This window comes from Roseiflexus sp. (assembly GCF_057785375.1).
This window is the reverse complement of the sequence record NZ_JBYNRX010000056.1, coordinates 1-52,950: the sequence shown is the minus strand read 5'-3', so window position 1 is coordinate 52,950 and position 52,950 is coordinate 1. Positions and strand designations below refer to the sequence as shown.

Genomic DNA, 52,950 nt, shown 5'->3' with positions numbered 1-52,950 from the left:
TCACGCCTCACGCCTCGCGCCTCACGCCTCGCGCCTCACGCCTCACGCCTCGCGCCTCACGCCTCGCGCCTCACGCCTCGCGCCTCGCGCCTCGCGCCTCTCGCCTCACGCCTCGCGCCTCACGCCTCGCGCCTCTCGCCTCGCGCCTCCCGCCTCGCGCCTCTCGCCTCACGCCTCTCGCCTCCCGCCTCGCGCCTCTCGCCTCTCGCCTCACGCCTCTCGCCTCGCGCCTCGCGCCTCGCGCCTCTCGCCTCACGCCTCACGCCTCACGCCTCGCGCCTCGCGCCTCGCGCCTCACGCCTCGCGCCTCACGCCTCACGCCTCACGCCTCACGCCTCACGCCTCAGATGACCGCCTCGCGCTCGCCCGACGCGGTTGTGCCGCCCTGGATCGGCGGGATGGCTGGATGTGCCGCTGCGCTCTCCGCTGCAGGCAGCCCTGCGACCGCAGGGCTTCGGGCGTTCACGTCCGCGCATGCACGTCAACCCCCTCCTGTATAATAGGCGTGCATCCTGTGCAACGGAGAGGAGAACATATGCGAATTGCTATTATGTCAGACATTCACGACCACATTTCACGCCTGGCGACGGCTCTCGAGCGTGTGCGCGGCGCCGATACGCTGATCTGTTGCGGCGATCTCTGCTCGCCGTTCATCATGCGGCAGTTAGGCGAGGGATTCGCCGGTCCGATCCACATCGTGTTCGGCAACAACGATGGTGATCTGTTCCGCCTGACGACGACCGCAGCGCGGTTTCCGGCAATCACACTGCACGGCGCCTTTGCCGAACTCGATCTTGGTGGGTTGCGGGCTGCCGTGACGCACTACCCGGAAATTGCCATGCCGTTGCTCGAAGGCGGGCGCTACGGTCTGGTCTGCTGCGGGCACAATCATCAGTACACCGTCGTGCAGCGCGGCGCCGTGACGCTCGTCAACCCCGGCGAGGTAATGGGCGAACTCTACGGCGCCGCCACCTGCGCCCTGTACGATAGCGAAACCGGGGAGGTCAAGCGGCATGATCTGTAGCTGCGGCGAACAGTGCATCCGCCATGCGGTCGATGTCGTCTGCGCGCATTGTCAGGCGTTGGCGCTCACTCCAGTTCAAGGCGCGCTGGAGATCGAGAAACAGTGCGCGCAATGTCATCAGGGCGTCTGAAGAGAGAGCAGGGTCGAGTTCGCGCCGGGCGTGGAGAATGTCCGGCAGTTCCGTCAGCGTTCGGTCGTATGCCCAGCGCAGGGCGCGACATTCGGGCGGATGGCTGTGCTGAACAAGGAAGACTCGCTCCGCCTCGGCGAATGCGCCAGTGATCGCTTCGAATGGATACGTTTTCAACACGAAGCGCAAGCGGCCACGGTGAACGACGGCGCTGTGCGCCAGGCAATCCCGCTGCGACGTAGCTTCTCGATGCACCAGGGTTGCGCGCGGCTCGTAGCGAATGCGATAGCCAGCGCGCCGTAGACGCACGCAGAGATCGACATCCTCGAAGTAGGCGGGGCGATACCCCTCATCGAACAGTCCGATGCGTTCCAGCGCCTGGCGTCGCAGAGCGACAGCGGCAAACGTCACGAACTCGACATCGTGCGGCGTATCGTACTGCCCGCGATCCGGTTCGTATCTCCCGATATGGCGGGAGAGCGCCAGGGGCCAGTCGAGGGTGAGACCAGCGTGCTGGATCGTTCCGTCAGGATAGCGGATCTTGCATCCCACCGCGCCAACCTCAGGGTCGGCAAAGGGTGCAGTGATAGCGCCAAGCCATCCCCGATCCGCCAGGGTATCCTGATTGAGCAGAACAATCGTCTCTGGCGGTGATTTCCGCCCCAGTAATGCGCGGATCCCGACATTCATCCCGCCGGAATACCCCAGGTTGTCTGGATTTCTGATCAACACGAATGTGGGAAAAAGTGCGGCGATCTGCTCCGGCGTCCCGTCACGCGAGTCGTTGTCCACCACCACGACGATGTCCGGCGCCGGGTCGAGTTGGCGCACCTGTTGCAGGCAGGCGATCGCCTCGGCGCCGCCGTTCCAGGTGAGTACGAGAACTGCGCTACTCATCGCGTCGCTCCGCCGGCGTGAGCGTATCGATGTCCGCCGTTGGCGGAATGGTGCGCGGCGGCGCTGGCGGCGGATCGCCGTAGAGCGCCGCGCGCAGGTTCTGGTCTGCTTCGTGCAGTTCGGCGACATGCCCGGTGATGTCGCGCGTCTGATGGGAAAGCAGGCGAACGGCAGTAATCAGGCGGGTAATGTCGCTCGCGAGATGGTCCTGATATTCTGCGATCGTATAGGCGGCGCGGATGACGGCAGCGTTGTGATCGCGCTGGCGAGCGATCAGCGGTGCGATCAGGGGCCAGACAATCCGATCCAGGACGAAGTTTCGCACTGTTCCCGGAAATCCCTGTGCCGGAGGGGTCAACCGATCAAGCCGCCAGGTTGCTTCGAGCGCCTGCAGTGCGCGGTTGCGCTGCGCCTGAAGCGTCTGGCGCCGATCCGTCTGCGATGCCGCCTGGGTCAGGTGCGCAGCGTCGATGGCTGCGCGTCGATTCGCAACGTTCCTTCTGAATGTTAATGCGGAAGCGAGAAATGCAACAACCGGTTGCGCGACCGCCGTCCAGGTATACTGCGGCGCCAGGGCGCGCGCCCGCGCGGCAAACTCATGACGCTTCGCCTCATCAGTCAGCAGGGTGATGAGCGCGTGCGCGACTGCTTCCTGGTCTTCCGGCGGGGTCGCCAGCGCAAACCCATGCTCTCGCGCCAGCGCAGCCGCGGGGTCGCCGTCGCTGAGCACGGCTGGCAGACCAGCCCACAGGTAATCGAGCACCCGCGAACGAATGGCGGCATACGCCATTTCGAGGTGCTGGCGGTGGAGCGACACCGTGATGGTCGCATCGAGAAGAATATTGGCGCGGTCGGCGTATGGAACCCACGCCTCGTAGAAGAAAACATGGCGATTGAGCAAATCCAGTTCGGACGCTAGGGCGCGGGCTGCGTCGGGCATGCGCATCGGCGCCGCACCACCGGGATGTCTGCCCGCCATGAAGACCAGGCGTGCATTGGGAACGGCTGTGATGACCCGCGTCATCGCGCGAATGAGCGTCAGTGGGTCCAGCCAGTCCCACAAGCCGCTGTTCCAGAGGATGACAGGATCGGTCTCGCCAATGCCGGAAATGACGCCCCGTATGCCAGGACCGGTGCGCACCGGCGGGCTGTCGGGCAACCCAAACGGCACAACCGCGACCAGACTGCGCAGTATCGGGTCGGCGTCGATCTGTTCGGGAGTAATGCGACCAGCGGACATAAGCGCGCCGAGGTACAGATCGCGCTGGCGTTCGGTGGCGCAGAGAAACAGGTCGCCAGCGGCGAGTTGCCGGTTAAGCAGATCGATGTCGCGGCGGGTGCGATCCTGGCGTTCCGGGAGTGATGCGTTGCGGAACAGTTCTATGTTCTCCAGCAACGTCGGGTCGTACATATCCAGAATCAAGGGTTGCCGTACATCGGCCAGTTCCGGGTGCGACTCGAGCAGAAACCCATTCGCCAGAATGACATCCGCCTGGCGCAGATACTCTGCCAGCGAGGCGCGGTCGCCCATGGCAAAGTGACCGGTGTGCACCCCCGGCGCAACCAGATCGATGGGTTGCGGCGCTGCCAGGGTCACTTCTGCGTGGAGTGACAACACCCGCGCCAGTTCCCAGGCGCGGATGCCTGGACCGGCCATGCGCTGGCCCACCACATCATGGCTGATGATCAACAGACGCATACGTTTTGAGCGGGCCTCACCGCCGGCGCCTGCCGGCCAGCAGGCGCGCAAGGCGCATCACGCGCCCGTTCTCGAGACGTTGGATCAGGTGTTCGAGAGCCAGGATGTGCGCATTTTTTCTGGCAATCTCGGCTTCGAGGCGCAAAGCGTAGGCGCGGCGCTCTGCAGCAAGGCGTTCGGCTTCCTCGCGCAGAGCGACCGCCTGCGCCAGATGATTGCGCTGATCCAGCGCCAGTTCCCGAAGTTGCCGGTTGGCGTCCCAGAGCTCCTGGAAGCGACGCTCATACTCGTGCACAATCCGGTGAATCGGCTCTTCGCGACGCCGGAAGCGCACTGCCCAGGGCGTAATGAACGAAGCATCGAAATCGACGTCGCGGAAGAAGCCGTGGCGCGCAAACCGTTCAGCCCAGTACTCCGGCGGATTGACGTTGAGGTGCGTTGCTTCTTTATGGTCGTTCGGCGATGATGAGAAGAGAATATCGTCGCTCCAGGCGCACATATTGGCGATAGCCGCTTCCGCATCGGCGCGCGGTATATGTTCCAGCACCTCGATGCAGACGATCAGATCGTAGCGGCGACCGAACGGCTCGGTGATTGAACCAACCCGCACATATGGACGTACCGACTCGTCCACTTGAGCAATAGCATATTCGGAAATATCGACACCGTCGGCATCGACGCCGCGGGCGCGCAACTGTTCGACGAGCATACCAAGTGCGCAACCGGCGTCCATTACTGAACGCGGGGCGATCTCAGCGATAATCCGATCGGCGAGCGCACCGAAAATGTCGAGCCAGTGATCGTTGCGCTGATACGGCGAACCACAACCTGTCTGATAATACCAGGCATCGAATAATTCGCCGGAACTCGCCACGGGTGCATTATTCCTATTCTAACCCAACCGATTCTTATCGTAGCGCATGACATGCAGCGCCCGGCATTGTATCATAAATTGCAGGGCATGCTGCCATGAACCCGCTGCATCTCCGGTTCTCGGTTCTCGTGCCGATGCACGGTCATCTGGACAATACTGCTCTCCGTCTCCCCGGCCCGACGGCTGAAGCTGCGGGCTACGATTGCCAGGCCCGCCTGCGCGGGCTAGACCGGGCGATGCCGGATTCTTTGCTCATACCAGGCGGCGTTCCGTCAGACACGATGGTCGCGCGCCCGGTTCGCACGGCGTAACGATCCACAACGGGCGCCGGCAGTCGTGGACGCTGACCGCGCCCTGGCATCAGCAGTCCCGGCGGGGCTTTCACTTGCGGTGAGCGCCGTCGAACCGCGTCCTCAGCGAGGGCTTTCGCCCGCAGCGTTCCGGCAGTGTTGTACGAATGTCGCACATTAGTATCAGTTCTCAGTTCTCAGTTCTTGGTTTTCAGTTCTCAGTTCTTGGTTCTCAGTTCTCAGTTCTTGGTTCTCAGTTCTCAGTTCTTGGTTTTCAGTTCTCAGTTCTTGGTTCTCAGTTCTCAGTTCTTGGTTCTCAGTTCTCAGTTCTTGGTTCTCAGTTCTCAGTTCTTGGTTCTCAGTTCTCAGTTCTTGGTTCTCAGTTCTCAGTTCTCAGTTCTCTCACGACACTGGTTAGGAAACAGTTATGGACATCGTGTACACTTGAGGCGTTGTTGAGCGGATTGATGCGCCGGGCGCCTGGGCATTTCCGGCGCCATAGTATGAGAGGAAGGTATGCGCTATCTCCTAGACCAGCGTTCCTACGACGAAATGCTGAAACAGCAGTACCATCCGCGTGATTGCTATGTGCGGAACAACGAGTACTGCCACCATCTGTACATCGACGGCGTCAAATACACGGTGGCGCGCGCCGTCTACGCCTGTATGAAAGAAGCGCAGGCGAAGAACGATGCCGACGCTATGCTCCATCTCCAGATGCACGTCTCGGACCTGGAACGGTTGATCAGTGCGGCGCGGGCGCGCGGCGAGAATGTGCAGGCGCTGCGATTGCTCGGCGATCCGCCGCCGAGCGATGAGGAAGCGCGACCGCAACTCGACAATTCATTCGTGCCGAAGGTGCCGCAAACCATTGAAGAGACGGGTCTCAACCGCACGTTTCTGACGGAACATTTCCTGCGCATTCTCTACAACAAAGGGCGCGCAACCGGGCGCGAAATTGCGGCAACAATGGGAGTGCTCTACCAGATCATCGAACCGATCATCACCGACCTGCGCAACGTCGAGCAGATCGACATCATTGGTCAACGCGGGTACGGCGACATCAATTACGAGTATGTGCTGACGATTCGCGGGCACGAAGCGGCGCAGGCGGCATTGGATAAAACACAGTACGTCGGTCCCTGTCCGGTCATCCTGGACGACTGGATCGCTTCGGTCAAAGCGCAGACGGTGCGCCACGTGAAAGTGACCCGACGCAACATCCGCGATGCCTTCGAGGGTCTGGTGATGGATGAATCCATTCTCAATATGGTCGGTCCGGCGGTCAACTCGGCTTCATCGGTGATGCTGTTCGGTTACCCGGGCAACGGCAAAACGACGATTGCCGAACGGATCACGCACCTGATGGGCGATGACATTTTCATACCCTACACAGTGTATGCCGACGGCGCGATCATCAAGTTCTACGACGCCGTCATTCATGAGCCGCCGCGCCGCCCGTGGGACGAGGAGATCGAGTACGACCGGCGCTGGGTGCGCATCTGTCGTCCGGTGGTCATTGTCGGCGGCGAGTTGACCCTCGAACAGTTGAACCTGATCTACAACGAAACGTCGAAAATCTATGAAGCGCCCTTCCAGATGAAGGCGAATTGCGGAATTTTCCTGATCGACGACTTCGGACGCCAGCAGGTGCGCGTGTTCGATCTGCTTAACCGCTGGATTGTGCCGCTCGAGAAGCGCTATGACTACCTGAACACCGTCACAGGGCAGAAAATTCAGATCCCCTTCGATCAATTGATCATGTTCAGTACCAACCTCGACCCTAAAGACCTTGGCGATGATGCCCTGCTGCGTCGCATCAAGTTCAAGATCGAGATCATCGACCCCACCGAAGAGCAATGGCGTGAGATCTGGAAGATCATGTGCAAGGTGCGGAAGGTGCCGTATGATGATCGCAGCATCGATTACCTGGTCGCAAAGTGGTTTCGCGCCGAGGGCCGCCCATTTCGCATGTGCCAGCCACGCGACATTCTCGACCAGTTGATCTCGATTGCGCGGTATAATATGGAAACGCCGCTCCTGACGGCGGATCTGCTAGACGCAGCATGCCTTTCGTATTTCCCCAGCAAGGAGAAGAAGAACTTTGGCGCAAAAGTGCGTCTCGATCTCTAGTGCGCGCATCAGTTCGCTACGTTGTATCATACAGCGACGCATCCATCTCTGGATACGTCGCTGTGTGTTTATGAACCATGGTCGTAGTTGCAACGTACTGGTTCTATGAGTTGCAAAGAATTGTGGAGAGAGGAGCGCAGGCAATGACAGCTGTTCCATTCGCCCCGCTGGCCGGTCATAAGTATATGAACCTGACCACCTTTCGCAAAAGTGGTCAGCCAGTGCCGACCCCCGTCTGGTTTGCGCAGGAAGGCGACCAGATCTATGTGGTGACATTTGCCACGTCGGGCAAGGTAAAGCGCATTCGTGCAAACCCACGAGTGCAACTAACGCCGAGTGATGCTCGCGGGAAGCCGCTTGGCGAAACGGTCAAAGCGCACGCACGGATCCTCGATTCGTCTGCGCAGGAAGCCGCGCATCGGGCGCTGGCGAAGAAATACGGCGTGATGTACTGGATGTTCGCCGGTTTCTGGAAACTTCAACGCCAGACGCCCGTCTTTCTCGAAATCACACCGGTGTCGTAAGGTAATTTCCTTACTGTTCATTTGGGCGACACGATGGGGGGTGCAGCAATGCTGCGCCCTCATCGTGTTGCATGGTATAATGCACGCTCGATGCATATGACGAAGAGAGCACAGGCGTGTCATACGCTCTAGCATTGGGTCCTTTTCACCCTGCGTGGCTCGGTCCGCAGCGCTTCATTCTGCGCATCGCCAGTGATCGTGTGGTCGATGTCGAATACCAGAGCGGATTCAACGAGCGTCGTTGCGCGGAACGTCTCCCACGGCTGGCGTTGCCCGATGCCCTGCACCTGGTCGCACGGATCTGCGGTGAGTGTTCTTTTGCCCACTCGCTGGCGTTCTGTCAGGCGTTGGAGCGTCTGTACGAGCGCACTGCCGGTGCGCGCGCCGCGCTGATCCGGGTGACGGCTGCTGAACTGGAACGCGCCGCCTCGCACCTGCGCGCTGCTGGCGCTGTGCTGCGCGCGATCGGCATGGATCAGCACGGCGCGCACCTCGAAACCCTCTCACGGCAATTCCGCGACATGCTGGCGCAGGTGACCGGAGGGCGCATTCCCCCGCCGGTCTGTGCGCCAGGCGGGTTGCTGCGCGATCTGCCGGCGGGCGAACGGAACGACCTGCTGACGATGCTCCCAGGCATAAGCGCCGATCTCTATCGCTTCGTTGATCGCCTGATCGATCAGCGCCTCCTGTTGGCGCGTACAAGTGAGGTTGGCACATTGCCACGCACAGCAGCGGAGCAGTTTGGCGTGCGCGGTCCAATGGCGCGCGCTTCCGGCATCCGTCGAGATGTCCGCGCAGATCAGCTGTATGCATCATACGCCGTGCTCGATTTCAAGCCGATGGTGCAGGAAGGCGGCGATGTGTACGCTCGATTGCTGGTATTCCTGCTTGAAGCGTATGAAAGTGTGAAACTTGTTGAAGCCGCGTTACAACGTCTTCCTGAAGAAGACCCGGTTGTGGAACTGCCAGACGACATACCGCGTGGTCAGGCATCTGCGGCGGTCGAGGGTCCAAGGGGAGCGATTCGCTATATGATCGAAAGTGATGGCTTGCGGTTGACTCGCGTCCAGATCGATACGCCGCGTCAGTGTGATCGACTGCTGGCGCGCACGCTGCTGAGCCGGGCGCAACTGGACGATGTGATGGCGATACTTGCGTCGGTCGCCGTCTGTGTCGCCTGTGCCGAACAATAAGTATGATATTGCTGGCTTTCATCCTGCCGTTGATGGGCATGATCGCCTGTCTGGCACTAAGTCGCTTCGTCGCCGTGCGACTGATCGGTTTGATCGCTGCCGTCACGCTTCTCCTCAGCACGATCCTGATGGTTGCCGGGCGTTTCGCCCACGACATGCCCCTGACCGTTGTCGATGTCGTCTGGTTGGCGTGGAACGATGCCTCGTGGCGGATTGCGCTGGTCGTCGATCCGTTGGGATGGTCAATGGCGATGATCGTCTATGCCGGCGGCGCGCTTGGTCTGCTGGGTGCGGCATTGGCGCTGCCATCAGACCTGCGCGGTTTCGGCGGATTATTCGCTGCATTGCTGCTTGCGCCGGGCATCGCAGCGATTGGCGCGTGCAGCCCGGCGTTGCCAGGGCTGGCGTTCGCTCCGATCATCGCAGGTATCGCGTGGTTCGGTGCGTTGCGATCAAGCGGCGCTCTGTCGGGGTCGGACGCTCCGCTGACTCTGGCGGTGACCGGTGGTGTTGCGATGCTGTTTCTCCTGGCAGTGCTGATGATCGAGCGTGCCGATCCGATAGGCGCGTCACCGCTGCTGATCACTATGGGCGTGCTGGCATCCGCCTGGGTCTTGTGCGGCCTTCCACCGGCTCATACAGCGCTTGCTTCAGCCCACCTGGCGCCTGCCACGCTAGCGACCATGGCGCCGTTTGGATTGCCGCTCATCGGTATTGCGGCACTCCTGCGGTTGCTGCCCGATCACCTGGCATTGCTGGATCAGACCGTCCTTTCTGTTGTGACGATAGCCGGCATACTGGCATTCGTTCTCGCCGCAGCGCGCGCGGTTTGGTCGACCTCGCTGCGCCAGATTGTGGCGGCGCAGTTGAGCGCACAAATCGCGTTGATCGTCGTTTGCGCCGGATGTGGCAGTGCGGCTTTCGTATCGGTCGCTCCTGTCCTGGCAGTTCATGGGTTGATTGCGACACTGGCCCTGTCGTTGGGCGTTGCGGCGCTCGAGCGTCGAAGCGGCAACGATGATGTGACAGCCCTGAGCCATCATCCCGAAAGCGCCCTGCACCTCACCATCGCCGGCGTCGTCCTGGCAACGTCTTCAGCCATCGGTCTACCCGGAACGTGGGGGTTCTGGGCGCGGCTCTGGTTGTTCGATGCTGTACAGCAGTCTGTTCCCTGGGCAATAGCGCCATTGCTTGCAGGCAACGGTTTGCTGGCGCTGGCGCTGGTGGCGCCGATGGTGCGTTTCTGGCGCGCATCCACGCCTTCGGCTTCGCTGCAACGAGCGCATCCGGGTGAGATGCTTCCGCTCGGCGTTGGTGCGCTCCTGGCGCTCACCGGCGCCTTCCCGGCTCTTGTGCAGTTTGTGCTGGCAAGCAATACGCTGCGCCTTCCAGGACTCATGGGTTCAATCGCATCAATCATTGCTGCGGCGCTCTTGATTGCTGCGCCCGTTGCGCTCCGCCGCGCTCGCAAACGCCGTGCGCCGCCGCTGGATGAACGACTGTCGTCTGCACTGACTCCCGATACCATCGGCGCAGCATTCGCCGGTCTGGCATGGCTTGCAGCGCCTGCGCTGCCAGAAACGACACAGACTCGACTTGCAGGAGCGGCACTGCGAATCCGGCAGGGACTGGCGGTGTTGGGACGCCGCTATTACCTGGCTGCTGTCCTCGTTGCGCTGATCGTTGTGATCCTTGTGTTTGCTGCGGGGTAGTCGATGCCACTGTTCCAGATCAATTGGGCAATCATCGGTCTGACCGTCTCCAGCGGGATCATCCTTCTGCTGCGCGACTGGCGGATCACGACGCCTGCGCTGTTCGTCAACTATCTGAGTGTTGCGTGGTTTCTGGCGCAGCAACAGTTTATCACGCCCGATCTTGCTGTTGGCGGGCTCACGCTCAGCACGACGATTGTGGTCAAAGCGATTGCTGGTCTGGCTGCCAGCCTGATCCTGGGGGTCACCGCAATCACCTTCTCACGCGAATACAATCTGGAAGATCTCGATGAATTTTCGCTGGCGGAATTGCGCCGCGCCGCGCGCCGCGCCCAACGGCAGCGCGCCAGTGAACCATTTCACGTGTCGGAGTATGTGGTGCCGTTCTGGGCGCTGGTGCTGGCGGCAATTGCCAGCCTCGCGTTGCCGCGCCTCTATCCAATCGGAAGTCAGACAGTCGATGTTGCCTGGTACTGGCTGGGACTGACCGGTCTGTTCACTATCGTGATTGCTGGTGATACGCTCAAGATCGGCCTGGGATTGCTCCTGGTCGTCAGCAGCATTGATCTGGTCTATACTGCGATTGCCAGCACCGTTCAGGTATTCCCATTGGCGTTGTTGAGTCTCACGACCATTGTGCTATCGCTGTCGGTTGCGTATCTGAGCGGCCTGATGTATGGTCGGCTCAAAACGCTTGATCTTAGCGCGCTGTACAAGCGGTAAGATCGCTTGAAGTCCATACCGTCGCAGGCGCATCCCAAAAATGTATGTCCTACGTGTTGCTCATAACCTTCCCTCTGGCTCTTGGCGCGAGTTGTTTTCTGATCCGAAAGGAGGCGCAACTGGTTGTCGGGGTGTCGGTCGCTGCATTGATCGCCCAGCTTGCGCTCGTGCTGGTGATGCCGGTCGATCAGCCGGTGCGGTTGCTTGGTCTTACCCTCAATCTTGATCCGCTTGGACGGCTGTTCCTGGCAGGGTTCCCGGCAGTGACGGCGTTGATGGTGCTGGCGACCCGCAGCCTGCCGCACGGGGAGCATTTCGTGTCAATCGCGCTCATTATCATCGGCTTTGCATCAGCAATAGTCGTGCTGCTCCAGGAACCATTCGTTGTGGCATTGCTGCTGGTGAGCGCCGGGTTGCTCTCCGTCCTCGCCATTGTCGATCTTCCAACCGGAGCGCCAACCCTGGTCGAGCCAAAGGTCATCGCATCAGCGCTCAAGTATCTGGTGCTGATGGCATTTGCCGGGGCGCTGGCATACATGGGATTTGTGCTTATCAATGTCTATCGTCCTGGCATTGTGCCGGATCAGACAACCCCGAAACTGGTGCTGGCGTTTGTCGTGGTCGCGTTTGGAATACGCATTGCATTGGTCCCGTTCCATTCCTGGCTGCCTGATCTCGTGGAAGACGCCTCGCCGATGGCGTCGGCGCTGATCATTGTGGTGCTGAATACCACGGGACTTCTGTTTCTGATCAGCGTCTTCCAGTTCTTTCCGACGCTGGTGGCGGAAAATGAACGCGGTTTGCAGTTGCTGACATGGTCAGGTGCGCTGGCAGCGCTGATCGGCGCATTGCTGGCGCTTGTGCAGAACTGCCCGCGACGCACGATCGGGTATCTCGTGGTTTATAATGCCGGCATGATCCTGTTTGGACTGGCAACAACGACATCTATTGGTCTGGCGGGCGCCGTCTTCGAGGCTTTCAATCAGATGCTGGCAGTTCCGCTGTTGATGGTCTCGCTGGCGCTGCTGGAACAGCCAGATGGACGTCCGCCCAAAGTGATGCGGCGCGACATGCTCTGGCGATGGCCCGTAGCCGGCAGCGGTCTGCTGGGCAGCGGTGCGGCGCTGATTGGATTGCCGCCGCTGAGCGGTTTTGCAAGCAAGATGCTCCTGTATGAAGTTGCAGCACGCAATAGTGCGCTTTTATCGGCGCTGCTGATTGGTGCGACGGCGCTGGCATTGCTGGCGCTCGCACGCCTGGCGCGCGACTGGCTGAACGGGGCGCCGGAAGATCAACCGGCGCCTGAAACGCCGTTGGTGCTCGGAACAACCGAACTCGACCTGCCGCCACAACGCCACCTTGCGCCTGAACCGCTCATTGTCGTGCTCGTTGTGCTGGCGTTCCTGGGAGGAAGCCTGGTAATCGGTCTGTATCCACAGCCACTGTTCGAAACCATTACCGACGTCATTCGGGGATTGACATTTGTGAAGGGAGAGGGTTAACGTCGCAGGCGGGAAGATGCGAAGGTTGAAGCAGGCAGGAAATGCGTGGAATGCAGTCCGCCCGGCGACTGAAGCCGCGGACTACGGTTGCCAAGCCCGCCTGCGCGGGCTTAACCGGGCGTTAACGGATGATGTTCTCAAAAACCCTTATTGTCCAAATGACCGCGTATTCGTGTTAGTTCTCAATTCTCGGTTCTCGATTCTCAGTTCTCGATTCTCAGTTCTCGATTCTCAGTTCTCGATGGAAAAGCGTATGATCCGGGTCTATCGGTTTAATACCGGCTCATGCGGCGGGTGCGATCTCGAGATCATTGCAGCCGTCAGCAATGCTGCGGACATTGTCTGGGCAGCGTCACCACAGGAGGCGGATGTCCTGCTGGTCACCGGTCCGCTAACACATGGCGCAAAAGCGGCGCTGACTGTGCTGATGCAGGAGTTAGAGGATCATGCGCCACTCCTGGCCGTTGGACAGTGCGCTATCGACGGGCATCCGTTTGGGCGCGGGGGCTTTGTCAGCGCTGCTGGATTGACCGTGCAGTCGTCGCTCGATGGTTGCCCGCCGGAGCACGAGCGGATTATCGAAGCAATTCGCGCTATTGCCCGGAATAACAATGAGTAAGTGGACAAGCAATGGATATCCTCATCGCAATTGGGCTGGCGTTCGTGATAGCATCTGGTCTGAGCGTCCTGATCGCGCGGGTGATAACCGGTGTCCGTATCTGGCCAGCGCCGTCGATGCAGCGCTTCCCACAGAGCATCGATGGATGGGCGGCGCTGGTGTGCATCGTGCTGGTTATTCTGGCGTTTGCTGCGCTTCCCTGGCCCTTTCATCCGGCGAGTGATCAGTCCTGGGTGGGTCATCCGGCTCTGATAGGGGTCCTGGTCGAAAGCGCATTCCTGGCGCCGGTGTTTGCCGGCTTGCTGGCCTCATCACCGCTGGCGGCGCGCGCCGTTATTCGGGAAGCGCAGGTGAATGGCGCAGGACGCCTGGCGCTCTGGGTGGCAGCCGGCAGTCTGCTGTGGGGCGATACGGGTTGGACAGGACTCGAAGTGTTAGGGCGAATCGTTCTGTTTGTTGCAGGGCTGGTGGCGGTTGCCGCTGCCGCCGGTCTCGGACCATTTGAGCCAGATACCAGCCTTTCGCCATTGGGCGCCGAGGAGGGTTTGGATGAGCGTGAACGTTGGCTGGCATACGTGGCGCGCCACATGCGTGCGGGTCTGGCGCTGGCATTGTTCGTGGTCGGCGTCGTGCCTGGAACGGAAGTCGTTCAACCGACAATTGCGCTGATCATTGTCATCGCACTCTTTGCTGTGCTGATCGCTGGGCTGCGCCGGGCGCGTCAGACGTTGCCACGTGTGACGTTGCACACGACGGTGCACTGGTGCCTCTGGTACATGCTCCCTGTTGCACTGATCACAAGCGTGTATCTGGAGTTGGTGACAAGGGGTTAGGGTTCAGGGGTTAGGGATGAGGGGTTAGATCAATGAGATCAATGAACACTTAACCCTTACACTCCCCATTTCCGGTTCTCCCATGGATAGTATCGAACTCAACGACGTTCACAAATCCTATGACGGCGTTCCTGCGCTGCGCGGCGTATCGCTACGTGTGCCCCAGGGCGCCGTGTACGGTGTGTTGGGTCCGTATGGCGCTGGCAAAACGACGCTGATCCATCTGATTGCAGGCTTTCTGCGACCGGATCGCGGATCGATTCGCGTTCTGGGAAGCGAGCAGATCCAGCAGGTTGATGGGCGCGTCGGATATGTGCCGGAGCGAGCGCGTTACCATACACGATACACCGTGCGTGAATATCTCTTCTATTTGGGAAGGTTCAGCGGTCTCTCCGGTGCGAGGCTGCGGCGGCGAGTCGCTGCCGAGATCGATGCGTTTGGTTTGACCGGCGTCGCCGATCATCTGTTAGGCGCCCTTCCACGCGGCATGGTGCAGCGCGTCGGGCTTGCACAGGCGCTGTTGAGCGAACCGGAAGTTGTGCTTATCGATGAGCCGACCGCAGGACTCGACCCAGAAGGGCAACGCGACATCGTCGATCTTCTCGTTGCAGTCCGCCGGCGTGGGTGCACGATCCTGATGGCGACCCACTTTCTCGACGAAGCAGACCTGTTGTGTGATCGTATCGGCATTCTGCATGGCGGGCGCATCGCAGCGGAGGCGGAAACGCACTCACTCCACCGGCCATCGAGCAGTGTCGTGATTACAGTTACTGACCTTCCCCCAGCAACCGAGACGGCTCTGATTGCGCTGTCGCCAGCAGTGCAGTGTAACCGACGCGAGATTACCCTGGCGCCAAATACGCCGGAACTCCAGGCGCAGGTGCTGCGTTTGCTCCTCGATCACGGCATTGCTATCGTGACGCTGACGCCGCGCCGCCATCCAATTGAGGAGTTCTATCTCGAGGCGGTGCGGGGCGAAACAAGTCGCAACGGTTCATCGGAAGCGCCTCCACCTGGTCCTTCGGGTATGGGGGATACACTGTTGCGCGAACTACTACAACAGGAAGACCAGCGGGCCCACGAGGATCAGGAGCGCAAAAGTCTATGAACGCGCTGGTTCGCACGTGCTGGTTTGCAGTGTTCACTCTGAGCGAGTATCTGCGCTCCGGGCGGATCGTCGTCGAGGTTTTGGCGACAGCGGCGGCATACTATCTGTTCTTTCGCCGCTGGACGATGCCGATGACGCCGGAATACTTCTTTTCAACCGCCGGATTGTTAATGCTGGGGTTGACGGTATATACCGGCTCGACTATTCTTGCACTCGGTGATCGAGCCGTAGGATACGTGACGTTGGCGCGGCGTCTGGGGCGCGGTCCATACCTGCTAGGACTATACCTGGCAGTGCTGGCGGTCTCGTGGAGCGTGTATGGCGCCATCTGCCTGCTGATTGCGCTCACCAACCCAATAGGCGGCCTCGGTTTTGTGGGCTGGGTATTGGGAACGATCCCGCTTTTGCTGAATCTGGCGCTGCTGGCGGCGTTTCTGACTCTGCTGACGCCCATTGTGCTGCCAGCGCCATGGCGTCTGGCGGTGCTGGCGCTGGTGGCGCTGGCGTTCTCCGGGAGCCTGATTGGCGGTGCGACACTCTCATCGTTGCCGGCGCCGGTCGCCGTTGCGCTGGATGTCACGCGCACCATCCTGAGCACGCCGATGTTGCCTGCATTCACCGGCTATGCGATCTCGGTCAGCCGGGACTACAACGGCGCCTCGGCAGCCGTTCCGCTGGCGCAGTTGTTTCTGGTGATCGGGCTTCTGGCGCTCGCCGTGTATTCATTTGCAAAGCGCGAGATTGTCTTTTCAGCCTAGCCACTGCTATGCCAGGTGCAGTATAATCCAGTGGAAAGATGACTCAATGAAGACTACCACTATTGTCGCGGCTTGAAGTGCTGGCTTTACCCGTTGTGAACCTGATTGTGAGCGAACGAAAGCCGGTCGAAGCATCGTGCTAGGTTTGTTCATTGGTGACATGCGGTGTGGCAGAGAGGTCTGCCATGGATTCGGCGTCTCCATCAGACGATGAACGATTGATGGCTATATGCCGGGCGCTGGCGCATCCGGTTCGCCTGGCAATTGTACGCTATGTTCAGCGTCACCCGCGCTGCATTGGCAACCAGATTCAGTTGCATTTGCCTGAACCGCTGGCGCGCGCTCAATCAACGCTGTCGCAACATTTGAAGGTTCTCTGCGCCTCGGGTGTGCTGCTCGCTGAGTCTGAAGGACCGGCGACCTGTTACATGATCAATCAGATGCAACTGGATTGGCTCTGCCAGCAGATTAGCACGTTGCGTGATTGAACGGCGGTTGCCGGCGCTGAGTCGCGTTCTGCTGCCATGTCCGATGTTCGACGATACGCGCTCCTGGTAAGCGCCACGCTCATCGTTGCGCTGCCGACCGTTGCCGTTGCCTATCAGGCGCTGCCCGGTCGTGCGTTTGCCGCTGATGATTTCCAGTGGCTGCTGAACGTGCGCGATCGGTCATTGCCGATGATGATTGCGCGCGCCTTCGATGCCAGCGCCGAGTCGCACTTCTATCGCCCTCTCGTCTGGTTGCTGTTGTGGCTCGAATGGCGTCTGTTCGGCTTTGATGCCGGCGCCTTTCACCGCGTGTCGCTGGCGCTCCATGTCGCCAACGCCGCGCTCGTGGGCTGGCTGGCATATCGCATGACCCGATCACGCGCTTCTCTTGCGCCGATGATTGGGTTTACCGTAACGACACTGGTGGCGGCACTGCACCCGGCGCCGTTTGAAGCAGTGGTGTGGGTATCGGCGCAGAGCGAACTGCTGGCGACTCTCTTCCTGCTGCTGATGTTGCATTGCTGGTGGAGCGTCGATGCGTCCAATAGACGCATGCTGTCCCACGCCTTCTGGTACGGCGCTGCTGTACTGCTGCTGGCGCTTGCATTGCTGACCAAAGAGAGCGCCATCATCGGGGCGCCACTGATTGTGCTGACCGAATGGGAAGCGTCACGCATCACACAACGACGCATGGCGCTCATTCCGCTCATTCTGCCGGTCCTGCTCACAGTGGCGTATCTCTTCCTCGCCCTCGATGTGGCGTCGCGCAACTATCTGGTGCGCGAGAGCGGTTATGGCTTCGGCGCCCAGGTGGCGCTCAACCCGCTTCGGAGTCTTGGATTGATTGTTGCACCGCTGCCAGGCGTGGAGTATGGCAGAGAGGCGTGGTTGCCGCTCGCAGGCGCCGGAGCAGTACTGACAGGCGTGATCGCTCTGGTCATTGTGTGGCGATACGGCAAGGGCGCCGCGTCGCTTCTGAACGGCATGCTGGCGCTGATCCTCACCCTTGCGCCAACCGCGCCCTTCGCTTCGGCGCCAGATTCGCGGTATCTCTACCTGCCGGTGATGGTCATTGCGCTGATGGTCGGCAGGTGGTCATCCGCGCTGGCGGATTGGGTGATGGCAGCAGAGTCAGGCGGTCATACCGGGCAGATGAATACCGGCGCACGCGCCCATATGCGAGTCGAGCGCCTGCTGGTCGGCAGTGTTGCACTTCTGAGTGCGCTGGCACTGAGCATCCTGGCAGTGAACGAAGTCGGTGGCCGGGAAGCTCGCTTTGCCGCCGGCGCACGTCCCGGCGAAGAATTGCGTCTGTTTGCGGCAGCGCAGTGCGCTGCCGGGGGAATTGATCGCGTGCTGGTCGTTGAGCCGCCAATCGCAGCGCCTCACGTCGAGGCGATCATTCGCCTGAGTTGCGGCGCCAGTCCGCAAGCAATGGTCGTCGGCATGGGCGATGTCGAACGCGAATTGCGCCCGAATACGCTGGTCGTTGTGTTCGATGGCGGTTTTCCGCGTTCATTGATGCGAACTGCTTCGGGATGAACACAAATCAAGCAATTCTGGCAATACAGTATAATGTCTGGTGTCATCCGGTTGCGTCGCTCTTTCGCAAAAACGTATGGTGCTGCATCAACAAACATCAGACAACACGCCCGATTCGATAGATGCAAGCATAGTCGCACGTGAACGACTGGCGCGTTACCTGCCGGTCGATGTGTATGATCGTGTGAGTCGCACCTCCAATATCGCCAACATCTCCACCGTTCGCCATCATCTCGCAGCAGTGCGCGCCGCCGTCGCAACCTACCTGCCACGCCGGGTCGTTCGGTGGGCGCTTCATCAACGTCACGCGCCGCCCTGGCTGGAGTGGGTGGAAGGCTCGCTCCTCTTTGCCGATCTGTCCGGCTCGACGGCGCTGGCGGAGCGGCTCAGCGTGCTGGGGCGGGAGGGAACCGAACTGGTCACCGATTTCCTCAACAGCATCTTTGCCCGCATGATCGATGTCGTTCATGCCTATAACGGCGATCTTATCTCGTTTGGCGGCGACGCGCTGCTGGTGTTGTTCGACGATGCCGATCATTTCCGAACCGCTGCGGAAACAGCGCTTGGATTGCAACAGGCGCTCAACGGATATGTGTGCAGTGTCGCCGGGGTGGGCGATTTTCCGATGCATCTGCACGTTGGCGTCGAGAGTGGTCAGGTTGCGCTGGTCAGCGCTGGCCATGCCGACACGTGGCATTATGCGGCGCTTGGCGCTGTGGTGAACGGCGTGGCGCGCGCCGAGGCGCTTGCCGGACCGGGTGAGATCGTGCTTGGACGACGCGCCCATGAGTTGCTGCCCGATGCGATAGGCAAGCCGCTGCACAACGGTTTTTTCCGTCTCCACGCTCTTGCCAACCCTGCCGCCCCCCCGGTTTCCGGGCAGCACGATCTGGACGATGCGGCCTCCAACGCAACGCTGACCAATCTGCTCGATGATCTTGATCGCATCGTCCCGTATATCCCGCCTGCCCTGCTGAGTCGCATTATTGCAATTCCGGACAAACCGCAAATCGAAGCCGATCTGCGACCGGTTACTGCGTTATTCGTTCAGATTACCGGGCTTGAGGCGCTGGCGGAAGTGCTGCCGCCTGAGCAATCCGCGCGTATCTTCGAGCGCTACATGACCGAAATGCAATCGGCCATTGCGCGCTATGGAGGATTCATCAACAAACTGGATGTCGCCGAAGAAGGAGTGAAACTGCTGGCGATCTTCGGCGCGCCGGCGGCGTATGAAGATCATCCTGAACGAGGCGCTCGCGCTGCGCTGGCGATGCAGTCCATCCTGCATCGTGTGAATGCGGAGATCGAGGCGCAACTGCATGGCGTCGAAGAACCCGGGTCATACCCGCTATCGCCTTCGGTATCGCTGCTGCGCCAGCGGATCGGGCTGAACCCTGGCGTCGTCTTCGCCGGAAATGTCGGCAGCGCCACCCGTAAGGAATATACCGTCATGGGCGATGCGGTCAATGTTGCTGCACGGGTGATGAGCGCAGCGCCATGGGGCGACATCTGGTGCAGCCGGGTGCTTGCCGAAACGACGGCACGGATTGTGTGCGAGCCGCAGGGTGCAATAGCACTCAAAGGGAAAACGGAACCGCTCGAAATCTGTCGCATCGTCGGTGAACGCGACAGCAGCGAAGCGACACTGTTGTTTCAAAGCATTCAACCCCCCCTTGTTAATCGCGAATATGAAATGGCGTGGTTGAAAGACCACCTGGAAGCAGCGCTTGCTGGCGCAGATCGGGCAGTGCGGCTGGTCGGCGAGGCAGGCGTCGGGAAGAGTCGCCTGCTGGCTGCCCTGGTCGAGATGGCGCGCGAACGCGGCGTGCGCGTGGTGTCGGCGGCATGCCTTTCCTATACGTCGAGCATTCCATACGCGGCGTGGGGCGAATTGCTGAAGTCCCTTTGCGGACTGGCAGCGGGCGAGAGCAATGAGGCGCGTGCAGCGAAAATCGCCGCACACCTGGCGGCGCTTGGTCCCGCGATGGAAGAGTGGTTGCCGTTGCTGGGCGATCTGGTGCGGCTCGATATTCCCGACAATCGGCTGACCCGTGGGCTCGATCCGCAGTTGCGGCAGGAGCGCCGCTTCGACCTGCTCGAACGCTTGCTGCTGCAGGCCGCAACCCAGAGCCCACTGCTGGTCGTCTTTGAAGATCTGCACTGGGCAGACCCGGTCTCACTCGAACTCTGGCGTCGCGTAACACAGACAATACGCGCCCAGGCAATTCTCTTGCTTGGGGCGCATCGACCGACTGGTACGCTGCTGGATGACGATCAGGCTGCAGTCCTTGAAGTGCAGGAACTTCCGGCAGACGACAGTGATCGTCTGGTGACGATCCTGGCAGGCGATGTGCAATTGCCCGAAACGCTGCGCCGCCAGATTGCAGCGCGAGCGTCGGGCAACCCGCTCTTTCTCGCAGAGTTGCTGCGCGCTGTTCTGGCTCAATCGAACCAGACGCTGCTTTCGAGCATCGATAATCTGCCCGACAGCCTGAATGGACTGCTCCTGGCGCGCATTGATCGCCTCGATGAACATGCGCGCAATGTATTGCGCGTGGCGTCGGTCATCGGGCAACGGATACCGTTTGGCGTGTTGCAGGCGATCCAGAGTATCGACCATCTCGCACTGCTGCGCCAACTCACGCATCTGGATGAGCAGGAAATCACTCTGCTGGAACGGCTCGAGCCGGAACGGGTGCATATGTTTCGCCACGCTCTGCTCCAGGAAGTGGCGTACCAGAGTATGCTCTACTCACGGCGGCGTGAGTTGCACGGCCGAATTGGCGAGTATCTGGAGCAACGCTACAGCGATGATCTGGATGATTACTACGGTTTGCTGGCGCATCATTACCGCCTTAGCAACCGGCGCGACAAGGCGATTCACTATTTGTTGAAGGCCGGTCACGCGGCGCGTGCCGTCTTCGCCAACGAAGAAGCATTACAGTACTATACCTGGGCGCTCGATGCGCTGGCAGGAGATGAGCGCGATCCTCGCAGCTGGGAAACCCATCTGGCCATCGCCGATATCGAAGCGACTCTCGGTCGCTATAACCAGGCGCTGGAACATATTGCGCGCGTGCTCGAAGCGCCTGGCATCTCGCCGGAGGTGGCGCAACAGGCGCACCACCGGCGCGGCGCTGTGCTCGAGAAGCAGGGGATGTACGCTCTAGCGCTCGAAGCGCTGGAGCAGGCAAAGCGCATTGTGCGAACGCATCCGGCAGAGGTCGCGCCGCTGGCGGCAGCCCGCATCTGCGCTGACATCGCCCTCGTTCGACGGCGGCGCGGCGAGTATGATCTGGCGCTGGCTGCGTGCGAAGAAGGGCTGGCAATGCTGCGCTCCGATCTGCAAAGCGCCGAAGATGAGCAGATCGAGGCGCGTCTGCATGCCGAGAGCGGTTCGGTGCTGACCTTGCGCGGCGAATATGCGCGCGCCCGCGAATTCTTCGAGCGCAGCCTGCACGCACGGGAAGCGATTGATGACCTGCCTGGCATGATCGCCTCGCACAACAATATCGGTTATCTCTGGCAGTTGCAGAATGATCATCAACGCGCCCTCGAACACTACCGCGTGGCTGAGACGCTGGCGCGCAAGATTGGCTTGAGCTACGCCATTACCTATGCTTTGGGGAATATCGCCTACTCGCTGACGGTGCTCGGTCAGTATGCCGAAGCCGAAGATCGTTGCCGGGAGGCGCTCGATCTGTCACGTCGGTTGCACGCGCAACTGGAAACCGCACAATTGCTCAATACGCTGGGCATCATTCACTATCGTCGCGGCGACTATGCTCAGGCGCACCAGGTGTACGAAGAGGCGCTGAGCCTGCACCACGCATTGGGCAGCACCGATCAGGAGGCGAATGCCCTGGTCCATCTTGCACAAACCTCCGGCGCCCAGGGTGATTATGGGCGCGCGGTCGAACTCGCTCGCCAGGCGCTAGCGACGGCTGAGGCGCTCCAGGCGCCGTCGCTCCAGACCGAGGCGCTCAATGCGCTGGTTGAGGCGCTGATCGAATTGGGCAACCTGGAAGACGCAGCCGTGTATGCAGAGCAGGCAGTTGAGTTAAGCCGCACCCTCGGCGCCGACGATTTGATGGCCATTGCACTGCGGTTGCGTGGCGCGGCGACCGTGACGCAAGGGCGATCCTGGCAGGATGATTTCGTGGCCAGTGCAGCGCTGTGCGAAGCCGTGCAGGATCGCTTCGAACTGGCGCGAACCTGGTGCGCCCATGGCGCGGCATTGCTGAAAACCGGCAACCTGAATGAAGGAACTGCGTATCTAAAACGAGCATACGATACGTTTACTGTATTGAGCGCCAGCGGAGAAGCGCATCGAATGCGTGTTGCGCATCGTGACATGCTCGCAGCATAGCGCATCTTTCCTTCAGAAAGGAGCAGTGCCATGTCTCAGTCGGAAGTCGAGCGGGTGATTGGACGCGCGGTGATTGATCCAGAGTTTCGTCAGGCGTTGATCGACAACGCACACGAGGCGTGCAAGGAGTATGACCTGACGGAAGATGAACTCGACGCCCTCGAAAAACTCGATAGCACCAGCCTCCAGGCGTTTGCCATGACCCTTGACCAGCGCCTGTCAAAGCGCGGTGGCACGGGTTTGATGTGAGATGAGGCGAGAGGCGCGGGGGGTTGTCGGGTAGTGGAGATGTTGCAATGCAACGCCTCCGCAGAGGCTGGCATTGCAATCAGAATACGGTCAGCGCAACGTCGTCGCTATGCACTCCTGATACCCCAAACATACAGACCCATAGGCAGGAGACGGCAGGACGCTCCTCTACGAGGGATCGCCCTGCTGTTGCTTTTGCTGTTGCCGTTCCTCTTTTTTCGAGGGTTTTTTCCATCCGTCTTTACGAATATGAGAAAGTAGGAATGATTTTTTCTTGCGTGCTCTTGCTTTTTGATGCGACTCACTGCTGGCTTGTTGGGACGGACGAGCACAAAAAGGTCTTTTGCATAGAATCCGAGTGACTGATAGTGGACGATAATGTCAACGTGCGTCAGGTTTTGGACATTTGCACTTACCTCGTCCTGACATTTGACAATCAGTATTCCGTATGAGCGTAATACGCGATGAGTCTCTTTACCGGCCTTGAAATAGAGATCAAGCACTGCTTCGTGATATTTTGGTCCTTCAGTTGTCGGCTCTCCATTGGAATACGTCGAACGAAAAGCAACGTATGTTCCCGCGCCTGCCAGGTGACGTTTCGAGCGACGGAAGAGACCTTCCATATACGGCGGATCAAGAATGACACAGTCAATGGAACCTGTATCGTATGGCAGATTCCGACAATCAACGCCGTTCTCTATATCTGTAGCCAGGACCTTGTACTTATCTTTTGGAACGTTTTTCCAGAAGATGCCCTTGCCATATGTGACATCCGCCACTATTGAACCTGGTGGCACATGGAGATCCAGGATTTGCGGAAATAACTCCTCATTCGTGCCGACATGAGCGGTAAAAATCAGATTGCTCGTTGTAACTCCATTGGGAGATTTACGTTTACGTTCATCATCGGGCTTCGGAAACAACGTCAGTTGCTCTTCACCATTGCTCATCGTAAATCCTTTATCAATCGAATTGACGCCCCTTGATCTGCGTGGCGCACATTATACAGAACTGCCGTTCGGCTGTAAAGCGGCCGTGATACACGCGCTGCTCGATGCTTGTCCCTGGCGACGAGCGTTGGCTGAACCTGCCGAAGCCAACGCCGAAGGCAGGAAGCAAGGGGGTGGTTCTCGGATCGTGAGAAGATTCAGACCTCAGCGCTCTCTCCCGGTAAGTGGAATCATCGCTGCCCAATCGATGATCACCCCCAGTCGCCGTCCGTCGGCAGCCGTGAATGTCGGGCTGCGCACTTCGACAAGCGCCGGTGTGTTGCACCGCTCGATCATCAAGGTGTAGGTGCGCCAGCCGGCATTTGCCGCGACCTGCCGGCACGCCCCTTCGACGCAGATACGTACCGGGACGACTGAACGATCAGGATGCGGCGCTGCCAGCCGAAGCGCCAGTAACGTTGGCGCGCCTGCGTCGGCGCCCCCCAGACGCAGCAGTGCGCGCCCAGCGCTCCAGCGCACCTGCCTGCCGAGAAGTTCTTCGGCGGGGTAGACCCCGCCAATGTACCCGAAATCGAGACCATCGCCGATATCCAGCGATGCCGGCGGGTTTTCGCCGAGCATGCGCCACGACCAGTCCAGCACCCGCTGTTCGTCGGCATACTCCCCAGCAAATGCGCGCCGTGCCTCGTCTACGTTGCCGAGTGAACGCTCGAGATCGCCGAGGTGCGCGCTGGCGATGTAGTAGGCGCGGCTTGTGTCCCACGCTGCTCGGTAGGCGACCCGCGCCTGGTCGATAGTACCAAGCGCCCGGTGCGCTGCTCCCAACCGCAACCATCCGTCAGGAGTCGCCTGCGCTTCCAGAGCGCGCAGGTAGGCGTGCGCCGCCCGATCCGGCGCACCAAGCGCCATCCAGACATCCCCCGCCAGTGCGCGACTCCCGCGTGCCAGGTTTTCACTCACCCAACTCCACGGGTACGCGGTCAGCACCGTCCAGAGAAAGACGCCGATCAATGGCGTTATCGCCATTACGAGCCGACGCTCAAAACAGGTAGTGCGTCGCGCCAGTGCAGTGAACGTCCACGCTGCGTATGGGATAAGTGCCGGAAATAAAAAGTGCCGGTAACGCGCTTCGCCGTGCGTGAGCAGCATGGTTGTGAGCGCGTAACCAATCCAGAGCAAACAGAGGGCGGCAGAAGCGACCGGCGGCGCAGACGTGTGAACCAGCATCCGCCGGGCGCTTCGAGCGACTGGCGTGCGAGAGCATGGTCGGTCACTGACCGACTCTGCCTCCAAGAGCGGATCGTTGGTCGAATAGACATGATCTTTTCGGTTCCGTCTCCATACCACGTGCGTCAGAGCGACCATCGCTCCGAGAGCGATCAGGATATACAGCAGGTCGTCAAAGATCAGCGCCGCAACGAACAGGGGCAGATCGACGTCGGCGTAGTAACTTTCCATCAGAAACCGATCCTGGATCGGCTTGATGCGCGCCAGGAAAACCCAGTTCGGCCAGAGTTTGCGCCCGATGATCAGCGGGTCTTCGCGCAGGCGCTCCAGCCCGCGTGTAGTGGCGTAGTTCGCCCGCTCAACGGGGTTGCTGATGTTTTCGAGGGTCCGGTGAATGGTTTCACGGTCTTCGCGCGGCTCGTTGAATACCCACAGGTTGTACGAAAGGCCGGTTTCGATCAGAATGAAGCCGCCATACGCCTGATAGTTGCGGATTGTCCACGGGGCTATGACCGCCCCCGCACTTGCCAGGCAGACGGCAGCCGCCAGCAGCGACGTTGTCAGCCGACGGCGCAGATCGTCATCTGCCTGCTGGCGGTACAGATGGATCGCAAGCCAGCCCGCAGCCACCGGTATGAACAGGAGCGCCAGCGATCGAGTGAGCGCTGCCAGCCCCAGCGCCACACCCGCTGCGATGATCAGCAACCAGCGTTTTGTTGTTGAGCGCTGTTCGCTGACCTGGACCAGACTGAGCAGACCAGCCTGAAACAGCACTGTAAAAAGCGTCTCCGCCATGTACAGGCTGGCAAAGGTAGCATTCGTCCAGAGCACGGCAGTGAGCAGCGCCGCCAGGAGCGCCGCCTGTCGGTTCACCAGCCGGGCGGCCAGCGCATACGCCAGGTAGACGCTGAGCACGCTGAGCGCAATGTTTGGCAACGCAGCCAGGTGGAGCGCGCGCGCAGCGCGAGGCCAGCCGTCGTCGCCCGCCAGCCCCCAGGATGCCGCCAGGAACAGCGGGTAGAGCGGGGCGCGCAGCCAGTGGTAGCGGTCGTAGAATGACCAGCCGCGCCCCTCCAGCAGATCGCGCGCAACGGTGATGTACTCGACCTCATCATTTGCCGGCTCATGGAGCGGCTGAATCCAGAGCAGCAGGCGCAACCCCAGCGCCAGTGCGAGTATCAGGAAAAGAAGCAGGCGTTCCTTCGCTGAACTGTTCATGCAACGGGCGCCCCCGATTTATGGCGCATCCACGATCCGCGCTCGATCAATTGCGACTCCAAGCGGTCGATTGTCGGGACTCGCCCGATCAATGCTGCGCGGACGATACGTTGTGCTCTGAATGCTTACCAGCGCCTGACCATCGTCGGCAGCGCCAGGCGGCAGCGGCAGTCGTACCGTATGCCAGCCTTGCGGCACGGCCATCCGACCGACTTCGGTTCCATCAATACGGACAATTATCTCTGGAAGTGGCGCCCCAGGCAATCGGTCGCCGTTGAGCCGCAGTTCGAGCATGCCGCCAGACCGCGCCGCTAGCAGAATCTCAGCGTGATCGGTCGTCCAGCGGAAACCATGTTCGGCAAAATGAAACCCGCGAACATAGCCAAGATCGAGATGACCAATGTCCAGGTCGTCCTGCGGCGGGGCAATCGGGCGGAACACATCCCATGCCCAGCGTTGCAGGTCTTCGAGCGAAGCCGTTTCGTATTCCAGGTCGCGGCGCGCTGCTCGTTCACTCCCGTGCAGGCGATGAACGGCGCCACGAAGCAAATGCGCGTATGGATGATCAGGAATGGCGGTCAGCGCCGCATTCAGCGTGTCGAGCGCTGCGTCAGCGTCGCCATTCGCAAGATCGGCGCGTGCCAGGACGACACGCGCCAGCGCGGAACGTTCATCGAGGTGCAGCGCTGCCCCGGCTGCGGTGCGTGCCGTGTCCATATCGCCCCGGTCGAACGCACGACTCGCCTGCCAGAGATAGAAGTGTTTTTGCGCCAACCGCCAGGCTTCCGACACATAGGGGCGATGCATCAGTGTGATGGCAACGAGCGCGGCGCACGTTGCTCCGGCAGCCATTATTGCCGGCATGCGGCGCTGCGTCGGCATCCGCCACGCGCTCAGGCGCGCGATCAGCCATGCGGCATATGGAATGAGCGCTGGATAGATGGGCAGCCGATAGCGCGGCTCAACGTGGAAGATCAGGGAGCTCAGCGCGATATAGAGCGTCCATGGCGCGGCAATCACGAGCGTCCAGCGCCGTGTGGGCGCCAGCCAGAGTCCCGCCGCGCCGCCGAGCAGGATGCCCAGCCACAGTCCATCGCCAAGGATCAGCCGCAACCAGACCTGCAACGGCGGAACCCAGATCGCCGGACGGCTGCGCATATCGTCGAAGAACTGAAGCGCGGTGAAGCGGCGCGCCTCGCGCCAGACCTTGGCGATGACGTGATCAGGGTTGGCGAGAATGACTGCAACTCCGCGTTCGGCTGCCAGGCGCTGCCGCGCTGCCATATCGTCGCCAAGGGCGTACAGTTGGCGCTTGACCGCCTCGCGACCTGCGGGATCATTGTCGAGCCACAGATTTTCTGCGCCGGTGGTATCGATCAGAATGAGCGCATCATAGGTCAGATAGTTCCGCAACGTCCACGGCGCAATGACCAGGATGGCGGCAAGAACGAAAGCCGCCGCTGCACGTTTTCCGGCGTTCACCATCAACCAGAGCGCCCCCAGCGCCAGCAACGGCAGCGCAACAGAACGCAGGAGCGCCAGCGCTCCAAGGCAGACTCCCGCGATCAGAGGCGACCATCGTGAAGAGGTTGCGCAATGCGGCAACAGCGCGAAGATGATGGTTAGTCCGAAAAGAAACAGTGTTTCGGTCAGCAATTCGGTTGCGGTGAACGCCAGCGTGTAGTTCAGCGCCGCCAGCAACCCGGCGATCATCGCAACGCGCCGATCACCGAATAGCCGCAGGGTCAGCAGATAGAGCGGCGCAACGGTCAACGCACTAATGATCGCCTGCACCAGACGCAGGTTCTGGATCAGGAGATCGAAGGCAACGATGCACGCCGCCAGAAAAATGGCATAGAGCGGAGGGCGCATCAGGCGCAGTTCGACATACTGGCGTGTGCGCAGCAGCGTCAGCGCCTGATTCAGGTATTCCTGCTCATCGCCTCCCAATGGATACATCTCGTGCCAGCACCACACCATGAGCCGCAACATCAGCGCAAGCGCCATGATCCCGATGACTGCCATGATATGGGCGATGCCTGCACGATCTGGCTGGTTGAAACGTCTGATTAGCGACATGGCATCGTTAGGGGTTAGGGGTTAGGAGCAATGAGATCGAAGAATCCATCGCAGATAACCCTTGCTCCTCAACCCTCAACCCTCATCAACCCTTGTTCAATCCTCCCCAATTCCTCTCTCCCGGCTCTCAGTTCTCAGTTCTCAGTTCTCGGTTCTCAGTTCTCAGTTCTCAGTTCTCGGTTCTCAGTTCTCAGTTCTCAGTTCTCAGTTCTCAGTTCTCAGTTCTCAGTTCTCAGTTCTCAGTTCTCAGTTCTCGGCTCTCCCCAATCTCAACCCGATCCAGCCGCACCATCAGCCGGTGCACCTGACCAACGGCTCCTTCACCCTGCTGGCTCAGGTAGCGCGCTGCATCGGGAACGAACCCAGGACCTCGCAATTCGATGACAACATCCGCTCCGTCCGGCATTGGCGGCAGGGTCGCCTCGAATGTGCGCACACCGTCCGGATTTGCCGGAAAGGCGCCAATCTCATTTCCTGCGAGCAATACCCGCACCGGTGAAGCTGGATGCAGATCGGCGGGCCATCCACGCCCATCAACGGTAAACATCAGACGTTGCGGATATGCGCGTCCGGCGCCGGGAAAACGCAGCAAAGCGCCATCGGTGCACCAGCGATAGGTTCTCCGTTCGGCAGCGTCACCCTCGCCAGGGTAGCAGCCGCGAATGTACCCCAGATCGAGATTTCCGCCCAGATCGATGACGCGGGTTGGCGCAGGGCGCAACCAGTCCCAGGACCATGCGACCGGGTTGGCTGCGTCAACGTGGCGCGGGGTAAACGCTGCGCGCGCGCCAGCCTCGTCGCCCATGCTGCGCAGCAGATCGCCACGAACGACGCTGCCCTGCACATCTCCCGTCACAGTGAGCGTATCGGGCGGCGGCAGCAATGCCAGCGCCTCACGATATCGACCCTGATGCGCAGCAATCAGCGCAGCGCCCAACCGCCGGGTGTCACGGCCCGGCGACCCGTGATGCAAAATAGCGTTGGCAGCGGCAATATCGCCAGACTGCAACGCCGCCAGAAAACGCGCATCGTCCAGTGCGAGCGGCCGCGCTGCAATGGCAATGCCGGTAATCGCCACGCTCGACGGGTACGGTCCCAGGTACGACGCCCACTGTGAGTCGCTGCCTGGCGGTCGTGGTTCCAGATAGGCGTGGGGCGACGCGGCGATCAGGGTCAACAAGCCGGCGAGCAGGCCGCAGGCGACGCCATAGCGCGTGCGCAACATGTCGAACAGATACGCACGGCGGCGCAGCAATGTATTGATGGTCACTGCCGCAAGGATGAAGATGAACGGCAACAACGGCATACGAAAGCGATTGATGGCGAACAACAGCGGCGCCAGCAGGATGTTGAACGCCAGCCAGATCCCGATGAGCGATGCCGGCGCTCCGAGGTTGGGCGCAGAACGACGCACCACTGCCCACCCGATAACCCCCAGCGGCAGGGTGAGGACATACAGCGTATCATCGAGCAGAAACGTCATCAGAACATACCAGATCGGCAGGCGACCGGTCGAAAATCCATCGGTCAGACGTTCGGCGCCGGTGTAATTGATGCGGAACAGGTCAACAAGTTCGATCAGCGATTTCTGAACGAATGCCAGCGGACGATCGGCGATCCGGCAGAGACCTTCACGCATCATCGCCGTCTGACGCGCCGCCTGGTTCGGTTGCGGTCCGGGATGGGGCAGGCACGTGTTATCGGGTGGCGCTGCGCGCCGATCAGGAAACATCGCCAGCACAAAATCGCGCGTTGGCGCGTCACGTCGTTCGCCGGCGTGCGCCGACCATGCGCCAATGAGCAGGTTGAACGCACCACTGGTGTCCACCGGGATTGGTCCGCCATAGATCCGCGAGTTGTACGCCGTCCAGGGGGCAATAACGATGGCTGCCGCCACCAGAAACGCCAGTGCACGTTGTGGGGTGTATTGCCGGACAAACGCCATCCACCCGGCGATCACCGGCAGCGCCAGGAGCGTCTGACTGCGGGTGAGCGTCGCCAGCCCGAACAGCGCGCCGGCAATGATGACGCCTGAGAGCGGCTGCCTGGCGTGCAGCGGGCGCTCAGCGGAGATGGTCGTCTCTGGCGCATGACTGCGAAGCAGCGCCAGTATGCCGCCAAGTATCAGGCAGATGTACAGCGTTTCGGAGAGGATCATCTGCGGATAGATAACGAAGGGCAGGTAGACGCTGGCGAGCGCAGCAGCAATCAACGGCGCCGCATGCAGATCGGACGGCGCGATCGTTCGGGTCAGCGCGTAGATCAGGGCGATGATCATCAGGCTCAGAACGGTTTGGGTAACGAAGATTGCACCGGGATCATCGCCAAACAGACGCAGATGCGCTGCCAGAAAGAGCGGGTAGAACGGCGCGCGCGTCCACAGGTATCCCTGGTGCCAGTCGAAACCGCGTCCATGCGCCAGCCACCAGGCAGCCGACAGATATTCGCCCTCGTCGGATATGAGCCCCTGCCGGGGCAACACTCCCCACAGCACAACGCGGAAGATCGCGGCTGCCGCCAGGAGCGTCAGCAGCGGCAGATGCGCAACGAGGCGCCGGTCAGGACGATGTCGGGATGGCTGTTCCATAGATGCCGGGATTATACCCGACATGGACGGATCTGGCGCAGGCTTCTCCCGAAATTGCTGGCGTGATGCGCTCAGGTTGCTGCCAGTGCACAGTCGATCGCATCTCGCAGTTCGTGTGAGGTGAATGGCTTTTGCAGAAAACTGTTCAGACCGAGGTGAGCAAACCGCCGGCTGGCAATATCTTCGGTATACCCGCTCATGAGAACGATTGGCGCATCAGGGCATGCCTGGCGGAGATCCCTGACGGTCCGGTGGAGATCATGATCGGGCATTATCGTGTCGAGCAGGATACATGACAGGTGTTGCCGGTGTTGTCGAGCAAGGATGACAGCCGTTTCGGCGTCGCCGGTTGTGAGCACCGGATGGCCCATCCACTCCAGCATACGCATTGCGACTGCGCGCACGCTTTCCTCATCATCAATGACCAGGAAGATTTTTTGATAGTCCGGGTATATGACCAGCTGTCCATGAGGAGCGGATGCAGCGCGTGTAGCAGGTCGATGCGCGATCGGCAAGAAGACGGTGACCGTCGTGCCCTCGCCAGGCGCGCTGACGACATGGATGGCGCCGTGGTGTCCGCGCACGATGCCCAGCGTCGCCGGCAGCCCGAGACCGCGCCCGATGAATTTGGTGCTGAAGAAGGGATCAAAGATTCGTTCGAGCGTTGCGGCATCCATACCGCACCCATTGTCACTGACAGAAAGCGCGGCATATGTTCCATCGGGCAAATCGGGCGTTCCAACCGTCATTGCCAGAAACGTATGGTCCACAAGACGTTCATCGGTCGCAATCACAACTTCGCCGGATTGATCGCCAATCGCCTCTGCCGCATTGATCGTCAGGTTGAGGAGAACCTGGCGTAATTGAGCGGCATCTCCTTCCACCAGCGGATCATGGTCGCTCAGGTGATAGATCAGCGAGATGCCTTTGGTAATCGATGCCTGAAGAAGATCCGCCATCTCCTGGATCAGATCATTAAGGCTCAGGAGGGTTGTCTGCAATGGGCTATGCCCCACGTAGGTCAGCATCTGGCGCGTAATCGCTGCTGCGCGTCGGCCGGCGCAGGTAATGGCTTCGATCGACATGCGCTCCGGCGCCTGCGGCGGGAGCGTGGTCAGCGCAAGCTCGGCGTTGTTCAAAATAATGCCCAGCAGATTGTTGAACTCGTGGGCAATGCCCTGCGCCATAACCCCCATGCTTTCGAGTTTCTGGCGGTGCTGTAACACGAGTTCGTATTGCCGACGCTCAGTCACGTCGCGTGAGAGCGCCAGGAACGACTCAACACTGCCATCAGGGCTGATTTCGGGAACAATACGCGACTCATAGTATCGATATCCTGATGGCATCTGGAGACCGAACTCGATTGTTTGAACCGAGCGGGTCTCGCTGGCAGCCTGAAAACAGGAGTCCCACAATTGCGCAATATGTTCAGGCACGCCGCGTTCACGCTGCGTTTTGCCCAGAACGTCCGCGCCGGTCGCCCCGGTCGCCTGCTCGAACGCCGGGTTGACATACAGGTAGCGTCCCTGGAGGTCGTACCGTGAAATGATATCGGGGGCATTCTCGGCAATGGCTTTGAACTGGCGTTCGTTGCGAAACAGTTGTTCCTCGACGCGCTTGCGTTCGGTAATATCGCGCCCGACCGATTGATATCCAACCAGACGCTCGCCGTCATAGAGCGCGCGGTTGGTCCATCGTTGCCAGCGCACCTCGCCGCCTGGCAGAATGACGCGATGTTCAATGGTCCCCACCGGCGACTCAGGAGTCAACGCCGCCAGGTAACGATCAAAATTGGGAATATCGTCGGGATGGATGAACCGCCGCAGGTTGCTGCCGATGATCTCCTCCCGCTTCAACCCCCAGTAGCGACAGCCGGCTTCATTGACGAAGGTGATGATGCCATCGGGTCGTGAGCGACAGATCAGGTCGGTCTGTTCCTCGACGACGGAGCGATACCGCGCTTCACTGTCGCGCAGTGCGGCATTGGAGGCTTCGAGGCGCCCCAGCGTGGCGTGCAGGTGTGAACTGAAGCGCCAGAGAAGCGCTGCGAGCAGGAGCACGGCGCTCACCAGCGCAGTAATACGAAGCGTAGGTGCAAGCGGCTCATACGTGATGAACCATGGCTGCGCCAGTTCGCTACTGATGGCAAGAATGACCGTGATCAGGCTGGTGAGCAGGAGCAACGGTCCGACTTCATGACCGCGGAGATGCTGCAATGTCGTAATCAGGATAAGTGGCGGAATCAGCACAGCAACCGGCAGGCTGGCTGGCTCGACCCATACCACGGTCATGGCGCCGAGCGAGAGGGTTGCAGCAAACAGCATCACTGCCGGATGGCGACGCCGTTGCAACGCGAGGCGTCGCGCCAGCGCGAGCGACAGCCCGGCAACGGACGCAATGACGGCGATTGCCGCGCCGGTCAGATCACTGCTTGCAAGAAAGAGGCCAATATTGACGACAGCGAGGGTGACGGCGAATCCCTGCATCAGGAGAATCAGCGATGCCAGGGATGAAGGGTCACGCAACAGGTCCTTTGACCGTTCTGGCTTGCTCATGGCGCTCCCCTTTCACGGGGAGGAAGTCACCATGCGTAATCCGCGTCATCGCGGTGGAATGGCGCCTCGTCTGCCAGCATGCGCCATTGGATACTGATTCCGTGTAACTTGTTCTCTTTCGACCGACTCCGATCAAGCGGCATGTGCGAACATTCCCGCGGTGCGTTGCAAACGAGTTTTCAACCAAGGAAGGCGGCAGTAACGTTACGTGGTCTTCTATCAACGGTAGAAGATTAACACTTATTGTAGCACGTCTGGCTGGAAGCGCAACCTGGATCAGAGGTCTGAATCGCTCCAGAAAAGATGTGATTCTGATTTGACACTCCCCCCACTATGCCGCTATACTCCCCGCCTGGTCGAAGAGGAGATTACATGGTTCGTCTGATCGTGCACACAGCGGTTATCGGGCTGCTGGTCGCTGCGCTTGCGGTGTTTACCTGGTTCGACAATGAAGTCAATCGGGGTGTCACGTACACGTCGCCTGATACGCCAATTCCATGGGCTGATGTTCCGCAGATTGGCGTGAATGCGTACAATCTCCAGTTTGAACCCAATCCTGCCGATGTCACTCGCACGCTCGAACTGGCACGCGCGATGGGCGCACATTTCGTGCGCATCCAGATGCCCTGGGACGATGTCGAAATCCACGGCAAAGGCGATTTTGTCGATCGCCGCAACCCCGATCAGGTGCGCAGTTCCTGGGAGAAGTACGATTTCATCGTGGCTGAAGCGCAACGCCTGGGGCTGGAGTTGATCGTGCGCATCGACCGGGCGCCGCAGTGGGCGCGCCCAAACGATCACGCCGATCCACGCTTTCAAGCCGGGCTGCTCGAAAATGCCAATTCGACCGGTCCACCGGAAAACTATGCCGATTACGCCGACTTCGTGGCGGCAGTCGCGGCCCGCTACCGCAGCCAGGTGCGGTTTATTCAGGTCTGGAACGAACCGAACCTGGCGTATGAGTGGAGCTGGCGGGCGCCGGAACCCGAACGCTTTGTTGAACTGCTACGAACCACTGCAACCGCCGCGCGCGCAGCCAATCCCGACGTGATCATCCTGTTCCCCAGTTTGTCGCCGACCGATGGCAAGGAGCCGCGTATTGCACCGATGAGCGAACTGGAATATCTTGATCGAGTCTATCGCGCTGGCGGCGCGCCATACTTCGATATTATGTCGGCGCAGGCGTATGGGCTGGGGCAACCGCCCGACGAGAATCGCTACATCCGGTTGCGCTGGCGCCCGGATGCGCCCTTCCGCGATCTTGATCGCCCAATCGATACCCGCATCGATGTGTCGCGTGTTGTGCTGCTGCGCGAGGTGATGGAACAGCACGGCGACGGCGGCAAGGCGGTGTGGATCAGTGAGTTCGGCTATAACAGCGCCCCCGACCATATCCCGGAACCGGCGCGCAGTACCTGGGGACCGCCGGTTTCTGAGGACCTGAAAGGCGCGTATCTGGTGGGGCAACTGGAACGCGCCCGCAGGGAGTGGCCCTGGATGGGGGTCATGAATATCTGGTTCTTGCGCTGGGGCGGCTACCGCGAGCCGGACCCCGCCGATCCGACACCCTATTTTGCCCTGGTTGATCGCAATTTTCAGCCGCTGCCCGCCTACCATGCCATGCGCGCCTATGCGGAACGTGGCGCGATTGCCGGTGTTGGAGCGCATTTCTGGAGTCATCCGGCCGTCGAGACGATCGAGGAAGGAGCGTGGCGGGTGCGCTTCACCGGGCAATCGATCACGGTGCGTCTCAATGCACCCGCCGAAGTCCGGCTCGATGGCGGAACCGCAGCGCCGATCATGCCGTCGGACGATGGCAGTCCCACGGTCATTGCTACGGGATTGACCGATGAGGTGCACACTGTCGAGATTCGGAGCGCTACAGCGCCGGAGTACTTTGTTGTCGGGCGAGAACGACCGCTGCCATGGGTGTGGGTGCTGATGCCAGCGGCGATCACGCTGGCGCTGGCGTCTATTGGGGCGCTGACGATGCTGGAGATTGGACGACGTGCTGCGCGAAGGTGACCGCAGCGCCGGAGGGGCGCCCGGCATATCGCCAGTAGGGACGCCCCTTGTGGGCGCCCGTAGGGGCAGGCACGGGGACCTGCCCCTACGGGCGCCGTTCCAGGTGTGGCGGCAGGGGCGCCCGCGATGGGCGCAGGGCGCAGCGCCAGTGTAGGGGCGCCCCTTGTGGGCGCCCTGATGTGAACAGGCTCATTATCTTCGCGCCTTTGTGCCTTTGTGTGCGATCTTCCAACAGCCATCGAGTGGGAGGTGTCTCTCGTGCTCGCCCCAAGCCTCTATCAACGCCTGACACGCCCGGCGCCCGTGCCTGCTGCTGCGGCGATGGCGCTATGCCTGGCGTTCTTCCACGCCGGTGTGTTGCCGCTCCCGCTCCGCCTGGCTGGTCTGGCGCTCTTCGCTCTGCTGGCGCTCGCGCAGCCGGTTGGCGGACTCGTCTGCGTGATTCTCGCAGCGCCGCTCTATCTGATGCCGACCGCTATCGAAGGCGCCGGGCGAACCTGGCTCTTTCCGCTCCACGAAGTGGCATTGCTGATCACGGTGGCGGGCGTCGTCGGGCAGCGAACCATTCGACTGATCCGCGATCGGAATGCCTTCGATCAAAGAGCGCAGGTTCAACACGCTCGCACAACAGGCGCCGCGTATGCGCCGCATGCGCTGCTGGTGCTGGCGGGGATCATCGGCGTAGCGCTGGCAGTTCCCGAAGGACGCGGCGCGGCGTTGCGCGAGTTGCGCTGGCTGATCGTCGAGCCGTTGCTGTTCTATGGGCTTGTGCATAGCACCAGGATGCCGCAGGCGCTTCTGGCTGGCGCGCTCGCGTTGAGCGGCGCCTGGGTGGCGACCATTGGCGCGTTGCAGTTCGCCGGCCTGGACCTGACGCCGTTGATCGGCGAGAAACGCGCATTCAGCGAGAATATCATTGCTGTGGACGGCGTGCGGCGGGTCACATCGGTCTATGGTCATCCCAACAACCTGGGACTCTTTCTTGAACGAGTCTGGCCCCTGGCTGCGGCGCTTGCGCTCGGCGTATGGAGCGGGCAGCGCTTTTCAACAACGTCCGGTATACAAAGCGCGGAGCATCCGTCGCGCCGTTCCGCAGCGGCGCGGCTTTTCTTCGCCATCTGCGCATTCCTTTCCCTGATCGGGATTGTGGTTTCATTTTCGCGCGGCGCATGGCTGGCAAGCGTCGTCGCGGCAGCCGTGATTGGCGTGGGTTGGTTCCTCTTCAGGTCACAGCATCGGCGGTCCATGCGTTGGCAAGCGCTGGCGCTGGTCGGCATCATGATGGCGGCAGTCGTTGGTCTGGCGCTGACGTTGCGCGGTGGTCCCGGCGGAGGGAGCACCGATGCGCGGCTGCTCCTCTGGCGCGAGTCGCTGGCATATCTTCAACAGCATCCGCTTGGATTGGGACTCGACCAGTTCTACTACTACCACAATCCGGCATTCGGACGAAGCCAGATCGATCCGTCGCTGCGCGGAACAAGTGAGGAATATGCCGCTCATCCCCACAATCTGCTGCTCGATGCCTGGATTAATGTCGGCCCGATTGGCATGCTGGCGTTCGGCTGGCTGCTGTGGCGCTTTTATCGCACTGCGTTCAGCGCCGCGCGTGAACGTCGTGATCTGATGGCGCTGGGAGCGCTGGCGGCAATGACCGCTGCGCTCGTCCATGGTCTGGTCGACCGCTTCTACTTCGTGCCGGACCTGGCGATTGCGTTTTGGGCGCTGATAGCCATGGCAGGAAGCGAGCATTGACATCCAGCAGTAACTGTTCACACTCTTCCTGGGGGCGTAGGCGTTATGTGCGGCGTCCCGGGGCGGCGGGGCGCCGTGCGTTGGCGCTTGCCGAGGCCATTCCGCCGCCGCTTTTCCTTTTCGGAGGCTGCCCCCAAACCCCCCGTTTTGGGCGACCGGCGGCATCGTTTACCCCGAATGCCAGAACCAGGAGATCAAGAAGCAGAACCCCTAACCCCGGTTGCTATCATTGTGCATTGGTACTACAATACGAGCGCTGGAGTCTGGCAATTGCCGGGTGGCACGAGGAACGCCTTGATGACGAACATGCATCCGTCCATTTTTCGCGCATACGACATTCGCGGCGTGGTTGATCGCGATCTTTCCGAAGAGGTGTATCGAACGCTGGGACGCGCCAGTGGTACGTTTTTTCGACAGCACGAGCGGCGCCGGATTGTGGTGGCGCGCGATGCGCGCCCGACCTCGCCGGCGTATGCTGCGGCGCTGATCGATGGTCTGCGCCGCAGCGGATGTGATGTCATTGACATCGGGATGGCGCCGACGCCGTTGATGTACTTTGCCGTCTCCTTCCTGCGCGCTGATGGCGGCGCCGTTGTGACGGCAAGCCACAATCCGCCCCACTTCAACGGCTTGAAACTGCGCCTCTCCGATCCGGTCTATGGCGGTACGCCGCTCAGCAGCGAGCAGATTCAGGAGGTGGGGCGCATTGCGATCAGTGGTGCGTTTGTGGCCGGTGACGGCATGTATGAGCAATACGACGTGGCGGAAGACTACGTGCACGACGTAACCCGTCATATCGCGCTCGAACGAAAGCCCAACGTTGTGCTCGACGGCGGGAACGGAGTTGCCGGTCCGCTCGGCGTGCGCACACTGGAAGCGATTGGCTGCGAAGTTGTCCCGTTGTTCATTGAACCGGACGGCGCCTTCCCCAACCATCATCCCGATCCGCTCAAAGAGGAGAATGTTCAGGACCTCATTCGCGTTGTGCGCGAGACCGGCGCCGATATGGGCATTGGCCTCGACGGTGATGGCGACCGTCTTGGCGTGGTTGACGGAAATGGCGAGATCGTCTTCGCCGACCGCTCCATGATTGTGCTGGCAAAGCAGGCGCTGGCGCGCGGACCGGCGCCGATCGTGTTTGATGTGAAGTGCAGCGTTGTCTTGATCGACGCCATTCGCGCCTTTGGCGGCACGCCGGTGATGTGGAAGACGGGCTACTCGAACCTGTCGGCGAAGATGCGCGAGTTGGGAGCGCCACTGGCAGGTGAGTTGAGTGGTCATATCTTTGGCGCCATCGAACACCATCACCACGATGATGGCATTTTTGCCGCCTGCATGCTGCTCGATGCGCTGGAAAAAAGCGGGCAAACCCTCGCTCAGGCGCTGGCGCCGTTTCCGCCGTTGCCATCGCTGTCGGAGGGTCGTCTGCCATTCGATGAAGAGACGAAGTTCAAGGCGATTGACTTCGTGCGCGACTACTTCGCTGCGCGATACCCGGTTATCGACGTTGACGGCGTGCGCGTCGATTTTGGCGATGGCTGGGGGATTTTGCGCGCGTCGAATACCGAACCGGCGATTACCACTCGTTTCGAGGCGCGCACACTTGAGCGCGTGTACGAGATCCGCAATATGATGATTGGCAAGTTGCGCGAGTTCGCAGCCGCGCAATAAGTGACGAAACAACGTATACGATCCATCGGTTTCCGGATATGCCAATCGTGCGATACACGTACTGCTGGGAAGGCATCATCGCAGCGGATTTCACACTTGATGCGGTGCGCCGCAAGTACACGGCGTTTGCTGAACTGCTCAATGCGCGCGGCTGGAGTTGCCTGGTCGCGTATGATACCCGTTTTCTTTCGGCGCATGTCGCTGCCGATTGCCACCAGGGATTGCGGGCGCTCGGAGCGCGCGTCGTCCTCGGTTCAACGTCGCTGCCGCGTCCGGCAATCGATGTTGCACTCGATCACGGCGTCGCCGATTGTGCCCTGATCGTCTCCGCCGGCAATCGTGACTACTGGCTCAACGGATTGATCGTCATCGCTCCGGCGCCGGGGTTGAATCCTTTCGTCGATGGCAATGCGCCGCCCGTGTGTCCGCCATTTCCTGCGGAGGCTTCCGACGCCGCTCTGATCGATGCGCGCCGCACCTATATCGAGAGTCTGCGCCAGGCGATTGATGTTGATCTGACGCACCAGACGTCACTGACCATTTTCGTGGATGCTATGAACGGTACGACAGGCGGTATTATCCCAGCAGTGTTGGGTAATGGCGCACAAACCAAAACGATCGAAATCAACCGCGATGCTGATGCCTGGTTTGGTCGTCAGGCGCCGCACCCGCATGCCGCACCGCTGGTGCGTCTGCGTAAACTGGTGCGCGAAAGCGATTCGCATCTGGGCGTCGCCATTTCGGCTGATGGTCGAGCGCTGGGCGTGGTGGACAACGATGGTGATCTGGCGCCGCATCTCGACATTGCGCTGCTTCTGGCGCAGTATCTCAACCGTCAGCACCGCCAGCGCGGGCTGGTCATCGTTCCCGCCTCAGCGTCATCGGTGGAATGGGTGCGCACCTGGGAAGCGCAAACCGGCTTGAATGTCGAGTTTGCGGAACAACCGACAGCCCGTATCGCCGAAGCGCGCGCAGCGCATCAGTTGCTGGTCGGAATGACGGAAGACGGGCAACCGACCATTGGGCGCATTGGCGGTGTTGGCGACGCAGCCCTGGCAGCGCTGCTGCTGGTCGAACTGGTGGCGCGCCGCAACGTCAAGCTGCGGGTGCTGCGCGACAAGTTGCACCAATCGCAGGGATCATGACCCACTTATCAGGAGCGCAAGTATCAATATGCAACGCATTGTGCAACGCCTGAGTTCGCTCCGGCGGCTCATCCGTCCGCTGGCGCTGACGTTTGTTGGCATCGTCTTCTTTTCACTTGGCGTTGCATACTTCTTTATCTTCGTCTACCGCACTGCAACGCTGCCGCCGATCTTTTCATTCATCACGCTGCAATTCATGCCGTTATGGGCGCGCGGATTGGTGTTCGCCGCACTGGGATTGATGACGCTCGCCGTTGGCATCTGGCAACTCAGCGGCGTGGCCGTCATTCCGCTCAACACCCAGGTCGATACCAGCGGTGAGCTGGTGCTGGCCTATCAGCGCGATCAGACGCCGCCCCGGATGACGGTTCTCTCGGGAGGCGCCGGACTCCTGATCACTGCCAGCCTCGGTCGGTCGGCGCAACGCTTGACCTGCATCACCCCCGTGCAAGACCCGGTCGAGTATTACTATCGCGCATCGAGCCTGTTCAACTTCGAGAATGTCGTTTTCGTTGTGCCAACGCCTGAACCGCAGGAGGTCTTCGTCGAACTCGACGATGGACAGAGGTTCAATATCAAGCACAATATCGCGCACGATGAACGCCTGGCGGATCGGCACGTCGTCAATATCTATATTGGTGACGAGCAAGGACCGATCACTGCGTCGCTGCCGGTCACGCAGGTGGCGCTCGATGCCATCGCCTCCGCCGATGTGATTGTGTTCGGTCCCGGCAGTCTGTATGAAAGCATTCTGCCGAACCTGCTCATTCCTGACCTGCGCGATGCCATCCGGCGCAGCAAAGCATGTAAAATCTACATTTGCAGCCTGATGACGGAACCGGGTATGACGACCGGCTACAGCGTCGGTGATCATGTGCGCCAGATCGTGCGCTTTGGCGGATTTACTCCTGACTATGTGCTGGTCAACGCACCGCGGATCGATGCCGAGGTGCGCCGGATCTACGCAGCAGCCCGGCAAATGCCGGTTTTTCTCTCGCCAGAGGAATACGAAGAAACCGCTGTCAGCACGACCGACCGCCTCACCACACGCGATATTCTGGTCGAAGGCGCCAAGGTTATCGAGGCAGACCTGGCGACTGCGGTGGTGCAGTTGACGGCGTCGCTCGACCATCCGGGCGAAGGGCGCACGGTGCGCGTGCTGCGGCACGACCCCGAGAAACTGGCGACAGCGATCCTGGAAGTGTGGAAGCGCCGATAACTCACAGAATGGCAGGTTCTGCTATGACTGATGAGACAATTGTGATTTTTGAAGATGAAGGATGTCGCACGTTCCTGCCCTTGACGCACACGCGACCGGTGTGCGACCTGCGCTGCGGCATCTTCACGCTGCGCGAACGGTTGCAGGCATTGACCGGCAAGCCGCCGGCGGTCATCTGCCGTCCCCACCTGGCGCGCGCCTATGGCGTTGGGCGCTGGCCCCTGGCATTGCTCAGCCAGAGTACGCCGCTCACGTTTGTGAACGCACGTGCGCTTGATCTCCACTGGCTGCCCGACCTGTGCGACGAACCGCCGGGGACGGTGTATGTCGCCGACGCCGGTCACGCGCTGCTTGGCGGTCCGGTGTTGGTGGGGGCGCGCCTGACACCGTGGCTGGCGAGCGCAGTGCTTCCCTATCTGCTGGATCAGCGCGCCGAAATGGCGCTGGCGGAACTACAGCGTTTCGGACGCCTTGTCGAAGTCGAGACGCGCCTGCTCGCCTTTCCCTGGGACCTGATCGCGCTGAACGGCGAACAGATCACGCGCGACATTTCGCTGATCGTTGAGCGGGATGGATGGTTCAGCGCTGCCGATCATCCACCGGATCTCCCCGCGATCATCATCAACAACCCAAAGCATGTGTTCATCCATCGCGATGCGCGCCTCGAACCGCCGCTGGCGCTCGATGCCCGCGATGGACCCGTCGTGATCGATACGGCGCGGGTCGAGCCGTTTTCATTTATTCAAGGTCCTTCCTACATTGGTCCTGGCTCGCTTATTGCAAGTGCGCGCATACGCGGCGAAACGAGTATTGGTCCCGTCTGTCGCATTGGCGGCGAAGTCGAGGCAAGCATCGTGCAGGGGTACAGCAACAAGCACCACGACGGCTTTCTCGGTCATTCGTACCTCGGCGAGTGGGTCAACATCGGCGCGATGACGACCAACAGCGATCTGAAGAATACCTATGGGACGATCCGCATGGTGATCGAGGGGTTCGGCCAGATCGACAGCGGCATCCTCAAATTGGGGAGTTTCCTTGCCGATCACGTCAAATTGGGGATAGGCGTGCATCTGAACGGCGGCGCTGTCGTCGGAACCGGGTCGAATATTTTTGGCGTGCACTTCGCGCCCAAAACCATCCCGCCATTCACATGGGGTGGCGAAGTTTTCCGCGAATACCGCATTCAGTCGATGATCGAGGTGGCGCGCAAGGTGATGGCGCGGCGCAAGGTGAGTCTCAGCGCTGAGCAGGAAGAGGTGCTGCGCGCCGTCTTTGCAATGACGCGCGGTGACCGCGTCGGGCTCGACGATGGCGACGCGCGCGACGAGGCGGCGTTGCGGCGGGCGGAGGCGGATGCTGTGCGCGCGTTTGACCTGGTAGAGGCGTCGGGAGGGTGAGAACTGAGAACTGAGAACTGATGCTCATGCGCATTCATTCGCACAATACTGCCGACGAACGTTTTCGTCGTTCCATGCAACCGGGCGCTCGAATATCTTGTCTGACTGACCGCCACGTGGTATCTGACTATCGTCTCATTGTTGCCAGTACCGATCAGTGCGGCGAGACCAGTCCTGCGTGGCGCGCAACCAGCTCTCGATGCTCTCAATAAAATGCAACACCGTGTGCTCATTGTCGTCCAGATGGCGCGCCTGCGTTTTGAGATGGAGAAATCGCTGCACCGCCTGGTCGTGTTGGGCAATTGCCAGAGATAGCGCCTCAGGAAGGGATAATCGATGTTCACGTGCAAGAATGTGGACAATGTTGTGCGGCGCCTTGTGCGTCTGAATTTCTTTGGGATACGACCAGAGATCGTTGTACCACAACACCGCCTGGGTTGCAGCGTGGATCAATTCCTGGACGATTGCGTGCTCGAAAAGATGTGACGGTAACACAAAACCGCGCGCCATATCCGTCAGTGCGACTATCGGCAGAAAGGCGCCAGACCAGAGACGCATATTTGTGTATGTATCACTATCTGGTTGTCTATCAGCGATGCGGGTGGAGACTTCCCAAAGATGCGCTTCCAGCGTTTGTGTCAGCGCACGCTGAAAGCGAACTAACGTTACCGATCCCGCGTGCTGTTGTAGCAGAGCGCTCAGGTCTGCCGCTGCGTGCGTCATGGGATGATCTCCGGCGCCAATTCCGCTTCCGCCGACGACCGCCAGGATCCGCACGTGCAGATCCGCCAGCATTTCGACCGAGTCGACAGAATCCGTCAGATCATCAAGCAGAAAGAACCAGACGGTCCACAAGCCTATCAGACGCAGCATTGAGCGTGATATGTCCGCGTTAGCGCGCGCTACGAATTCCGCCAAAAGCGCCGAGCGCAGGCGTTGCTCCTGCAATTGACTCTGAATGAGGTAGTGAGTGCGCCCCCAGTGGATGATCTCAGTCTCCAACCAGGATGTATCCCGGTGCATGCCCTGCGGAAACGGATAGTTGATGGCTTCAACCGCCTGCCAGTACCAGAGTCCAGTTCTCATGTTGCGATGTCTCCTTCGTTCCTGGCCCTGCCAGTATTAATGATATCGTATCAAATCTGGTCTGCCGCAACATTGCAAAACCGTCACTGTTCTGAGTCGTTAACGAAATCATCCTGGCGCGCGGGTAAACGTATACTGATCCTGTAACTCGTGTACCTGGACCAAGAGGAGCACGCATGATAACCGGTTCGGAATTTGTCCTCAACGCGCGTCGACAGTTGATTCGCCTCATTGCCATCACGCTTACCGTGAGTGGGTGCTCTTCATTTCTCCTTGTCGCCATTCTCATGGTGATCACCCGGAATATGGCGGACCTGGCGCCGTATCTCGGCATTATTGCCTTGGGAATTGGGGGGAGTCTGGCAACCCTGGCGTTGCTGAGCCATGTTGTGCTATGGAAGGCGGTCATTCCGCTCGCGGTCGGTATTGATGGCGCTGTCATTACGAGCGTATTTCTCTTGCCGGAGCAAACACTGGTAGCGTTGCCATTCTTACTGGTTCCGCTCGTCATCGTATGCCTTGGGCGGCATCGTCCTGCGACGCTTACGACGGTGGGAATGAGCATCGTTGCAGGAGCGTTCCTTGCCGATTTTGCACCGCAATCTCAGGTTGATCGCGTTATTATCGGCGATCCATTGCCCTTCACAGCGGGATAGGAATTGTGACGCTCCTGGTCATTATCTGGCTCTTGAGCGACCGGTTGCTTGCCATTTCCGATCAGGCCGTCGCGCTGGCAGACAACCGCGCCGCCGAAGCCGACGCCGCACGGCGACAGGCGGAGGAGGCGCAGCGCACCATCGAACAGCAGTATGCCGAACAAAAACAGTTGCTCGACCTGGTCAACGTGCTTGAAACGCCGGTCATTACGATTGGTGAGGAGGTGCTGCTGGCGCCGGTTGTCGGTCGCCTGGACAGCCGGCGCGCTGAGCACCTTACGCAGCGCCTGTTCAACGCCGTTCATACGCATCGCGCGAATGCGGTAATCATCGACATTGCCGGGGTGCCGACTGTTGATACCATGGTAGCGCAGTTGTTGATCCGCACGGCGCAGTCCCTCCGATTGCTTGGCAGTCGGGTCGTGCTGACCGGCATCACCGCCGAAACCGCCATGACGCTGAGCCATCTGGGTGTGAGCCTGAATGATATGAAAACGGTGCGTGATCCGCAGGAGGCGCTCCTGGTTCTGGGCGTCAGACCGTAGGACCTGCCTGGACTATCGAGAGGGGGAGTGATGAGTCGTGTGTTCTCGGTTGGGTTGCCTTCTCCTGATGCACAATTGCTCTATCACTGGCGTCTTCGTCTTCTGAACCAACTGCTGTGGGTTCTGGCGGTTGTCGGGTTTGTGACGCTAATCGGCGGCGGGTGGTCGGATTATAATGCGCTGGGGGAAGACGCCATCCCGTACCTGGTTGCGTATACGGCAGTATACGGTGTGGTCCTGGCCATTGCTGTCGTGCATCGTATTGGCTTCACAGCGCGAGCGCTCACATTATTGACCATCCTGGCGGCGCTCAGCACGCTGATTCTGGCGAGAGAAGGGTTGCTGGGGGGCGGCGGCGGACGTGTGTTTTGGTTGGGGACGGTGGTGCTGGCAGCCGCGTTGTTCGGTGTACGCGGCTGCATCGCAATGTTCGTGATGTCGCTGCTATTGTTCAGCATCGTTGGAGGGCTTCACATCCAGGGCGTTCTGTCTGTTCCTCCGCAGCAGATCGAAACGCTGAATACTGCGCCAGGCTGGATCGGAGCGGGTGTTGTTTACCTGGCCGCCGTCACGTTGGCTGCCGTGCCTTTTATGTACCTGTTGCAGCGGCTTGGCGCCCTGGCGCAGCGCACCACGCAGGACGCTGCGCTTGCTCAGGAGAATGCGCGCCTTGCTGAAGAACGCGCTGTTGAACTGGAACGACAGACGGCGCGGTTGCAGGAAACCGAACAGATGCTGCGTAATCTGGTTGCAACCCTGGAAACCCCAACAGTCGAGATTGCCGACGACGTCATGCTGGCGCCGCTGGTCGGTCAGATTGATAGCCGGCGTGCCGATACGTTGCTGCGTCGCCTGCTTACTATCGCCAGCGTTCGGCGCACCCGCCTGATGATCATCGATGTGGCCGGCGTCCCGGCATTCGACACGCTGGTGGCGCAAAGCCTGATCCGAACAGCGCAGGCGCTCGAGTTGATCGGGTGCCAGGCGGCGATCACCGGTATCTCTCCGGCAATGGCGCAGATGATCACGTCCCTCGGACTACAGATGGAATCAATCACGATTGCGCGTTCGCCACAGGAGGTGTTGAAGAGGTGAACGCAGGTTGCGCGGCGGAGGTGACCGTCGCCAACGCGTTGAGGGTGCATGGTCGGAATATGGCAGGGCGGCGCGGATGGCGCTATGTTCATGGACAACCTTCGACCGTTCGCCCCTCTACTGTCCGTGATGGTGCGCCGTTGCGGTGCAATGGCGCTACCCGCGCGCCTCTTGCCTCTTGCCTCTCGTCTCAACCCTCCCTCGAAACTGGTATAATACCGGGTGTGTCTCATTTCCGCGTTCACGTAACCTAACCGGGACTGGATCAGGTCTCGACGATGGATCGCCAAGCGCACGATCGGCATATCCACGTGGTCGCCATTGGCGGCGGCGGCGGTGCAACCCATGTGTTGCACGCCGTTGCGCCATTTGCCGCATCGCGCACGGCGGTGATCGCAGTAACCGATACCGGTCGCTCGACCGGGCTGGCGCGGCAAATAGGCGCTATGCCCGCCCCCGGCGATCTGCGCGCAACTATCGCAGCGTTCGCCAGCGACCGGTTGATGGCGGAGATGTTGAACCATCGCTTCGATGGTGCGGCGGTTCCAGCCTTGGAAGGAATGGCGTTCGGCAATCTGCTGATCGCTGCGCTCACCCGCGTGACTGGCGATTTTGCGACTGCCATTGAGCACACGGCGCGCCTTGCAGCCGCAACAGTGCAGGTGCTGCCGGTGAGCGTCGCCAATGCGACGCTGTGCGCTGAACTCGCCGATGGGACGCAGGTTGAAGGGGAGTTCGCGGTGCGCGCACCCGGCAAGTCTCCGATTGCGCGTCTCTTCCTGCGCGAACCGGCGGCTGCCTATCCCCCGGCGCTCGCCGCGATCCGCAACGCCGATCTGGTGACGCTTGGTCCGGGAAGTCTCTGGACGTCCACGCTTGCCTGTGTGCAATTCGCGGGTGTGGTGGAGGCGCTCGCCGATTGCCGTGGAACGGTGGCGTATGTCTGCAACTCGACCACGCAGCCGGGACAGACGGATGGTTACCGGTGCATTGATCACGTACAACGGGTCGTCGAGGCGCTGGGTCCGGGTGTGCTCGATGTGGCGTTGATCAATGCCAGCGACCCCGATCCGGCGGCAGTTCGTTCGTATGCAGAAGAAGGATTACACCTTCTGCGCCCCGACGATGACGAAATTGCTGCCATCCGCGCATCTGGCGTTGTGCCGCTGGTGCATGAACTGACCAGGGATGTGGAACCCCGACGCGCGCTGTGGAACAAACAGGATACGATCCGGTATGATACCGAAGCGCTGCGTGCAGCGCTCCGTGAGATCGTGATGATGAAAGGCGACTCCAATGGCTGATCCGCGTGTCGAAAAAATGGCACAGGTGCTGGCGCACTACTCGCTGGCGCTCAAGCCAGAAGATCTGTTCCGTATCATTGCACCGCCTGCCGCCGCGCCTTTGGTGCGGGCGTTGTACAAAGAGGCGTTGCTGGCGGGCGCCAACCCATATCTGGCGATGACCCTCGAAGAAACGGATGAACTGCTCCTGCGCCACGGCGCCGACGCGCAGATCGGATATGTCTCGCCGATGATGCGCCAGGAAATCGAGGAAATCAATGCTACCGTTCGGATCATGGCCAGCGAGAATACCCGCGCGCTTTCGGGGGTCGACCCGCACAAGATTGCGTTGCGTCGCCAGGCAATGAGCGACCTCCAGAAGCGCGTGATGCAACGCTCCGCCGAAGGAACGCTCAACTGGTGCGTGACCCTTTTCCCGACCAACGCCGCCGCGCAGGATGCCGATATGTCGTTGAGTGATTTCGAGGAGTTTGTCTATCGCGCCTGCAAACTGCACTACGACGATCCGGTCGCCGAATGGCGCAGGACGCTCGCAGAACAACAGCGGATCGTCGATTTCCTGAATACATGCAGCGTTATTCGCCTGGCAGCGCCGGATACCGACCTGACCTACCGCGTCGCCGGGCGAACCTGGATCAACTGCGCCGGCGACCGGAACTTCCCCGATGGCGAGGTCTTCTCAAGTTGCGATGAAACGGCGACCCAGGGGTATATCCGCTACACCTTCCCGGCAATCTATGCCGGTCGTGAAGTCGAAGACATCCGTTTGTGGTTCGAGGACGGTAAGGTCGTCAGGGCAACCGCTGCGAAGGGTGAAGACTTGCTCCATTCGCTGCTCGATATGGACGAAGGAGCACGGCGGTTGGGCGAGGTCGCCTTCGGCACGAACTACGATATTACGAGATTCAGTCGTAATATCCTGTTCGACGAAAAGATCGGCGGCACGGTTCACCTGGCGCTTGGAGCGGGCTACCCGGAGACCGGATCGCGCAATACGTCGGCGCTCCATTGGGATATGATCTGCGATATGCGCCAGGGCGAGGCATACGCCGATGGACGACTGATCTACAAAGAGGGGAAATTCCTGATTTGACCGTAGACGATGTACTGGTCATAGGCGCGGGTCCGACCGGGCTGGCAATCGCAGCGGCGCTGAGCGAAACCGGTCTGCGTGTTGCAGGGCTGTCGGCAGCGACGCCCACGAAGCCATGGCAGAATACGTATGGCGTCTGGCTCGATGAACTGCCGGCGCTGGAATTGCGTGCCACTCTGGGCTATCGCTGGTCGGATGTTGTGGTGCGCGCCGGGCGCCGAACCATTCCGCTCCAACGGGAATATGGACTGTTCGATAACCGGCAGTTGCAGCACTATCTTCTCGAATGCTGCGAGCGCCACGGGGTTGTCTGGCAGAACGGCGTCGCCGCTGATGTCGAGCATCGCGCGTCACATTCGCTGGTGAACACGCGCGATGGGTGCACGTTTGCGGCGCGACTTGTGGTGGATGCCAGCGGGCATTCACCAGCGTTGCTCCGTCGTCCTGCCGCATCGCAGGTGGCGCGCCAGGCGGCGTATGGCATTGTCGGCGAGTTCTCCGCTCCGCCGGTGCAACCCGGTCAAATGGTGCTGATGGATTATCGCACCGGTCACCTGACGCCGGAAGAACAGCGCGAGCCGCCGACATTTCTGTATGCGATGGACCTGGGTGACGGGCAGTTCTTTGTCGAAGAAACGTCGCTGGCGCATGTTCCTGGCGTGTCGCTCTCGACTCTCGAACGGCGGCTGCGGCGGCGGCTGGACGCCGGCGGCGCGGCGGTGCGGCAGGTGATGCACATTGAGCGCTGCCTTTTCCCAATGAACAACCCGCTGCCGTATCTCGATCAGCCGGTCATGGGGTTTGGCGGCGCGGCGAGTATGGTGCATCCGCCGTCGGGCTACATGGTTGGCAAAGCGCTGCGTTACGCCCCCGAAGTGGCGCAGGCGATTGCACAGGCGCTTGGCGCATCCGGCTCAACCCCGCTCAGCGCGGCGCGCGCCGGCTGGCAAACCCTCTGGTCCCCGGCGCGTGTGCGTCGGCGGCAGTTGTACCTGTTCGGACTGGCAAGCCTGATGCGGTGCGACAGCGCAACAATTCAGGCGTTCTTCGAGGCGTTTTTCCACCTGCCGCGCCACGAGTGGACGGGATATCTGTCGGATACATTGAGCACGGCGGAACTGGCGCGCACCATGCTGCGCCTGTTCGTGCGCGTACCAGGGAAAGTGCGTCGCACGCTGATGGCGGCGGCCGGCGCAGAACACGCCCTGCTGCGTCGCGCGGCATTTGGGCAGGCGTAACGCTCCAACCTTCACCCCTCCCAAACGGCATACCACCTTCGACTGATGCCTGGCTTTCACAATTCACCCTTGCCATCCTCCGTTCGTCTCTGTTGAATGCTGTCGATCAGGGCTATACTGTTGCCGGAAACGCGCAAACTCGCAACAATTCACGTCCTGCTGCGTCGAACAAGGCAGAAAGGGTTCTCAGCAGGCGTACCACTGCACAATGGCTGGATGATGACGGAAGGAGCGTATTGTGTTCAAAGGCTGGTTTCAGCTTAAAACTGCACCTGTTGCCGCGCATGCGGATGGCGCATACCGTAACGGCAACACAACGCTCATCGAACTGTGTAACGTCACCAAAATCTTCGAGACGGCGGCAGGACCGTTCACTGCACTCGACAACATCACCCTCAATGTCGATCGCGGTGAGTTCGTGGCGATTATTGGCAAATCGGGCAGCGGCAAATCCACGCTCATGAACATGATCTCTGGCATTGATCGGCCAACGTCGGGCGAGGTGTTCATTGGCGATACTGCTGTGCATACCCTGAACGAGAGCGAAATGGCCGTCTGGCGCGGTCGCAATGTCGGGATCGTGTTTCAATTCTTCCAGTTGCTACCGGCGCTCTCGCTGGTCGAAAACGTGATGCTGCCGATGGACTTCTGCAACATGTTTACGCCGCGCGAACGGCGCGAACGGGCGATGATGCTGCTCGAACAGGTCGATATGACCGATCAGGCGCATAAACTTCCCTCCGCCATTTCCGGCGGTCAGCAGCAGCGTGTTGCCATCGCCCGCGCTCTTGCCAATGACCCGCCGATCATTCTGGCAGACGAGCCAACCGGTAACCTCGACTCGAAAACGGCGCAGCAGGTGTTTGCGCTGTTCGAGCGCCTGGTCGATCAGGGCAAAACCATTCTGATGGTCACTCACGACAGCGACATGGCGCGGCGCGTCAGTCGGGCGGTGATCATCGCCGACGGACGGATCGTCAATGAGTACGTCGCGCAGGCGCTCTCCACTCTGACGCTCGATCAACTGGGATGGGTGATGCGTCACGCCGAGACCCGCACCTACGCGCCTGGCACGATCATTCTCGAACAGGGCAAACCCGCCGACAACTTCTACATCATCACCAAAGGCGAAGTCGAGGTCTTTATCGAGCATCCCGATGGCGGCGAAATCATCGTCAATCACCTGAGCAGCGGCGCCTACTTTGGTGAAATCGGTCTGTTGCGCGAAGGGCGCCGTACTGCCAGTGTGCGCGCCAGTTTCGCCACCGGTTGCGAGGTTGCCGTGCTCGACCAGCAGGAGTTTCACACCTTGCTGGCAGAGTCGGAGACGACGCGCCACGCCATCGATCGGGTCGCAAACGAACGTGATGCGCACACCCGCGCGGTGGACGCCGGCGCGTTGTGGGTTTCTTGTGATGTGTCTCAAAGAGAGTGAGGCAGAGGCATGTTCCGGTTTTCCATCAAACAAACCGTCGTGGCGGCGGCGCTGCTGGCGTTGACCGCCTGCGGCGGGCAGGTGACCACCACTCAACCCACTCCTGTTCCGCCGGTACGCGCCGATGAGCGGGTTGTCGCCGAAGGCCGTGTGGTGCCGGTGCGCAGCGCGGCATTGGCGATGAACAGCAATGGCGTCGTGGCGGAAGTGCTCGTGGCAGAAGGCGATATGGTGCAGCCACAACAGGCTCTGCTCCGGCTCGACACTCGACGGCAGGAAGCGCTGGTAGCGCAGGCGGAGGCCGACAAGGCGCGCGCTGAGGCTACGCTGGCGCGTCTGAAAGCAGGCCCGACCGAAGAAGAGATCATGGCTGCCGAAGCGCAGGTCCGACGCGCCGAAGCGCAACTGCAACAGGTGCGCGGCAGCGTGACCAATCGCGACATTCTGGCTGCTGAAGCGCGGCTCCAGCAGGCGCGCGCGCGTCTGGCAGAACTCGAACGCGCCAGCAATCGTCCTGAAGTCATCCAGGCAAAAGCCCGCTTCGACGAAGCGCGCACAACGCTCGAAGCGGAAAAAGTGCGCCTCTCGGCTGCCAAGACTGATGCCCGCCTGCGTATGGAGCAAGCGGTTGATGCCCTCACACGCGCCCAATCAGCCTGGGTGGTCGCCAAAAACGAGTGGGACGCCGTCCAGAGAGACGGCAATCACCCGACGCTGGGGTATGGATTGAATGAAGCCGAAAAACGCAAGTTCTACGATGCATTCGTACAGGCGGAAACGGCGTTACGCAGCGCCGAGAGCAGCGTCGAGCAGGCGCGCGTGGCATACGACGCCGCCCGCCAGGCAGAGGCGGTTGGCGTGAGCGCCGCCGAGCAGCGCGTCATCGAAGCGCAGGCGGCATACGACCGCGTGCTGCGCAGCACGAACAACGACGAACTCGCCGCCGCGCGCGCTGAAGTGGCGGATGCGCAGGCGCGCCTCGACCGCCTCGGCGGTGAAGAGCGCGCCGGCGCCATTGCCGTCGCCGAAGCGGCGCTGGCGGAAGCGCAAGCCAACCTGGCGCGTCTGAAGGCCGGGCCGACTGCCGCTCAGATCGCCGAAGCGGAAGCAGAGGTGCGTCGCGCCACGGCCGCACTGCTCGCCGCTCAAACGCAACTCGGCGAAATGACTCTGCGTGCGCCATTCGGTGGACAGGTGGCTTCGGTCAACGTCAAGCCGGGCGAATATGTGGCGCCTGGCACAGCGCTGATTACCATCGGCGATCCGTCAGCCTGGCAGATCGAAACCACCGATCTGACCGAACTGAGCATCGTCAAAGTGCAACCAGACGCGCTGGCTACTATCACCTTCGACGCACTGCCCGGCGTCGAGATGCAAGGGCGCGTGACGCGCATCCGCGAACTTGGTGAGAATCGCCAGGGGGATATCACCTATCGCGTGATTATCGTTCCGAACCAACACGATGCGCGTTTGCGCTGGAATATGACGGCTTCGGTGGCTATCGGTCAGCCGTGAATACGGAACGACACTCCACCTGATAGAGCGATCTATCGAAACCCGGACCATCAAGCACGTGGAGCGGCTGACGTGGGCTTCGACAGGCTCAGCCTACGTCAGCCGCAAAACGGTCAACACGGGCAATGATTGTGCAACATCTGGTTGTTCGCTCTATGAGGGAAAGGGGCGCCCACAGGGGGCGCCCCTTCTGGCGGGGAGGGCGGGATTTGAACCCGCGAGGGGGGGTGCCCCCTACGGCATTTCCAGTGCCGCGCACTAGGCCACTATGCGACCTCCCCATATCGACGGCGGTGATGGCGCTGAGCCGTTGCGCTGCAACGGCTCTACCCTCGCACCTCTTGCCTGGGCAAAGGACGAGTGCAAAGAGCCGCAGCCGGTTGTGGCCGCCCTCGCACCTCTTACGTCTCACCTCTTGCCTGGTCAAAGGACGAGTGCAAAGAGCCGCAGCCGGTTGTGGCCGCCCTCGCACCTCTTACGTCTCACCTCTT

At 60.7% G+C, this 52,950-nt stretch carries 40 protein-coding genes and 1 tRNA gene; 29 read left to right on the top strand and 12 right to left on the bottom strand.

Annotated elements, in window-relative coordinates:
- Positions 1–343: 343 nt before the first annotated feature.
- The gene (locus AC3EA7_RS09885; RefSeq protein ID WP_488613882.1) at positions 344–466 is read right to left on the bottom strand and encodes a hypothetical protein; all 123 of its coding nucleotides are present in this window, start codon (positions 464–466) and stop codon (positions 344–346) included.
- A gap of 69 nt (positions 467–535) precedes the next feature.
- Here AC3EA7_RS09885 and AC3EA7_RS09880 point away from each other — a divergent pair, with 69 nt between their 5' ends.
- Complete coding sequence (locus tag AC3EA7_RS09880) at positions 536–1,024, top strand: metallophosphoesterase family protein (RefSeq protein WP_488613881.1); 489 nt, start codon at positions 536–538, stop codon at positions 1,022–1,024.
- On the opposite strand, the gene AC3EA7_RS09875 is transcribed toward AC3EA7_RS09880, so the two are convergent.
- From AC3EA7_RS09875 to AC3EA7_RS09860, 4 genes are all read right to left on the bottom strand, one after another.
- Positions 1,005–2,051 (bottom strand): glycosyltransferase family 2 protein, encoded by a 1,047-nt coding sequence (locus AC3EA7_RS09875; protein ID WP_488613880.1) that lies wholly within the window; start codon positions 2,049–2,051, stop codon positions 1,005–1,007. The two genes, AC3EA7_RS09880 and AC3EA7_RS09875, sit on opposite strands and share 20 nt — an antisense overlap.
- Positions 2,044–3,750 carry a glycosyltransferase family 4 protein gene (locus AC3EA7_RS09870; protein ID WP_488613879.1) on the bottom strand — a complete coding sequence of 569 codons (1,707 nt, stop codon included), beginning with the start codon at positions 3,748–3,750 and terminating at the stop codon, positions 2,044–2,046. Before AC3EA7_RS09870 ends, AC3EA7_RS09875 begins: the two co-directional genes overlap by 8 nt.
- Before the next feature lie 16 nt (positions 3,751–3,766).
- Entirely contained in the window at positions 3,767–4,624 is an 858-nt protein-coding gene (locus tag AC3EA7_RS09865) for a methyltransferase domain-containing protein (protein ID WP_488613878.1), read from the bottom strand.
- Between the two features lie 473 nt (positions 4,625–5,097).
- Entirely contained in the window at positions 5,098–5,304 is a 207-nt protein-coding gene (locus tag AC3EA7_RS09860; RefSeq protein ID WP_488613883.1) for a hypothetical protein, read from the bottom strand.
- Positions 5,305–5,430: 126 nt separating this feature from the next.
- Here AC3EA7_RS09860 and AC3EA7_RS09855 point away from each other — a divergent pair, with 126 nt between their 5' ends.
- The 14 genes from AC3EA7_RS09855 to AC3EA7_RS09790 all read left to right on the top strand — a co-directional run bounded on the left by AC3EA7_RS09855 (position 5,431) and on the right by AC3EA7_RS09790 (position 22,667).
- Positions 5,431–7,047 carry an ATP-binding protein gene (locus AC3EA7_RS09855; protein ID WP_488613877.1) on the top strand — a complete coding sequence of 539 codons (1,617 nt, stop codon included), beginning with the start codon at positions 5,431–5,433 and terminating at the stop codon, positions 7,045–7,047.
- 143 nt (positions 7,048–7,190) lie between these two features.
- The gene (locus AC3EA7_RS09850; protein WP_488613876.1) at positions 7,191–7,571 is read left to right on the top strand and encodes a PPOX class F420-dependent oxidoreductase; all 381 of its coding nucleotides are present in this window, start codon (positions 7,191–7,193) and stop codon (positions 7,569–7,571) included.
- A gap of 116 nt (positions 7,572–7,687) precedes the next feature.
- Positions 7,688–8,764 (top strand): hydrogenase large subunit, encoded by a 1,077-nt coding sequence (locus AC3EA7_RS09845; RefSeq protein ID WP_488613875.1) that lies wholly within the window; start codon positions 7,688–7,690, stop codon positions 8,762–8,764.
- Between the two features lie 2 nt (positions 8,765–8,766).
- A complete protein-coding gene (locus AC3EA7_RS09840) occupies positions 8,767–10,476 on the top strand; it encodes a proton-conducting transporter membrane subunit (RefSeq protein WP_488613874.1) in 1,710 nt (569 codons plus the stop codon).
- A gap of 3 nt (positions 10,477–10,479) precedes the next feature.
- Positions 10,480–11,199 carry a hypothetical protein gene (locus tag AC3EA7_RS09835; RefSeq protein WP_488613873.1) on the top strand — a complete coding sequence of 240 codons (720 nt, stop codon included), beginning with the start codon at positions 10,480–10,482 and terminating at the stop codon, positions 11,197–11,199.
- Positions 11,200–11,243: 44 nt separating this feature from the next.
- Positions 11,244–12,701: a proton-conducting transporter transmembrane domain-containing protein gene (locus AC3EA7_RS09830; protein ID WP_488613872.1), complete on the top strand. Its 1,458-nt coding sequence runs from the start codon at positions 11,244–11,246 to the stop codon at positions 12,699–12,701.
- A 253-nt stretch (positions 12,702–12,954) separates the two neighbouring features.
- Positions 12,955–13,320 carry an NADH-quinone oxidoreductase subunit B family protein gene (locus AC3EA7_RS09825; protein ID WP_488613871.1) on the top strand — a complete coding sequence of 122 codons (366 nt, stop codon included), beginning with the start codon at positions 12,955–12,957 and terminating at the stop codon, positions 13,318–13,320.
- Between the two features lie 11 nt (positions 13,321–13,331).
- Positions 13,332–14,153 carry a hypothetical protein gene (locus AC3EA7_RS09820; RefSeq protein ID WP_488613870.1) on the top strand — a complete coding sequence of 274 codons (822 nt, stop codon included), beginning with the start codon at positions 13,332–13,334 and terminating at the stop codon, positions 14,151–14,153.
- A gap of 82 nt (positions 14,154–14,235) precedes the next feature.
- Positions 14,236–15,261 carry an ABC transporter ATP-binding protein gene (locus tag AC3EA7_RS09815; protein ID WP_488613869.1) on the top strand — a complete coding sequence of 342 codons (1,026 nt, stop codon included), beginning with the start codon at positions 14,236–14,238 and terminating at the stop codon, positions 15,259–15,261.
- Positions 15,258–16,019: a hypothetical protein gene (locus tag AC3EA7_RS09810; RefSeq protein ID WP_488613868.1), complete on the top strand. Its 762-nt coding sequence runs from the start codon at positions 15,258–15,260 to the stop codon at positions 16,017–16,019. Before AC3EA7_RS09815 ends, AC3EA7_RS09810 begins: the two co-directional genes overlap by 4 nt.
- A 185-nt stretch (positions 16,020–16,204) precedes the next feature.
- Positions 16,205–16,507, top strand: coding sequence for an ArsR/SmtB family transcription factor (locus AC3EA7_RS09805; protein WP_488613867.1), 303 nt, complete (start codon positions 16,205–16,207; stop codon positions 16,505–16,507).
- A gap of 36 nt (positions 16,508–16,543) precedes the next feature.
- Positions 16,544–18,049 (top strand): hypothetical protein, encoded by a 1,506-nt coding sequence (locus AC3EA7_RS09800; RefSeq protein ID WP_488613866.1) that lies wholly within the window; start codon positions 16,544–16,546, stop codon positions 18,047–18,049.
- 76 nt (positions 18,050–18,125) lie between these two features.
- Positions 18,126–22,418 (top strand): tetratricopeptide repeat protein, encoded by a 4,293-nt coding sequence (locus tag AC3EA7_RS09795; protein WP_488613865.1) that lies wholly within the window; start codon positions 18,126–18,128, stop codon positions 22,416–22,418.
- 30 nt (positions 22,419–22,448) lie between these two features.
- Positions 22,449–22,667, top strand: coding sequence for a Franean1_4349 family RiPP (locus AC3EA7_RS09790; RefSeq protein WP_488613864.1), 219 nt, complete (start codon positions 22,449–22,451; stop codon positions 22,665–22,667).
- 107 nt (positions 22,668–22,774) lie between these two features.
- Here AC3EA7_RS09790 and AC3EA7_RS09785 read toward each other — a convergent pair whose 3' ends face one another.
- The 5 genes from AC3EA7_RS09785 to AC3EA7_RS09765 form a co-directional block, all read right to left on the bottom strand.
- Positions 22,775–23,617, bottom strand: a complete 843-nt coding sequence (locus AC3EA7_RS09785) for a DNA methyltransferase (protein WP_488613863.1) — start codon at positions 23,615–23,617, stop codon at positions 22,775–22,777.
- Positions 23,618–23,821: 204 nt separating this feature from the next.
- Positions 23,822–26,062, bottom strand: coding sequence for a phospholipid carrier-dependent glycosyltransferase (locus AC3EA7_RS09780; protein WP_488613862.1), 2,241 nt, complete (start codon positions 26,060–26,062; stop codon positions 23,822–23,824).
- A gap of 18 nt (positions 26,063–26,080) precedes the next feature.
- Entirely contained in the window at positions 26,081–28,141 is a 2,061-nt protein-coding gene (locus tag AC3EA7_RS09775; protein ID WP_488613861.1) for a tetratricopeptide repeat protein, read from the bottom strand.
- Positions 28,142–28,373: 232 nt separating this feature from the next.
- The gene (locus AC3EA7_RS09770; RefSeq protein WP_488613860.1) at positions 28,374–30,728 is read right to left on the bottom strand and encodes a glycosyltransferase family 39 protein; all 2,355 of its coding nucleotides are present in this window, start codon (positions 30,726–30,728) and stop codon (positions 28,374–28,376) included.
- A gap of 71 nt (positions 30,729–30,799) precedes the next feature.
- On the bottom strand, positions 30,800–33,283 hold the full coding sequence (locus AC3EA7_RS09765; protein WP_488613859.1) for a PAS domain-containing hybrid sensor histidine kinase/response regulator: 2,484 nt from the start codon (positions 33,281–33,283) through the stop codon (positions 30,800–30,802).
- A 372-nt stretch (positions 33,284–33,655) separates the two neighbouring features.
- Between AC3EA7_RS09765 and AC3EA7_RS09760 the strand changes: the two genes are divergently transcribed.
- From AC3EA7_RS09760 to AC3EA7_RS09735, 6 genes are all read left to right on the top strand, one after another.
- Positions 33,656–35,308: a cellulase family glycosylhydrolase gene (locus AC3EA7_RS09760; protein ID WP_488613858.1), complete on the top strand. Its 1,653-nt coding sequence runs from the start codon at positions 33,656–33,658 to the stop codon at positions 35,306–35,308.
- 258 nt (positions 35,309–35,566) lie between these two features.
- Complete coding sequence (locus AC3EA7_RS09755; protein ID WP_488613857.1) at positions 35,567–37,060, top strand: O-antigen ligase family protein; 1,494 nt, start codon at positions 35,567–35,569, stop codon at positions 37,058–37,060.
- 297 nt (positions 37,061–37,357) lie between these two features.
- Positions 37,358–38,731, top strand: a complete 1,374-nt coding sequence (locus AC3EA7_RS09750; RefSeq protein ID WP_488613856.1) for a phosphomannomutase/phosphoglucomutase — start codon at positions 37,358–37,360, stop codon at positions 38,729–38,731.
- A 38-nt stretch (positions 38,732–38,769) separates the two neighbouring features.
- The gene (locus tag AC3EA7_RS09745) at positions 38,770–39,876 is read left to right on the top strand and encodes a phosphohexomutase domain-containing protein (RefSeq protein ID WP_488613855.1); all 1,107 of its coding nucleotides are present in this window, start codon (positions 38,770–38,772) and stop codon (positions 39,874–39,876) included.
- A gap of 28 nt (positions 39,877–39,904) precedes the next feature.
- Positions 39,905–41,095, top strand: a complete 1,191-nt coding sequence (locus AC3EA7_RS09740) for a gluconeogenesis factor YvcK family protein (RefSeq protein WP_488613854.1) — start codon at positions 39,905–39,907, stop codon at positions 41,093–41,095.
- A gap of 23 nt (positions 41,096–41,118) precedes the next feature.
- Positions 41,119–42,492: a GlmU family protein gene (locus AC3EA7_RS09735; protein WP_488613853.1), complete on the top strand. Its 1,374-nt coding sequence runs from the start codon at positions 41,119–41,121 to the stop codon at positions 42,490–42,492.
- A 135-nt stretch (positions 42,493–42,627) separates the two neighbouring features.
- Here the strand turns inward: AC3EA7_RS09735 and AC3EA7_RS09730 are convergent, their stop codons facing one another.
- Positions 42,628–43,578 (bottom strand): terpene synthase family protein, encoded by a 951-nt coding sequence (locus AC3EA7_RS09730; RefSeq protein ID WP_488613852.1) that lies wholly within the window; start codon positions 43,576–43,578, stop codon positions 42,628–42,630.
- A 176-nt stretch (positions 43,579–43,754) separates the two neighbouring features.
- Here AC3EA7_RS09730 and AC3EA7_RS09725 point away from each other — a divergent pair, with 176 nt between their 5' ends.
- The 8 genes from AC3EA7_RS09725 (at position 43,755) to AC3EA7_RS09690 (ending at position 52,459) form a co-directional block, all read left to right on the top strand.
- A complete protein-coding gene (locus tag AC3EA7_RS09725) occupies positions 43,755–44,234 on the top strand; it encodes a hypothetical protein (protein ID WP_488613851.1) in 480 nt (159 codons plus the stop codon).
- A 5-nt stretch (positions 44,235–44,239) separates the two neighbouring features.
- Positions 44,240–44,779 carry an STAS domain-containing protein gene (locus AC3EA7_RS09720; RefSeq protein ID WP_488613850.1) on the top strand — a complete coding sequence of 180 codons (540 nt, stop codon included), beginning with the start codon at positions 44,240–44,242 and terminating at the stop codon, positions 44,777–44,779.
- Positions 44,780–44,809: 30 nt separating this feature from the next.
- Positions 44,810–45,874 carry an STAS domain-containing protein gene (locus AC3EA7_RS09715; protein WP_488613849.1) on the top strand — a complete coding sequence of 355 codons (1,065 nt, stop codon included), beginning with the start codon at positions 44,810–44,812 and terminating at the stop codon, positions 45,872–45,874.
- 278 nt (positions 45,875–46,152) lie between these two features.
- Positions 46,153–47,178: a gluconeogenesis factor YvcK family protein gene (locus AC3EA7_RS09710; RefSeq protein WP_488613848.1), complete on the top strand. Its 1,026-nt coding sequence runs from the start codon at positions 46,153–46,155 to the stop codon at positions 47,176–47,178.
- Positions 47,171–48,271 (top strand): aminopeptidase, encoded by a 1,101-nt coding sequence (locus AC3EA7_RS09705; RefSeq protein ID WP_488613847.1) that lies wholly within the window; start codon positions 47,171–47,173, stop codon positions 48,269–48,271. The genes AC3EA7_RS09710 and AC3EA7_RS09705 overlap by 8 nt, the downstream gene beginning before the upstream one ends.
- Complete coding sequence (crtL, locus tag AC3EA7_RS09700; RefSeq protein ID WP_488613846.1) at positions 48,268–49,509, top strand: lycopene beta cyclase; 1,242 nt, start codon at positions 48,268–48,270, stop codon at positions 49,507–49,509. The genes AC3EA7_RS09705 and crtL overlap by 4 nt, the downstream gene beginning before the upstream one ends.
- 238 nt (positions 49,510–49,747) lie before the next feature.
- Positions 49,748–50,944 (top strand): ABC transporter ATP-binding protein, encoded by a 1,197-nt coding sequence (locus AC3EA7_RS09695; RefSeq protein ID WP_488613845.1) that lies wholly within the window; start codon positions 49,748–49,750, stop codon positions 50,942–50,944.
- A 9-nt stretch (positions 50,945–50,953) separates the two neighbouring features.
- Positions 50,954–52,459, top strand: a complete 1,506-nt coding sequence (locus AC3EA7_RS09690; protein ID WP_488613844.1) for an HlyD family secretion protein — start codon at positions 50,954–50,956, stop codon at positions 52,457–52,459.
- Positions 52,460–52,650: 191 nt separating this feature from the next.
- On the opposite strand, the gene AC3EA7_RS09685 is transcribed toward AC3EA7_RS09690, so the two are convergent.
- A tRNA-Ser gene (locus AC3EA7_RS09685) sits at positions 52,651–52,740 on the bottom strand.
- Positions 52,741–52,950: the final 210 nt, after the last annotated feature.

Bases quoted from the DNA above. Each gene is read 5' to 3' on its own strand.
- AC3EA7_RS09830 (WP_488613872.1), top strand. From the start codon at position 11,244: ATGTCCTACGTGTTGCTCATAACCTTCCCTCTGGCTCTTGGCGCGAGT.
- AC3EA7_RS09710 (WP_488613848.1), top strand. From the start codon at position 46,153: ATGGATCGCCAAGCGCACGATCGGCATATCCACGTGGTCGCCATTGGC.
- AC3EA7_RS09810 (WP_488613868.1), top strand. From the start codon at position 15,258: ATGAACGCGCTGGTTCGCACGTGCTGGTTTGCAGTGTTCACTCTGAGC.
- AC3EA7_RS09840 (WP_488613874.1), top strand. From the start codon at position 8,767: ATGATATTGCTGGCTTTCATCCTGCCGTTGATGGGCATGATCGCCTGT.
- AC3EA7_RS09835 (WP_488613873.1), top strand. From the start codon at position 10,480: ATGCCACTGTTCCAGATCAATTGGGCAATCATCGGTCTGACCGTCTCC.
- AC3EA7_RS09705 (WP_488613847.1), top strand. From the start codon at position 47,171: ATGGCTGATCCGCGTGTCGAAAAAATGGCACAGGTGCTGGCGCACTAC.
- AC3EA7_RS09735 (WP_488613853.1), top strand. From the start codon at position 41,119: ATGACTGATGAGACAATTGTGATTTTTGAAGATGAAGGATGTCGCACG.
- AC3EA7_RS09760 (WP_488613858.1), top strand. From the start codon at position 33,656: ATGGTTCGTCTGATCGTGCACACAGCGGTTATCGGGCTGCTGGTCGCT.
- AC3EA7_RS09780 (WP_488613862.1), bottom strand. From the start codon at position 26,062: ATGAACAGTTCAGCGAAGGAACGCCTGCTTCTTTTCCTGATACTCGCA.
- AC3EA7_RS09790 (WP_488613864.1), top strand. From the start codon at position 22,449: ATGTCTCAGTCGGAAGTCGAGCGGGTGATTGGACGCGCGGTGATTGAT.
- AC3EA7_RS09880 (WP_488613881.1), top strand. From the start codon at position 536: ATGCGAATTGCTATTATGTCAGACATTCACGACCACATTTCACGCCTG.
- AC3EA7_RS09820 (WP_488613870.1), top strand. From the start codon at position 13,332: ATGGATATCCTCATCGCAATTGGGCTGGCGTTCGTGATAGCATCTGGT.
- AC3EA7_RS09800 (WP_488613866.1), top strand. From the start codon at position 16,544: ATGTCCGATGTTCGACGATACGCGCTCCTGGTAAGCGCCACGCTCATC.
- AC3EA7_RS09785 (WP_488613863.1), bottom strand. From the start codon at position 23,617: ATGAGCAATGGTGAAGAGCAACTGACGTTGTTTCCGAAGCCCGATGAT.
- AC3EA7_RS09725 (WP_488613851.1), top strand. From the start codon at position 43,755: ATGATAACCGGTTCGGAATTTGTCCTCAACGCGCGTCGACAGTTGATT.
- AC3EA7_RS09855 (WP_488613877.1), top strand. From the start codon at position 5,431: ATGCGCTATCTCCTAGACCAGCGTTCCTACGACGAAATGCTGAAACAG.
- AC3EA7_RS09775 (WP_488613861.1), bottom strand. From the start codon at position 28,141: ATGTCGCTAATCAGACGTTTCAACCAGCCAGATCGTGCAGGCATCGCC.
- AC3EA7_RS09745 (WP_488613855.1), top strand. From the start codon at position 38,770: ATGCCAATCGTGCGATACACGTACTGCTGGGAAGGCATCATCGCAGCG.
- AC3EA7_RS09870 (WP_488613879.1), bottom strand. From the start codon at position 3,750: ATGCGTCTGTTGATCATCAGCCATGATGTGGTGGGCCAGCGCATGGCC.
- AC3EA7_RS09795 (WP_488613865.1), top strand. From the start codon at position 18,126: ATGGTGCTGCATCAACAAACATCAGACAACACGCCCGATTCGATAGAT.
- AC3EA7_RS09850 (WP_488613876.1), top strand. From the start codon at position 7,191: ATGACAGCTGTTCCATTCGCCCCGCTGGCCGGTCATAAGTATATGAAC.
- AC3EA7_RS09715 (WP_488613849.1), top strand. From the start codon at position 44,810: ATGAGTCGTGTGTTCTCGGTTGGGTTGCCTTCTCCTGATGCACAATTG.
- AC3EA7_RS09730 (WP_488613852.1), bottom strand. From the start codon at position 43,578: ATGAGAACTGGACTCTGGTACTGGCAGGCGGTTGAAGCCATCAACTAT.
- AC3EA7_RS09740 (WP_488613854.1), top strand. From the start codon at position 39,905: ATGCAACGCATTGTGCAACGCCTGAGTTCGCTCCGGCGGCTCATCCGT.
- AC3EA7_RS09690 (WP_488613844.1), top strand. From the start codon at position 50,954: ATGTTCCGGTTTTCCATCAAACAAACCGTCGTGGCGGCGGCGCTGCTG.
- AC3EA7_RS09875 (WP_488613880.1), bottom strand. From the start codon at position 2,051: ATGAGTAGCGCAGTTCTCGTACTCACCTGGAACGGCGGCGCCGAGGCG.
- AC3EA7_RS09765 (WP_488613859.1), bottom strand. From the start codon at position 33,283: ATGAGCAAGCCAGAACGGTCAAAGGACCTGTTGCGTGACCCTTCATCC.
- AC3EA7_RS09770 (WP_488613860.1), bottom strand. From the start codon at position 30,728: ATGGAACAGCCATCCCGACATCGTCCTGACCGGCGCCTCGTTGCGCAT.
- AC3EA7_RS09815 (WP_488613869.1), top strand. From the start codon at position 14,236: ATGGATAGTATCGAACTCAACGACGTTCACAAATCCTATGACGGCGTT.
- AC3EA7_RS09825 (WP_488613871.1), top strand. From the start codon at position 12,955: ATGATCCGGGTCTATCGGTTTAATACCGGCTCATGCGGCGGGTGCGAT.
- AC3EA7_RS09805 (WP_488613867.1), top strand. From the start codon at position 16,205: ATGGATTCGGCGTCTCCATCAGACGATGAACGATTGATGGCTATATGC.
- AC3EA7_RS09750 (WP_488613856.1), top strand. From the start codon at position 37,358: ATGACGAACATGCATCCGTCCATTTTTCGCGCATACGACATTCGCGGC.